The organism is Mycolicibacterium moriokaense (assembly GCF_010726085.1).
Lineage (GTDB): Bacteria > Actinomycetota > Actinomycetes > Mycobacteriales > Mycobacteriaceae > Mycobacterium > Mycobacterium moriokaense.
The window spans coordinates 3,019,244-3,075,624 of record NZ_AP022560.1 but is presented as its reverse complement, the minus strand read 5'-3'; the positions used below and the strand labels follow the sequence as shown (position 1 = coordinate 3,075,624).

The 56,381-nt window shown below is 67.7% G+C and carries 54 protein-coding genes, 1 other RNA gene and 1 pseudogene (1 of these 56 cut by a window edge); 28 read left to right on the top strand and 28 right to left on the bottom strand.

What is annotated here, in order from left to right; genetic code table 11:
- From G6N43_RS14995 to G6N43_RS14980, 4 genes are all read right to left on the bottom strand, one after another.
- A protein-coding gene (locus G6N43_RS14995) for a glycosyltransferase family 4 protein (RefSeq protein ID WP_083152958.1) crosses the window boundary here: on the bottom strand, positions 1-1,043 show its 5' portion. The gene continues 85 nt to the left of window position 1, outside the view; only the first 1,043 of its 1,128 coding nucleotides appear in the window; the start codon lies at positions 1,041-1,043; the stop codon falls past the left edge of the window.
- Positions 1,040-1,837: an eCIS core domain-containing protein gene (locus G6N43_RS14990; RefSeq protein WP_083152927.1), complete on the bottom strand. Its 798-nt coding sequence runs from the start codon at positions 1,835-1,837 to the stop codon at positions 1,040-1,042. The genes G6N43_RS14995 and G6N43_RS14990 overlap by 4 nt, the downstream gene beginning before the upstream one ends.
- Positions 1,838-1,911: 74 nt before the next feature.
- Positions 1,912-3,087: a peptidoglycan hydrolase RipC gene (gene ripC / locus G6N43_RS14985; RefSeq protein WP_207569318.1), complete on the bottom strand. Its 1,176-nt coding sequence runs from the start codon at positions 3,085-3,087 to the stop codon at positions 1,912-1,914.
- A 154-nt stretch (positions 3,088-3,241) separates the two neighbouring features.
- On the bottom strand, positions 3,242-3,469 hold the full coding sequence (locus G6N43_RS14980; protein ID WP_083152929.1) for a hypothetical protein: 228 nt from the start codon (positions 3,467-3,469) through the stop codon (positions 3,242-3,244).
- 123 nt (positions 3,470-3,592) lie between these two features.
- Between G6N43_RS14980 and G6N43_RS14975 the strand changes: the two are divergent.
- Positions 3,593-5,383, top strand: a pseudogene (locus G6N43_RS14975) (DEDD exonuclease domain-containing protein); the annotation flags it as partial.
- Here G6N43_RS14975 and trpD read toward each other — a convergent pair.
- Positions 5,321-6,397: an anthranilate phosphoribosyltransferase gene (gene trpD / locus G6N43_RS30490; protein WP_234810125.1), complete on the bottom strand. Its 1,077-nt coding sequence runs from the start codon at positions 6,395-6,397 to the stop codon at positions 5,321-5,323. The pseudogene G6N43_RS14975 and the gene trpD overlap by 63 nt on opposite strands.
- 49 nt (positions 6,398-6,446) lie before the next feature.
- Here trpD and ctaE point away from each other — a divergent pair, with 49 nt between their 5' ends.
- The 4 genes from ctaE to qcrB are packed head-to-tail and all read left to right on the top strand — an operon-like array spanning position 6,447 to position 10,841.
- Positions 6,447-7,058 carry an aa3-type cytochrome oxidase subunit III gene (gene ctaE, locus G6N43_RS14965; protein WP_083152931.1) on the top strand — a complete coding sequence of 204 codons (612 nt, stop codon included), beginning with the start codon at positions 6,447-6,449 and terminating at the stop codon, positions 7,056-7,058.
- Positions 7,059-7,117: 59 nt separating this feature from the next.
- A complete protein-coding gene (qcrC, locus tag G6N43_RS14960) occupies positions 7,118-7,951 on the top strand; it encodes a cytochrome bc1 complex diheme cytochrome c subunit (protein ID WP_083152960.1) in 834 nt (277 codons plus the stop codon).
- Positions 7,948-9,153: a cytochrome bc1 complex Rieske iron-sulfur subunit gene (qcrA, locus tag G6N43_RS14955; RefSeq protein ID WP_083152961.1), complete on the top strand. Its 1,206-nt coding sequence runs from the start codon at positions 7,948-7,950 to the stop codon at positions 9,151-9,153. The genes qcrC and qcrA overlap by 4 nt, the downstream gene beginning before the upstream one ends.
- Entirely contained in the window at positions 9,150-10,841 is a 1,692-nt protein-coding gene (qcrB, locus tag G6N43_RS14950) for a cytochrome bc1 complex cytochrome b subunit (protein ID WP_083152932.1), read from the top strand. The genes qcrA and qcrB overlap by 4 nt, the downstream gene beginning before the upstream one ends.
- A gap of 231 nt (positions 10,842-11,072) precedes the next feature.
- On the opposite strand, the gene G6N43_RS14945 is transcribed toward qcrB, so the two are convergent.
- From G6N43_RS14945 to ctaC, 4 genes are all read right to left on the bottom strand, one after another.
- Positions 11,073-11,780 (bottom strand): DUF2561 family protein, encoded by a 708-nt coding sequence (locus G6N43_RS14945; RefSeq protein WP_083152933.1) that lies wholly within the window; start codon positions 11,778-11,780, stop codon positions 11,073-11,075.
- A complete protein-coding gene (locus G6N43_RS14940) occupies positions 11,781-12,614 on the bottom strand; it encodes an MmpS family transport accessory protein (RefSeq protein WP_163658114.1) in 834 nt (277 codons plus the stop codon).
- Positions 12,615-12,753: 139 nt separating this feature from the next.
- Positions 12,754-13,173, bottom strand: a complete 420-nt coding sequence (locus tag G6N43_RS14935) for a cytochrome c oxidase subunit 4 (RefSeq protein ID WP_083152934.1) — start codon at positions 13,171-13,173, stop codon at positions 12,754-12,756.
- A 9-nt stretch (positions 13,174-13,182) separates the two neighbouring features.
- A complete protein-coding gene (ctaC, locus tag G6N43_RS14930; RefSeq protein ID WP_244960522.1) occupies positions 13,183-14,166 on the bottom strand; it encodes an aa3-type cytochrome oxidase subunit II in 984 nt (327 codons plus the stop codon).
- Positions 14,167-14,349: 183 nt separating this feature from the next.
- On the opposite strand from ctaC, the gene asnB reads away from it, so the two are divergent.
- Positions 14,350-16,305, top strand: coding sequence for an asparagine synthase (glutamine-hydrolyzing) (gene asnB, locus G6N43_RS14925; protein ID WP_083157332.1), 1,956 nt, complete (start codon positions 14,350-14,352; stop codon positions 16,303-16,305).
- Here asnB and G6N43_RS14920 read toward each other — a convergent pair whose 3' ends face one another.
- Entirely contained in the window at positions 16,306-17,280 is a 975-nt protein-coding gene (locus G6N43_RS14920; RefSeq protein ID WP_083157331.1) for a carbohydrate kinase family protein, read from the bottom strand. It lies immediately after the preceding gene.
- A gap of 145 nt (positions 17,281-17,425) precedes the next feature.
- Between G6N43_RS14920 and G6N43_RS14915 the strand changes: the two genes are divergently transcribed.
- A complete protein-coding gene (locus G6N43_RS14915) occupies positions 17,426-18,073 on the top strand; it encodes an Rv0361 family membrane protein (protein WP_083157330.1) in 648 nt (215 codons plus the stop codon).
- A gap of 1 nt (position 18,074) precedes the next feature.
- Here the strand turns inward: G6N43_RS14915 and G6N43_RS14910 are convergent, their stop codons facing one another.
- Complete coding sequence (locus G6N43_RS14910; protein ID WP_083157329.1) at positions 18,075-18,449, bottom strand: iron-sulfur cluster assembly accessory protein; 375 nt, start codon at positions 18,447-18,449, stop codon at positions 18,075-18,077.
- 127 nt (positions 18,450-18,576) lie between these two features.
- Between G6N43_RS14910 and G6N43_RS14905 the strand changes: the two genes are divergently transcribed.
- The 5 genes from G6N43_RS14905 (at position 18,577) to G6N43_RS14885 (ending at position 22,052) form a co-directional block, all read left to right on the top strand.
- A complete protein-coding gene (locus tag G6N43_RS14905; RefSeq protein ID WP_083157328.1) occupies positions 18,577-19,266 on the top strand; it encodes a DUF3043 domain-containing protein in 690 nt (229 codons plus the stop codon).
- 5 nt (positions 19,267-19,271) lie between these two features.
- A complete protein-coding gene (locus G6N43_RS14900; protein ID WP_083157327.1) occupies positions 19,272-19,808 on the top strand; it encodes a bifunctional adenosylcobinamide kinase/adenosylcobinamide-phosphate guanylyltransferase in 537 nt (178 codons plus the stop codon).
- Positions 19,805-20,860, top strand: coding sequence for a nicotinate-nucleotide--dimethylbenzimidazole phosphoribosyltransferase (gene cobT, locus G6N43_RS14895; protein WP_083157326.1), 1,056 nt, complete (start codon positions 19,805-19,807; stop codon positions 20,858-20,860). The genes G6N43_RS14900 and cobT overlap by 4 nt, the downstream gene beginning before the upstream one ends.
- A gap of 7 nt (positions 20,861-20,867) precedes the next feature.
- Positions 20,868-21,599, top strand: coding sequence for an adenosylcobinamide-GDP ribazoletransferase (locus G6N43_RS14890; protein ID WP_083157336.1), 732 nt, complete (start codon positions 20,868-20,870; stop codon positions 21,597-21,599).
- A gap of 114 nt (positions 21,600-21,713) precedes the next feature.
- On the top strand, positions 21,714-22,052 hold the full coding sequence (locus tag G6N43_RS14885; protein WP_083157325.1) for a DUF732 domain-containing protein: 339 nt from the start codon (positions 21,714-21,716) through the stop codon (positions 22,050-22,052).
- 49 nt (positions 22,053-22,101) lie between these two features.
- Here the strand turns inward: G6N43_RS14885 and G6N43_RS14880 are convergent, their stop codons facing one another.
- Both G6N43_RS14880 and gcvT read right to left on the bottom strand, forming a co-directional pair.
- Positions 22,102-23,208: a branched-chain amino acid aminotransferase gene (locus G6N43_RS14880; RefSeq protein WP_083157324.1), complete on the bottom strand. Its 1,107-nt coding sequence runs from the start codon at positions 23,206-23,208 to the stop codon at positions 22,102-22,104.
- A gap of 22 nt (positions 23,209-23,230) precedes the next feature.
- Positions 23,231-24,325, bottom strand: a complete 1,095-nt coding sequence (gcvT, locus tag G6N43_RS14875; RefSeq protein WP_083157323.1) for a glycine cleavage system aminomethyltransferase GcvT — start codon at positions 24,323-24,325, stop codon at positions 23,231-23,233.
- A 40-nt stretch (positions 24,326-24,365) separates the two neighbouring features.
- On the opposite strand from gcvT, the gene G6N43_RS14870 reads away from it, so the two are divergent.
- Together G6N43_RS14870 and G6N43_RS14865 are read left to right on the top strand one after the other, a co-directional pair.
- Positions 24,366-25,451 carry an adenylate/guanylate cyclase domain-containing protein gene (locus G6N43_RS14870; protein WP_083157322.1) on the top strand — a complete coding sequence of 362 codons (1,086 nt, stop codon included), beginning with the start codon at positions 24,366-24,368 and terminating at the stop codon, positions 25,449-25,451.
- Positions 25,452-25,469: 18 nt separating this feature from the next.
- Positions 25,470-26,996, top strand: a complete 1,527-nt coding sequence (locus tag G6N43_RS14865) for a leucyl aminopeptidase (RefSeq protein ID WP_083157321.1) — start codon at positions 25,470-25,472, stop codon at positions 26,994-26,996.
- Positions 26,997-27,034: 38 nt separating this feature from the next.
- On the opposite strand, the gene G6N43_RS14860 is transcribed toward G6N43_RS14865, so the two are convergent.
- Both G6N43_RS14860 and G6N43_RS14855 read right to left on the bottom strand, forming a co-directional pair.
- Positions 27,035-28,810, bottom strand: a complete 1,776-nt coding sequence (locus G6N43_RS14860; RefSeq protein WP_083157320.1) for an SDR family oxidoreductase — start codon at positions 28,808-28,810, stop codon at positions 27,035-27,037.
- A gap of 37 nt (positions 28,811-28,847) precedes the next feature.
- Positions 28,848-29,201 (bottom strand): oxidoreductase, encoded by a 354-nt coding sequence (locus G6N43_RS14855; protein ID WP_083157319.1) that lies wholly within the window; start codon positions 29,199-29,201, stop codon positions 28,848-28,850.
- 147 nt (positions 29,202-29,348) lie between these two features.
- Here G6N43_RS14855 and sucB point away from each other — a divergent pair, with 147 nt between their 5' ends.
- Genes sucB through G6N43_RS14825 form a run of 6 tightly spaced genes read left to right on the top strand, consistent with a single transcriptional unit; the run spans position 29,349 to position 36,301 of the window.
- A complete protein-coding gene (gene sucB / locus G6N43_RS14850) occupies positions 29,349-31,106 on the top strand; it encodes a 2-oxoglutarate dehydrogenase, E2 component, dihydrolipoamide succinyltransferase (RefSeq protein ID WP_083157318.1) in 1,758 nt (585 codons plus the stop codon).
- Between the two features lie 7 nt (positions 31,107-31,113).
- The gene (locus G6N43_RS14845; protein WP_083157317.1) at positions 31,114-32,022 is read left to right on the top strand and encodes a TIGR01777 family oxidoreductase; all 909 of its coding nucleotides are present in this window, start codon (positions 31,114-31,116) and stop codon (positions 32,020-32,022) included.
- A 17-nt stretch (positions 32,023-32,039) separates the two neighbouring features.
- A complete protein-coding gene (lipB, locus tag G6N43_RS14840) occupies positions 32,040-32,720 on the top strand; it encodes a lipoyl(octanoyl) transferase LipB (RefSeq protein ID WP_083157316.1) in 681 nt (226 codons plus the stop codon).
- Complete coding sequence (gene lipA, locus G6N43_RS14835) at positions 32,717-33,688, top strand: lipoyl synthase (protein ID WP_083157315.1); 972 nt, start codon at positions 32,717-32,719, stop codon at positions 33,686-33,688. The genes lipB and lipA overlap by 4 nt, the downstream gene beginning before the upstream one ends.
- A gap of 24 nt (positions 33,689-33,712) precedes the next feature.
- Positions 33,713-34,465, top strand: coding sequence for a DUF4191 domain-containing protein (locus G6N43_RS14830; protein ID WP_083157314.1), 753 nt, complete (start codon positions 33,713-33,715; stop codon positions 34,463-34,465).
- Positions 34,466-34,474: 9 nt separating this feature from the next.
- Complete coding sequence (locus G6N43_RS14825; protein WP_083157313.1) at positions 34,475-36,301, top strand: amidohydrolase; 1,827 nt, start codon at positions 34,475-34,477, stop codon at positions 36,299-36,301.
- A 4-nt stretch (positions 36,302-36,305) separates the two neighbouring features.
- Here G6N43_RS14825 and G6N43_RS14820 read toward each other — a convergent pair whose 3' ends face one another.
- On the bottom strand, positions 36,306-36,788 hold the full coding sequence (locus G6N43_RS14820) for an RDD family protein (protein ID WP_083157312.1): 483 nt from the start codon (positions 36,786-36,788) through the stop codon (positions 36,306-36,308).
- 118 nt (positions 36,789-36,906) lie between these two features.
- On the opposite strand from G6N43_RS14820, the gene glnA (G6N43_RS14815) reads away from it, so the two are divergent.
- Complete coding sequence (gene glnA, locus G6N43_RS14815; RefSeq protein WP_083157311.1) at positions 36,907-38,343, top strand: type I glutamate--ammonia ligase; 1,437 nt, start codon at positions 36,907-36,909, stop codon at positions 38,341-38,343.
- A 165-nt stretch (positions 38,344-38,508) separates the two neighbouring features.
- On the top strand, positions 38,509-38,955 hold the full coding sequence (locus G6N43_RS14810) for a DoxX family protein (RefSeq protein WP_083157310.1): 447 nt from the start codon (positions 38,509-38,511) through the stop codon (positions 38,953-38,955).
- A gap of 22 nt (positions 38,956-38,977) precedes the next feature.
- Here the strand turns inward: G6N43_RS14810 and G6N43_RS14805 are convergent, their stop codons facing one another.
- The 7 genes from G6N43_RS14805 to G6N43_RS14775 form a co-directional block, all read right to left on the bottom strand.
- The gene (locus G6N43_RS14805; RefSeq protein WP_083157334.1) at positions 38,978-39,835 is read right to left on the bottom strand and encodes a TIGR03619 family F420-dependent LLM class oxidoreductase; all 858 of its coding nucleotides are present in this window, start codon (positions 39,833-39,835) and stop codon (positions 38,978-38,980) included.
- Positions 39,832-40,458 (bottom strand): PaaI family thioesterase, encoded by a 627-nt coding sequence (locus G6N43_RS14800; protein WP_083157335.1) that lies wholly within the window; start codon positions 40,456-40,458, stop codon positions 39,832-39,834. Before G6N43_RS14800 ends, G6N43_RS14805 begins: the two co-directional genes overlap by 4 nt.
- 33 nt (positions 40,459-40,491) lie before the next feature.
- On the bottom strand, positions 40,492-43,458 hold the full coding sequence (locus G6N43_RS14795) for a bifunctional [glutamine synthetase] adenylyltransferase/[glutamine synthetase]-adenylyl-L-tyrosine phosphorylase (protein ID WP_083157309.1): 2,967 nt from the start codon (positions 43,456-43,458) through the stop codon (positions 40,492-40,494).
- Between the two features lie 34 nt (positions 43,459-43,492).
- Positions 43,493-44,833 (bottom strand): type I glutamate--ammonia ligase, encoded by a 1,341-nt coding sequence (gene glnA, locus G6N43_RS14790; RefSeq protein ID WP_083157308.1) that lies wholly within the window; start codon positions 44,831-44,833, stop codon positions 43,493-43,495.
- 61 nt (positions 44,834-44,894) lie between these two features.
- The gene (locus tag G6N43_RS14785; RefSeq protein ID WP_083157307.1) at positions 44,895-45,341 is read right to left on the bottom strand and encodes a GNAT family N-acetyltransferase; all 447 of its coding nucleotides are present in this window, start codon (positions 45,339-45,341) and stop codon (positions 44,895-44,897) included.
- On the bottom strand, positions 45,332-46,843 hold the full coding sequence (locus G6N43_RS14780) for an alpha/beta hydrolase (RefSeq protein ID WP_083157306.1): 1,512 nt from the start codon (positions 46,841-46,843) through the stop codon (positions 45,332-45,334). The genes G6N43_RS14785 and G6N43_RS14780 overlap by 10 nt, the downstream gene beginning before the upstream one ends.
- Positions 46,844-46,888: 45 nt before the next feature.
- Entirely contained in the window at positions 46,889-48,292 is a 1,404-nt protein-coding gene (locus tag G6N43_RS14775; protein ID WP_083157333.1) for a WS/DGAT/MGAT family O-acyltransferase, read from the bottom strand.
- 159 nt (positions 48,293-48,451) lie between these two features.
- Between G6N43_RS14775 and panB the strand changes: the two genes are divergently transcribed.
- Entirely contained in the window at positions 48,452-49,318 is an 867-nt protein-coding gene (panB, locus tag G6N43_RS14770; protein WP_083157305.1) for a 3-methyl-2-oxobutanoate hydroxymethyltransferase, read from the top strand.
- A gap of 100 nt (positions 49,319-49,418) precedes the next feature.
- Here panB and G6N43_RS14765 read toward each other — a convergent pair whose 3' ends face one another.
- Positions 49,419-50,198, bottom strand: coding sequence for an enoyl-CoA hydratase/isomerase family protein (locus G6N43_RS14765; protein WP_083157304.1), 780 nt, complete (start codon positions 50,196-50,198; stop codon positions 49,419-49,421).
- Between the two features lie 84 nt (positions 50,199-50,282).
- Here G6N43_RS14765 and G6N43_RS14760 point away from each other — a divergent pair, with 84 nt between their 5' ends.
- Positions 50,283-51,770: a CYTH and CHAD domain-containing protein gene (locus G6N43_RS14760; protein ID WP_083157303.1), complete on the top strand. Its 1,488-nt coding sequence runs from the start codon at positions 50,283-50,285 to the stop codon at positions 51,768-51,770.
- Position 51,771: 1 nt separating this feature from the next.
- On the opposite strand, the gene G6N43_RS14755 is transcribed toward G6N43_RS14760, so the two are convergent.
- The 3 genes from G6N43_RS14755 to rnpB form a co-directional block, all read right to left on the bottom strand.
- Entirely contained in the window at positions 51,772-51,978 is a 207-nt protein-coding gene (locus tag G6N43_RS14755) for a sigma factor-like helix-turn-helix DNA-binding protein (protein ID WP_083157302.1), read from the bottom strand.
- Complete coding sequence (locus G6N43_RS14750; protein ID WP_083157301.1) at positions 51,975-52,646, bottom strand: GntR family transcriptional regulator; 672 nt, start codon at positions 52,644-52,646, stop codon at positions 51,975-51,977. Before G6N43_RS14750 ends, G6N43_RS14755 begins: the two co-directional genes overlap by 4 nt.
- A 68-nt stretch (positions 52,647-52,714) precedes the next feature.
- Positions 52,715-53,106: RNase P RNA component class A (gene rnpB / locus G6N43_RS14745), an RNA gene on the bottom strand.
- 21 nt (positions 53,107-53,127) lie between these two features.
- Between rnpB and G6N43_RS14740 the strand changes: the two genes are divergently transcribed.
- From G6N43_RS14740 to G6N43_RS14725, 4 genes are all read left to right on the top strand, one after another.
- Positions 53,128-53,583 carry a helix-turn-helix transcriptional regulator gene (locus tag G6N43_RS14740; RefSeq protein ID WP_083157300.1) on the top strand — a complete coding sequence of 152 codons (456 nt, stop codon included), beginning with the start codon at positions 53,128-53,130 and terminating at the stop codon, positions 53,581-53,583.
- Between the two features lie 9 nt (positions 53,584-53,592).
- Complete coding sequence (locus G6N43_RS14735; protein WP_083157299.1) at positions 53,593-54,030, top strand: VOC family protein; 438 nt, start codon at positions 53,593-53,595, stop codon at positions 54,028-54,030.
- Positions 54,031-54,140: 110 nt separating this feature from the next.
- On the top strand, positions 54,141-55,154 hold the full coding sequence (locus G6N43_RS14730; protein WP_083157298.1) for an alpha/beta hydrolase: 1,014 nt from the start codon (positions 54,141-54,143) through the stop codon (positions 55,152-55,154).
- 41 nt (positions 55,155-55,195) lie between these two features.
- On the top strand, positions 55,196-55,687 hold the full coding sequence (locus tag G6N43_RS14725) for a methyltransferase family protein (RefSeq protein WP_083157297.1): 492 nt from the start codon (positions 55,196-55,198) through the stop codon (positions 55,685-55,687).
- Here the strand turns inward: G6N43_RS14725 and G6N43_RS14720 are convergent.
- The gene (locus G6N43_RS14720) at positions 55,684-56,349 is read right to left on the bottom strand and encodes an SAM-dependent methyltransferase (RefSeq protein WP_083157296.1); all 666 of its coding nucleotides are present in this window, start codon (positions 56,347-56,349) and stop codon (positions 55,684-55,686) included. The genes G6N43_RS14725 and G6N43_RS14720 overlap by 4 nt on opposite strands.
- Between the last annotated feature and the right edge of the window lie 32 nt (positions 56,350-56,381).

Genomic DNA, 56,381 nt, shown 5'->3' with positions numbered 1-56,381 from the left:
GCCCCGCGGTCCGGGTCGGCCAGCAGGTCAGCGACGGCCGCCGCGATATCGCCGACATCCCAGCCGTCGACCACCAGCCCGGTCTCGCCCTCCAGGACGGTTTCCGGGGCTCCACCGGAGCGGCCCGCCACCACCGGCACACCGGACGCGGACGCCTCCAGGTAGACGATGCCGAGCCCTTCGACGTCGAGGCCCGCGCCACGGGTCCGGCACGGCATCGCGAACACGTCGGCCATCGCGTGATGTGCGGGTAACTCCTCGCCAGGCACGCCGTCGGTGAACACCACATCGTCGGAGACGCCGAAGCTGTGTGCCAGGCGATGCAGAGTCGTTCGGTAGGGGCCGCCGCCGACGATCACCAGGGCGGCGCCAGGCACGCGTTCCCGGATCGCGGGCAGCGCGCGGATCAACATGTCCTGGCCCTTGCGCGGCACCAGGCGCGACAGGCACACGACGACCGGGCGGTTCCCGAGGCCGTAGCGGGCGCGCATCTCCGCACGCGCCACCTCGTCCGGCGCGAACCGCTCGGTGTCGACTCCGGGCGGCAGGTGTTCGAGCGCCGCGTGCGGGCCGAACGCGGACGCGAACCGACGTCTGGTGTAGTGGCTGACAAACGTCACCGTGTCCGTGCCGTTTCCGATGCGGCGCAACGCTGTCCGCGCCAGCGGCAGCATCGACCAGCCCACCTCGTGACCGTGTGTACTCGCGATCACCCGGTCGGCGCCGGCCTTACGCGCCAGCGGCGCCATCAGCGCCAGCGGTGCGGCGGCCCCGAACCACACGGTCTCGGCGTCGTGGCGTTTGATGAGGTCCCGCATCCGCCCCGCGACAGACGGTTCGGGCAGCATCAGGGTGGTCGGGTGCCGCACCACCTCGTACTTCACGGCCCGATCGAACTCGTCGGACCCCTTCCACTTGGGCGCGTACACCGTCAGCGTGTGGGCGCCGCCCTCGACCAGGTGGTCCACCAGCTCCTGCAGATACGACTGGATGCCGCCACGTCGGGGCGGAAAGTCGTTGGTGACCAACAGAACCCGGCTCATCCGCCAGAGCCCGCCCAGTGCCGCCATGCGGACAGCAGATTCTCGACATCGGTTCCGAGGGTGTCTCGCACCGCAGTGTCGACATCGGGATGCCCGTGGCCGCACGCCCGGAGGTAGAGCGCCCGCAGGGCCGCGGTGCCGTAGGTGTCGGACACGAACCGACTGAACCACCAGGCGCGGTCGTAGGCCAGCGAGCGTTCGGGTCCGCTCAGTTCGCCGTCGGTGGGGAGTCCCCGCTGGATGTGTACGGCCGCGTCGGCCGGCAGCGGCGTCGGTGGGCGCGCGACGAAGTCGGCCACCCCCTCGGTGAGCCACTGCGGCGCGTCGGATGCGGTCTCGGCACGCGCCGCGTAGTGGAAAAGCTCGTGGCGCAACACGATTCGCAGTGCAGCGTCGTGCATTTGCGCGGCGCCGGGGGCGAACATGATGCGCTCGCCGGTGGTGGTGGCCGCGGTGTGGGCGTCGCCGCCGCCGACGGCGGAGAACTGGGCGTCTGTCCCCGCGGCCACGATGACGATCTCGCGCGGCCAGTCAGGGCCCCAGAACGCGGTGACGGCGTCGGCGGCATCGTCGAGTTGCGTGGAGATTCTGTCCAGAAGCGGTGCGGTGTGCCCGCCGAGACCGATCAACCTCGCGGTGCGGCCGTCTCGCAGCGTCTGCTCCCTCGACACCGACGTGGGCGTGGTCAGCGAGGCGGGCGTGGCGACCGGCGGGCCTGTGGGTACGGATCCGGTACCGCCCGCGATAAAGAGCGCAGTGATGAGTTCGGCGATCAACAGCGCGGCGAGCGTCATCCTGCTCTTCGCGTGTGGGAGTCGGTCCACTCTCCGCGGGCGCGACTGTTCGACGGTCAGTAGCGGCGGACGTTTCAGTAGCGGCGAACGTTGTAGATCGGCGCGTTGTCCACGGGGGCGACGCGTACCGGAGTGCCGTAGGTCGACGCGTGGACCATCATGCCGTTGCCGATGTAGATGGCGGAGTGCGAAGCGTCGGAGTAGTAGTTGACGACGTCGCCGGGCTGCATCTGGTCAACCGAGACCGGCACGCCCCCGTGTGCCAGCGCCTGGCTGGAATGCGGCAGCGAGATGCCCGCCTGCTGGAACGCCCACATCACGAGGCCGGAGCAGTCGAATGCGTTCGGGCCTGAACCGCCCCACGAGTAGGGGGACCCGATGCGGCTCAGCGCGGCCTGAATGACGGTGGGGACGTAACCGCCGGGCACGGGCGCCATGTCACCTGGCGGTATGGCCCCGGGCGGCGCAGGCGGTTGGCCCACCCCGGGGGGTGCGGCGGCCAGGATCGCGGGCTCGTTCGGCGGAGCACCCGGCGGAGGCGGCATTCCCGGCGCGGGCGGCGGAACCGCAGCGGGAACCGGCGGTATCGGCGGAATGGCGGCCAGCGCCTCGCGCTGCTGGGGCGTGAGCGCCTCGTACTGCGACTTGACGATGGCGATCTCGACCTGCAGCTTGCTCTGCTTGGACTGCAGGTCGGCGCGTACCGCGGCGGCCTGCTCGGCCGCGGTCTTCGCCTCCGCGGCCGACTGGGCCGAGGCAGCCTCGGCGGCGGCGGCCTTCGCCCCGGCCTCCTGGAAGCTCTTCATCTGCGACGAGATCTGTGCAGCCATCACCCGCTGCATCGACATCCGCTCGATCAGGCCCTGCGGCGACGATGCGGTCAGCAGCGCGCTGAAGCCGTCCGGCCGGCCACCCATATATTGCGCGGCGGCGATGTTGTCGACCTGGGACTGGAACCTCGCCAGCTGCGACCTGGCGGCTTCCAGCGCTTGAGCGTCAGCGGCGTGCTTGGCCTCCGCGGCGTTCTGAGCGGCGAGCTTCTTGTCGAGATCCAGCTGCGCGGAGTGCATGGCCTCGGTGGTCTGTTCGGCCTGGCGCGACAATTCGTTGAGTTTCGCCAGCGCATCGTCGGCGGGATCGGCCTGCACGTTCGCGCTGAGAAGAGCTCCGAGCAGCACAAGTCCCGCCATCGCACCGATTATGGGTCGCTTAAGGACACGAATGAACCAGTGCGTGCGGTCGAACCTCAAGATTTTGCGTCCTTACAACTGCCGAAACGAAGCCGTGTCGAGCTGCTTAGGTCTCGAATAGGTTACGAAACGGCATCGCCCTTGTCCAACGAGAGACGCAAATTTAACAGCCGCCCCTAAGTGCGCTGACGACCGCCCTCGGCGGGGCGTGTCGTCACGCGACGCCGGAGTTATTGCCCCGGTGGATCGGAACAAGTCGAAGCCGTGGCGCTAATCCCACGTCAGCGAGCACCTCGAGCGCGCGGCGCTCGTCGTCGAGCAAAGTGTCCGGCACGCCGAGCAACACGCTGACAACACAATCTTCACAGCCGGGCCCTCGCACGGCGCAGTCGTCGCAGTCGATGGTGACCGTGCCCGAGTCGGGCGGTTCGTCGTATGTCATTCCGGCAGTCCTCCTGCTTGGTGTTGCCCGCACGGTATCGAGGGCCACCGACAAGTCACTTCGCGCGGCGTGGCAACCCGTCACCTGCCCGTGTTTGTCGGTCGGGTTCCCTACGGTCAGCGCATGGGCCAGCTGAGCTTCGCCGATGTCGATCCGCTGGCCGACCTCACGCTGCGGGAGACCACCTTCGTCGTCGTCGACCTGGAGACCACGGGCGGACGGGCCACCGGCGACAACCACGACGCCATCACCGAGATCGGTGCCGTCAAGGTGCGCGGCGGCGAGGTATTGGGAGAGCTGGCCACCCTGGTGGATCCCGGGCGCAGCATCCCGCCGCAAATCGTCGCGCTGACCGGCATCACCACCGCGATGGTCTGCGATGCACCCAGGATCGAGTCGGTGCTGCCGTCGTTTCTCGAGTTCGCCCGCGGCGCGGTGCTCGTCGCCCACAACGCGGGTTTCGACATCGGGTTCCTGCGTGCGGCCGCCGAGCGCGCGGACATCGCGTGGCCGCGGCCGCCGGTGCTGTGCACGGTGCGCCTGGCCCGTCGGGTGCTCACCCGCGACGAGGCGCCCAGCGTGCGGCTGTCGGCGTTGGCCCGGTTGTTCGGCGCCTCGACCACGCCCAACCACCGCGCCCTCGACGACGCCCGCGCCACCGTCGACGTGCTTCACGGTCTCATCGAGCGCGTCGGCAACCAGGGCGTGCACACGTATCCCGAGCTGCGCGCGTATCTGCCCGACGTCTCCCCCGCCCAGCGCCGCAACCGGCACCTCGCCGCCTCGCTTCCCCACCGGCCCGGCGTCTACCTGTTTCGCGGACCCGCCTCGGAGGTGCTCTACATCGGGACCGCCGTCGACCTGCGCCGTCGCGTCGGTCAGTACTTCAACGGTGCCGACCCGCGCACCCGCATCAAGGAGATGGCCTCGCTGGCCACCGTGGTCGACCACGTCGAATGCGCCCATGACCTGGAGGCCGGCGTGCGGGAACTGCGGCTGCTCGCCGCGCACGCACCGCCCTACAACCGCCGCTCGAAATTTCCGCACCGGTGGTGGTGGGTCGTGTTGACCGACGAGCCCTTCCCGCGCTTCTCCGCGGTGCGCTCACCGAGGCACGACCACGCCATCGGCCCGTTCCGGTCCCGCGCCGACGCCGCGCAGACGGCGGAGCTGCTGGCCCGGTTCACCGGGGTGCGGACGTGCACGGCGCGGCTGGGCCGGTCCGCACTGCACGGCCCGCGGTGCCCCGAACGCGAAATCTCGCCGTGCCCGGCACCGCGCGACATCACCGCCGCCGACTACGCCCTCGCACCGCAGCGCGCCAGGGATCTGATCGAAGGCGCCGACAGCCGGGTCCTCTCGGATGTGCTGTCGCACATCACCGATCTGGCGGACCGTGGCCGCTACGAAACCGCCGCACGGCTACGGGATCACGCGACCACCGCCATCGACGTGCTTTGGCGTGGCCAGCGGTTGCGCGCGCTTGCCGACGTCAGCGAGCTGGTCGCGGCGCGCCCCGACGGGTCGGGCGGCTGGTCTCTCGCGGTGATCCGCCACGGGCAGCTGGCAGCGGCGGGTAACGCACCGCGAGGCGTTCCCCCGATGCCGGTGGTCGATGCGATATGTGCTGGCGCACAAGCGGTTCTGCCCACCGAGGCGCCTCTAGGTGGCGCACTCGTCGAGGAGACCGCACTCATTGCGCGCTGGCTCGCCCAGCCGGGTGTGCGGATCGTGCGCGCCGAATCCGGTTACGCCTCACCGGCAGGCGCCGCGGGACGGTTCTCGGACTGGTCCGCTGCAGCACGCTCGGCGCGGGTCGCAGCCGAACAACTCGCCGAAATACGTTCCGACTCAGAGCTTCTGACCGAACCCCACCCAACGCGCGAGCAGCTGTTCCGCGGCACCGGAGTCGATGGTCTCGGCGGCCTTGGCCAGTCCCGACTCCCACGCAGGCACCCACTTGGCGTCGCTGGATAAGCCAGCGTGGGCCACCAGCGCCCCAGCCGCGTTGAGCACCACCGCGTCGCGCACGGGCCCCTTGGCGCCGCCGAGCACTTCGCGCACCGAGGCGGCGTTGGCCTGCGCGTCACCCCCGACCAGCTCCGACAGTTGGGCGCGGGCGAACCCGAACGCCTGCGGATCGAAGGTCAGCTTCTCGACGGTGCCCGCCTGAACGCGCCAGATGGTGCTGGTCGTGGTGGTGGTCAGCTCGTCGAGTCCGTCGTCGCCGTGCACCACCAGCACGCTGGAGCGGCGCGAGGCGAATACGCCGGCCATCACCTCGGCCAGTTCCGCCCATGCGCACCCGATCAGCCCCGCGCGCGGCGATGCCGGATTCGTCAGTGGGCCAAGCAGATTGAAGACCGTCGGCACCCCGATCTCGCGGCGCACCGCTCCCGCATGCCGATACGACGGATGGAACTGCGGCGCGAAGCAGAAGCCGATGCCGACCTCGGCGACGCAGCGCGCGACATCCTCGGGGCTCAGGTCGATGCGCACCCCGAGCGCCTCGAGCGTGTCGGCGCCACCCGACAGCGACGACGCGGCTCGGTTGCCGTGCTTGACCACCGGCACACCGGCCGCGGCCACCACGATCGCCGCCATCGTGGACAGGTTCACGGTGTTGGAACCGTCGCCCCCGGTGCCGACCACGTCGACGGTTTCGGTGCCGATCGTCTCGGTCGGCACCAGCCGCGCATGTTTGAGCATGGTGTCAGCCAGTTCGGCGACCTCCGCGGGCGTCGGGCGCTTCATCTTCATCGACACGCCGAAGGCGGCGATCTGTGCCGGAGTCGCCGTACCCGTCATGATTTGGTCCATCGCCCAGCCGGCCTGCCCCGGTGCAAGCGCCTGACCTGTGGTTAAGCGGCCGAGGAGCTGGGGCCACGTGGGCGCATCACCGGAAGTCACGCGCTGATTATGACTAATTGCTCACCCGGGTGGAGTTCAACAACTACAAAGCGTCATACTTGCTCCTGTGACGAGCGCTGTAGGCACCTCGGGGACCGCTATCACGTCGCGAGTTCATTCACTGAACCGACCCAACATGGTCAGTGTTGGCACGATCGTGTGGCTCTCCAGCGAGTTGATGTTCTTTGCCGGACTGTTCGCGATGTACTTCACCGCCCGCTCGCAGGCCGGTGGCGACTGGCCGCCCCACCCCACCGAGCTGAACCTCGTGCAGGCGGTACCGGTCACGCTGGTGCTGATCGCATCGTCGTTCACCTGCCAGATGGGTGTGTTCGCGGCCGAGCGCGGCGACGTGTTCGGGCTGCGCCGCTGGTACGTCATCACGTTCCTGATGGGCCTGTTCTTCGTGCTCGGGCAGGGCTACGAGTACATCCAGCTCGTGTCCGAGGGCACCAGCATTTCCAGCAGCGCCTACGGATCGGTCTTCTACCTGGCCACCGGATTCCACGGCCTGCACGTCATCGGCGGCCTCATCGCCTTCATCATGCTGCTGGCGCGCACGCGGATGAGTAAGTTCACCCCCGCTCAGGCCACCGCTGCGATCGTCGTGTCGTACTACTGGCACTTCGTCGACATCGTGTGGATCGCCCTGTTCGCTGTTATTTACTTCGTCCGATGATCGGTTCACCGATGCGTCCGATGACCGGCTCACCGATGCGTCCGAACAGAAGGGGTTCGATGACCGAGAAGGCCACCGAAACCGGCAAAGCGACAGTCAAGCGTCGTCGCCTGCGCCGCCGACTGTCAGCTGCGATGCTCCTGCTCCTCGGGCTGGGACTCGCCGGCGGCCTTGCGGCCACGCTGACGCCGACGCCCCAGGTCGCGGTTGCCGATGAGTCGCAGTCGGCGTTGTTGCGCACCGGCAAGCAGCTGTTCGACACCTCGTGTGTCAGCTGCCACGGCGCGAACCTGCAGGGTGTCGCCGACCGCGGGCCCAGCCTCATCGGTGTCGGCGAGGCCGCCGTCTACTTCCAGGTCTCCACCGGCCGCATGCCCGCGATGCGCGGCGAGGCCCAAGCGCCGTCGAAGCCCCCGCAGTTCGATGAGGCCCAGATCGACGCGCTGGGCGCGTACGTGCAGGCCAACGGCGGCGGACCGGTCGTCCCGCGCGACGAGAACGGCGCCGTCGCCAACGAATCGCTGCTGGGCAACGACGTCGCCCGCGGCGGCGATCTGTTCCGCCTCAACTGCTCGTCATGCCACAACTTCACCGGCAAGGGTGGCGCGCTGTCGTCCGGCAAGTACGCACCCGACCTGTCCGGGGCCAACCCGGCGCAGATCTATACCGCGATGCTGACCGGCCCGCAGAACATGCCCAAGTTCTCCGACCGGCAGCTGACGCCGGAAGAGAAGAAGGACATCGTCGCCTACGTCCGGATGGCCACCACCGCTCCTGACCCCGGCGGCTATGGCCTCGGCGGCTTCGGACCGACGTCCGAGGGCATGGCGATCTGGATTATCGGCATAGTGGCCGTGGTCATCGCGGCCCTGTGGATCGGAGCGCGAGCATGAGCGACGGTAGCGACGGCGGCACTGTGAAGGGAACCGACACCCCGGGTCAGCAGGGCGTGCCCGGTCAGCCCACCGACGCCGAGCTCGCCGCGATGTCGCGCGAGGAGCTGCTGAAACTCGGCGGCAAGCTCGACGGTGTCGAAATCGTCTACAAGGACGAGCGCTGGCCCGTCCCCGGCACCAGAGCCGAGAAGCGCGCCGAACGCCTCGTGGCGTACTGGCTTATGCTGGGCGGCCTTTCGGGGCTGGCCCTGCTGGTCGTGTTCCTCTTCTGGCCGTGGGAGTACAGAAGCGGAGCCGACCCCGACCATCTCTGGTACGACCTCGCCACACCGCTGTACGGGTTGACGTTCGGGCTGTCGATCCTGGCGATCGGCGTCGGCGCCGTGCTGTACCAGAAGAAGTTCATCCCTCAGGAGATCTCGATCCAGGAGCGCCATGACGGCCGCTCCCCCGAGATCCAGCGGAAGACGGTGGTGGCCAACCTCACCGATGCGCTGGAATCGTCAACCATCAAGCGGCGCAAGTTGATCGGCTTGTCGCTCGGGGCGGGGCTCGGCGCGTTCGGCCTCGGCACGCTGGTGGCGTTCGCCGGTGGGTTCATCAAGAATCCGTGGAAGCCGGTCGTACAGACCGCCGACGGCAAGAAGGCCGTGCTGTGGACCTCCGGATGGACTCCGCGCTATCCCGGCGAGACCATCTATCTCGCCCGGGCGACCGGCAACGGCACCTACACCAAGATGCGCCCCGAGGACATCGACGCCGGCGGCATGGAAACCGTCTTCCCGTGGCGGGAATCCGACGGCGACGGCACGACCGTCGAGTCACACCACAGGCTCTCCGAGATCACGATGGGTGTGCGTAACCCCGTCATGCTGATCCGCATCAGGCCGACCGACATGCACAGGGTCGTGAAGCGGAAGAACCAGGAGAGCTTCAACTTCGGTGACCTGTTCGCGTACACCAAGGTGTGCTCGCACCTTGGTTGCCCGTCGTCGCTCTACGAGCAGCAGACCTACCGCATCCTCTGCCCGTGCCACCAGTCGCAGTTCGATGCGCTGCATTTTGCGAAACCCATATTCGGTCCGGCTGCGCGCGCGCTGGCGCAGTTGCCCATCACCATTGATAAGGATGGATACCTGGTCGCCAACGGCGACTTCATCCAGCCCGTCGGCCCGGCATTCTGGGAGCAAACAAATTGAGTCCGAAACTGCCAAAACCCCCGAGCCCGGCCGAGATTGCGGCCGCGCAGGGTGACGCAATCGATTCGCGTTACCACCCCTCGGCGGCGGTGCGCCGACAGCTGAACAAGGTGTTCCCCACCCACTGGTCGTTCCTGCTGGGTGAAATCGCGCTGTACAGCTTCATCGTGCTGCTGATCACCGGCGTGTACCTGAGCCTGTTCTTCGACCCGTCGATGGCCGAGATCGTCTACGACGGCGTCTATCAGCCGCTGCGTGGCATCGAGATGTCCAAGGCGTACGCGTCCACCCTCGACATCAGCTTCGAGGTGCGCGGCGGCCTGTTCGTCCGCCAGGTTCACCACTGGGCGGCGCTGCTGTTCGCCGCGTCGATCATGGTGCACCTGGCCCGCATCTTCTTCACGGGCGCGTTCCGCCGTCCCCGCGAGGCCAACTGGGTCATCGGCTCCCTGCTGCTGATCCTGGCGATGTTCGAGGGCTACTTCGGCTACTCGCTGCCCGACGACCTGCTCTCGGGTATCGGCCTGCGGGCCGCCATGAGCTCCATCACGCTCGGTATGCCGGTCATCGGCACGTGGCTGCACTGGGCGCTGTTCGGCGGCGACTTCCCGTGCGGCGGCGTGGGATACCAGTGCGCCCAGGACGGCTACTGGCTCCCCCGCATGTACTCGCTTCACATCCTGTTGATTCCAGGAATCATCCTGGCGCTCATCGGTATTCATCTCGCGCTGGTGTGGTTCCAGAAGCACACCCAGTTCCCCGGCCCCGGTCGCACCGAGACCAACGTCGTCGGTGTGCGGGTCATGCCGGTGTTCGCCGTCAAGTCGGGCGCGTTCTTCGCGATGACCACCGGCATCCTCGGCCTGATGGGCGGTCTGCTGCAGATCAACCCGATCTGGCAACTGGGGCCGTACAAGCCGTCACACGTGTCGGCAGGCAGCCAGCCCGACTTCTACATGATGTGGACGGAAGGCCTGGCGCGTATCTTCCCGGCCTGGGAGTTGTACTTCCTCGGCCACACCGTGCCTGCCCCTGTGTGGGTGGCGCTGATCATGGGCCTGGTCTTCATGCTGCTGCCGCTCTGGCCGTGGCTGGAGAAGAAGTTCACCGGCGACGACGCGCACCACAATCTGTTGCAGCGTCCGCGAGATGCACCGGTGCGCACCGCAATCGGCGCCATGGCGATCGCGTTCTACCTGGTGCTGACGCTGTCCGCCATGAACGACGTCATTGCCCTGAAGTTCCACATCTCGCTCAACGCGACGACATGGATCGGGCGCATCGGCATGGTGGTGCTGCCGGCGATCGTCTACTACATCGCCTACCGGTGGGCCGTCGGACTGCAGCGCAGCGACCGCGCGGTGCTCGAGCACGGCATCGAGACCGGCATCATCAAGCGGCTGCCGCACGGTGCCTACATCGAGCTGCACCAGCCGCTCGGCCCGGTCGACGAGCACGGTCACCCGATTCCGTTGGAATACCAGGGTGCACCGGTGCCCAAGCGGATGAACAAGCTCGGTTCCGCAGGCGCTCCCGGCTCGGGCAGCTTCCTCAGCGCCGACCCGATGTCGGAGCACGAGGCGCTCGCCGAGGCCGCGCACTCCGCGGAACGCAAGGCGCTCACCGCGCTGCGCGAGCACCAGGACCGCACCGTCTCCACAAACGGCGAGACGAACGGGCATCACTAGAGCGAAACCGGACGCCGCCCCCGCGGGGCGGCTCCGGCTTACGCGCACGCGCTTCCTCTGAGTCCCCTGGACTCGTCTCACCTTGCCGCACACCGGGTTACGCCCGCGGGTAGCCAAGCCACGGTGTCACTGAGCTGAGGGCGGCGTACTCACAACGGTCTGCGGGTCGCTCAGTCCGCTCACATCGCGCCGTAAGGCGGTCCTCCACCATGACCCCACGCGGGGCCAGCCTTAGAGGCTCTCCTCGCCTTCCAGCAGGGTGCGCAACTCGCGTAGGTAGAACCACGGAATCGCCGGCATTGCCACCGTGACGAGTCCCGTGAGCACAAAGAACACCCACGCGGCCGTGTCGCTCTCGACGGCCAACAGATAGGTCGCCACACCGATCGCAACCATGGCGATACCGATCGCGCACGCGATCAACACGGCGCAGCGCAGCCACACCTGGTCGATGGCCGCCACCAGCGGGGCGGGCAGTGACGTGCTGTGCGTGACCGCTGCTGCATAGCCCGGGCCCGAGTGGATGCGGCCCGACGTCGTGTCCGAAATCCGCAACTTCTCGGTGGGCAGCTGGTCACCGTGGCCGCTCTCCTGCCATCGGCCCGGCGCTTGGCGTGGTACGGGGCGCGCGGGTGATTCGGCATCGGCCATGGCCTCGCGGCGGGCCCGAATCAGAAGCGGCACTGCGCCGATGATCACCGCGGCCGAGACCGCGATGACGATGTACAGCAACCACGGTGTGCCCGCTTCACCGGAGGATTCCTGATGGGCGGTGCCCAGGTCGACCAGGGCCACGATGGCGGCGGCCATGGCGCCCAGCGCTGCCAGCCAGATCGCCGCGCAGGCGCCCAGCAGGATGCGGTCGGTGCGATCGAGCTCGCCGGGATCCAGGCCAGGGCGCACGCTCAGTCCCCCCAAAGTATCGGTGCCGTAGGGCATTTAGCAGGCCGTCTGTGCGGAGTTGTTGGTGTTGGAGGACAGCACGGTGCCATCGCTGGTGGTGATCGAGCAGTTCAGTCTGCTCACCAGGAACAGGCTCGACGCCTGCACCGAACCCACCTCGGACTGCGAGATGGGCGTCACGGTCAGCGACCACGGGATGTAGACGTTGCGCTGGGTCCGGCTGCGGCCCGACGCATCGATGTAGGTGACCGTGATGATGTCCCCGGGCGCCTTCGTCCCGGTCACCGAGTAGGTCACCTGCCGCGGTCCCGCGCGCGTCGTGGTCGGCGGGGGCGGCGGCGGGGTCTCCGGCGGCGGAGGCGGCGCCTCGGTCGGTGATGGTGGTGGCGGCGGCTCCGGCTCCTCGGTGACCGTCACGGTCTCCGGTGGCGGCGGGGGCGGCTCCTCCGTGGTCGGTGGCGGTGGGGGCGGCGGCGGAGTCGTCGTGGTGATCTCGTCCTGCACCGGTGGCGGAGGCGGGGTGCTGGTCGTGGTGTCCGGCTTCGCCAGGTTGCTGGTGTCCGTGCGGGTCACCAGGACCGAGACGGAGACCACCAGCGCGATGGCGGCGATGATGGCCACCACGCCGACCACCCAGGGCCACCGCGGCGGCTCGGGCTGGACGTAGTTGTCGCGGTCGTAGTTGTCGTAGTCGTACAGGCTGGCATCGGCGGGCACATAGGGTCCGCTGGTGAAGTGTTCCGATTCCGGTGCCGAGTAGGCCTGCGAGAAGGTGGAGGGTTCGCTGCTCTCCAACCCACCGGGACTGCCGCCCGGCTCCTGACCCGGCAGATCGGCCCCTTCAGGGCCCGGGGGGTTCGGCCCGCTCATCTACGCCTATCCTTCTTGACTCCATGCCCCGGCAACACTACCTAAACACCTGGTCCGGATGAATATCGGCGCACGTGTTGCGAACGAAGTAGTGCCCCTATTGTGACCTTCTGCTCGGCGGTGTCGCCAAGGGCAGGCGTCAGTGCTTCTCGGGTCCGGTGTAGTACTCGAACACCAGGCCGCCGACCGTCGTCAGGACGAAGCAGACGCCGGCCACGATGAGCCACGGGAGCCAGAGGGCGGTCCCGACGGCGGTGACGGAGGCCGAGAGCGCGATGAAGATAGGCCACCAGCTGTGCGGGCTGAAAAAGCCCAGCTCGCCGGCGCCGTCACTGATCTCGGCGTCCTCGTAGTCCTCGGGCCGGGTGTCCAGGCGTCGGGCCACGAACCGGAAGAACGTGCCGGTGATCAACGTCAGACCGGCGGTGAGGACCAGTGCCGTGGTACCGGCCCACTCCACGCCGCCGTACTGGAACATCTGCGTCAGCACGGCGTAGACCACCGCCGACAGGATGAAGAAGGCGGTCAGGAACTCGAACAACCTGGCTTCGATATGCATGTGGTGTCCCTACTTGCTGGCCTGCGTTACCTGGGGTGCCTGCTCGCCGCGGCGGGTGTCGAACGGCTTCGTGGTGATAGCCAGGGGCGGCTGGTTGATGGCCTGCAGTGCCTCGGCGTTGGTCTTGCCGTCCATGCGCTGCTCCAGGTACGCCTTGAAGTCGTTGGGCGACACCACCCGAAGCTCGAAGTTCATCATCGAGTGGTAGGTGCCACACATCTCCGTGCACCGGCCGACGAACGCGCCGTTCTGGTTGATCTCGGTGATCTGGAACACGTTGTCGGAGTTGTTCGGTTCCGGGTTCGGCAGCACGTCGCGCTTGAACAGGAACTCCGGCACCCAGAAGCCGTGAATGACGTCGGCCGAGGCGATCTGGAATTCGATGCGCTTACCGGACGGCACGACCAGGACCGGGATCTCGGTGGACGTGCCGAGTGTCTCGACCTTGTCGAAGTTCAGGTAGGAGCGGTCCTCGGGGTTCTTGCCCGCGATGGCGCCGAACTCGCCGCCGTGCTCACCCTCGACGCCCTCCGGCCCGGATGCCACAGCTTCCTTGCGCTCGGGGTCGGCGCCCTCGTAGCTGAACGTGCCGTCGGCGTAGTTCACGCTTTGGTAGCCGAATTTCCAGTTCCACTGGAAGGCGGTGACGTCGATGGTCACCTCGGGGTTGGGCTCCTTGTGCAGCATCTTCTCCTGCACCACGACGGTGAAGTAGAAGAGCACGGAGATGATCAGGAACGGCACGACCGTGAGGACCAGCTCCAGCGGCATGTTGTAGCCGAACTGGCGCGGCAGCTCCGTATCGCCCTTCTTGTGGCGGTGGAACGCCGAGGTCCAGAAGATCAGGCCCCACACGATCGCACCGACCACCAGCGAGGCGATCACCGAGCCGATCCACAGCTCACGGTTTAGATGCGCCTCCGGGGTGATGCCGCGGGGCCAGCCCAGGCCCAGAACCTCGGACCAGTCACACCCGCTGAGCAGCACCGTCATGCTGCCGAGTACGACTGATAACGCCACCACCTTCACACCGCGAGGTGTCACGCTGGCGCCTCCTAGAAGTCGGAACAGAAAGCCGAATACTACGCAGCGTAGACCACCCCCGGACGCAGGTCGCGACACACTCCCACATACGGGCGTTCCTGCCCTTCGCGACCAATTAGGCATACTGGCGCGGTGTGCGGACTGCTGGCTCTGGTTACCGACCCGTCCGCTGAGAATTCCACGGATCTCGTAGCGGCGGTGTCGGGCGCGTCGCACCTGATGCGCCACCGCGGACCCGATGAACCGGGTGCGTGGGCGGACGACACGGTGCGCCCGACCACGGTGCTGGGGTTCAACCGGCTGTCGATCATCGACATCGCGCACAGCCACCAGCCGCTGCGCTGGGGCCCGCCGGAGTCCCCCGACCGCTACGCCCTGGTGTTCAACGGCGAGGTCTACAACTACCTCGAACTGCGAGAGCAACTGCGCGTCGACCACGGCGCCGAGTTCGCGACCGACGGCGACGGCGAGGCGATCGTCGCCGCCTACCACTACTGGGGCACCGAGGCACTCACCCGCCTGCGCGGCATGTTCGCGTTCGCGCTGTGGGACACGGTCGAAGGTGAATTGTTCTGCGCCCGTGACCCGTTCGGCATCAAGCCGCTCTACATGGCCACCGGGCCCGGCGGCACCGTCTTCGGCAGCGAGAAGAAGTGCCTGCTGGATCTCGCGGGGATCGTCGGGATCGACCTCGGCATCGACGAACGCGCGGTGCAGCACTACACGGTGCTGCAGTACGTGCCCGAACCGGAAACCCTGCACCGCGGTGTGCGCAGGCTCGAGTCGGGCAGCTACGCGCGGGTGCGGCCCGGGAAACCGCCCGAGGTGACGCGGTATTTCACGCCGCGGTTCGCCGCTGTGCCGTTTCCCGCCCGTTCGGACGCCGACGGTGAACGCGCCCGCTACGACGAGATCACCGCGGTGTTGGAGGACTCGGTGGCCAAGCACATGCGCGCCGACGTCACCGTTGGCGCGTTCCTGTCCGGCGGCATCGACTCGACCGCGATCGCGGCGCTCGCCATGCGGCACAACCCGCGGTTGATCACCTTCACCACCGGCTTCGAACGCGAGGGCTACTCCGAGGTCGACGTCGCCGTCGCGTCGGCCGAAGCCATCGGCGCACGGCATGTGACGAAGGTGGTCAGCCAGGCGGAGTTCGTCGATGCGCTGCCCGAAATCGTCTGGTATCTCGACGAACCCGTCGCCGACCCGGCGCTGGTCCCGCTGTTCTTCATTGCCCGCGAGGCCCGTAAGCACGTCAAGGTGGTGCTCTCCGGCGAGGGCGCCGACGAACTCTTCGGCGGCTACACGATCTACCGGGAACCGTTGTCCCTGCGCCCGTTTGACTACTTGCCGCGGCCGGTGCGGCGTTCCCTGGGTCGGGCGTCCCGACCGCTGCCCGAAGGTATGCGCGGCAAGAGCCTGCTGCACCGGGGATCGCTGACGCTCGAGGAGCGCTACTACGGCAATGCGCGCAGCTTCTCCGATGAGCAGCTGCGCGCGGTACTGCCCGGCTTCCGGGCCGAATGGACCCACACCGACGTCACCGCGCCGGTCTACGCCGCGTCCCAGGGCTGGGATCCGGTGGCCCGCATGCAGCACATCGACCTGTTCACCTGGCTGCGCGGCGACATCCTGGTCAAGGCCGACAAGATGACGATGGCCAACTCGCTCGAGCTGCGCGTGCCGTTCCTGGATCCCGAGGTCTTCGCCGTCGCGTCACGTCTGCCGCTGGACCAGAAGATCACCAGGACCACGACGAAGTTCGCACTGCGCCGCGCACTGGAGCCCATCGTGCCCGCGCATGTGCTCAACCGGCCGAAGCTGGGCTTCCCCGTCCCGATCCGGCACTGGCTGCAGGCCGGCGAACTCCAGGACTGGGCGTACCGGACGGTCGCCGATTCACAGGCCGACGAGCTGATCGATCTCCCCGCCGTCACCAGAATGCTCGACGAACACCGAAGCGGCGTAAGCGATCACAGCCGACGGCTGTGGACGGTGCTGATCTTCATGCTGTGGCACGCGATCTTCGTCGAGCGCAGCGTGACCCCACGGATCAGCGAGCCGACGTATCCGGTGCAGCTGTAATCACTTGAGCGCGTTGGCGATTTCCGCGCCTGCCTCGGTGCCGTAGGCATCGGTCAGCCGCTGTACGGCCTCCTCGCGGTCCCAGCTCCACTCCTGCGGCCCCGGCGCCTCGAACACGAGAACGGCGACCAGCGACGCCAGTTGAGCCGATCGTTCGTAGCTCAGTCCTGCGCTGCGCCCGGTGAGGAAACCGGCGCGGAACGCGTCGCCGATACCGGTCGGGTCGGCCTGACGCTTCTCCGGGACGACGTCCACGTGGATGAATGTGCCGTCCTTGCTGACGAGGTCGACGCCCTTGGGCCCCAACGTCGTGACGCGCAGGCCGATCTGACTCATCACCTGAGCCTCGGTCCAGCCGGACTTCTGCAGCAACAGGTCCCACTCGTAGTCATTCGTGAACAGATATGTCGCGCCGTCGATGAGCTTGCGGATCTCCTCGCCGGACAGCCGGGCCAGCTGCTGGCTGGGGTCGGCGGCGAACGCCAGGCCGAGCTTGCGGCACTCCTCGGTGTGCAGGAACATCGCCTCGGGATCGTTTGCGCCGATGATCACCAATTCCGGTGTGCCAACCCGCTTTACGACGTCGGCGAGGCTGATGGTGCGCGCCTCCGACATGGCGCCGGGATAGAAGGACGCGATCTGCGCCATCGCGTCGTCGGTGGTGCACACGAACCGCGCCGTGTATGCGGTATCGGAGACGAGCACGCTCTCGGTGTCCACGCCGACCGACTCGAGCCACGAGCGGTAGTCGTCGAAATCCCTTCCGACGGCGCCGATGAGGGTCACGTCCCCACCCAGCACGCCGATGGCGTAGGCCATGTTGCCCGCGACGCCACCGCGGTGGATGACCAGATCGTCGACCAGAAAGCTCAGCGACACCTTCTGCAGGTGTTCGGGCAGGAGTTGTTCGGAGAACTTTCCGGGGAACCGCATCAGATGGTCGGTCGCAATTGATCCGGTCACCGCAATCGTCACGGAACGTCACCCTTCATTATTTATGCCGTCTAGGTAAATCTTACCGATCGGGACACCCGCTCGAGGTGCGCTAACCTGCGTACGAGTACCCGCTCGGTCACTGTAGACAGACCGTTTCCGACGCACACTTTTGGGGAGCAAATACATGTCCGGTCCGTACCCGCCCGAATATGGCGCCGGACCGGTCGCCCCGCAAATGTATCCGGACACGGGTCCGCAGCCCTTTCCGTCCGGGCCCTACCCGCAGACCTACCCGGGGACGCTGCCGCCGCCGGTGCCGTACCCGAAAAAGCGACGCTGGCCCCTTCTCGTGGGCGTGCTCGCGATCGTCGCGGTCGCGGCCGTGGTGGCCGGGATCGTCTTCACCACCCGCGGCAACGACGGCGGCTCGACCGGATCGGCCACGCTGACCGACGCGTCGGCCAAGGCGGCGATCCAGGACTACCTGGATGCGATGACGAACGGTGACGACGAGACCGTCGCCCGGCACACGTTGTGCGGCCTGTTCGACGCGGTCAAGGACCGCCGCTCGGATATGGCGCTGGCCAACCTGGCCAGTGACGCCTTCCGCCAGCAGTACGGGCGCGCCGAGGTCACCTCGATCGACAAGATCGTGATGTGGTCGCCGCATCAGGCGCAGGTGCTCTTCACCATGCAGGTCGAGCCATCCAACAGCTCACGCCGGGGCCAGCCGCGGCCCAAGGGCGAACAGCAGGCGGTCGCGCAGCTGCTCACCGAGAGCGACGACGTGCTGGTGTGCTCGTACCTGCCGCGGACCGCGGGTCAGTACTGAATCAGTTGAACGAATCGCCGCAGGCGCAGGACCCGGTGGCGTTCGGGTTGTCGATCGTGAAGCCCTGCTTCTCGATGGTGTCGACGAAGTCGATGACGGCGCCCTCGACATACGGTGCGCTCATCCGGTCGATCGTCAATGTCACGCCACCGAACTCGGCGGTCACGTCGCCGTCCAGAGTGCGGTCGTCGAAGAACAGGTTGTAGCGCAGCCCGGCGCAGCCACCCGGCTGCACGGCGATACGCAGGGCCAGATCGTCACGGCCCTCCTGATCCAGCAGCGCCTTGGCCTTGGCGGCGGCGGCATCGGTCAGCCTCGCGCCGTGGGTGGCGGTTGCCGTCTCATTTTGCAGGGCCGACTCTCCCTGAACAGTCATTACGTCTCCTGTGTGGCCTCATCAACGTGCGGCGTACTACGTCAACGGTACCTTGTCCCGGCCCTATTCCCGAGTTTGTCCCCAGGTCCCGGCGGGACCGCCCGCCACCGGAAGTAACCTGACAGGCGTGAACTTGCTGGGCCGAAAGAAAGACAACGAGCGGACTCCGGATTCGGATGTGGCCGAAGACACCGCCGAGACCGGCCACGAGGGGGATGCGAGAGCGGCTGCTGAGGCCAAGACCACCGCCCCCAAGGGCCGGCCCACACCCAAGCGCAGCGAGGCCGCCCGCAAGCGCGGCCCGGTGGCGCCCGCGCCGCTGACTGCTGCGGAAGCCCGCAAACGCCGCAAGGAGATGCGCTCGAAGCTGACCCGCGAGGAGCGCAAGGCCGACAAGCTCGCCCGCCGCGCGGAGATGGCGGAACGCCGCGAGAAGATGATGGCCGGCGACGACGCCTACCTGCTGCCGCGGGACAAGGGGCCGGTGCGCCGCTACGTCCGCGACATCGTCGACGCCCGCCGCAACGTTTTGGGCCTGTTCATGCCCGCTGCGCTGGTGCTGATCTTCGTGATGCTCTCGGTTCCCTCGCTGGCCGTGCAACAGGCCATCTCCCCCGCGATGCTGATCCTGGTTTTCATCATGGTGATCGACGGGTTCATCCTGGGCCGCAAGGTCAACCGCTTGGTCGACGCGAAGTTCCCCGACAACACCGAAACCGGTTGGAAGCTCGGCTTTTACGCGGCCAGCCGCGCGTCGCAGCTGCGCCGGATGCGCGCGCCCCGGCCGCAGGTGGAGCGCGGCGCCAAGATCGCCTGACCCCGGTGCGCATCCTGGTGCTCGGTGGCATCCGGTCGGGCAAATCCCAATGGGCGGAGGCGGCGATCGCAGAATCGGCAGGCGCGTCGGCCGCTGTTCGTTACCTCGCCACCGGCCCTGCCCCGGAAGGCGACGCCGAGTGGTCGGCACGGGTGGATGCGCATCGTCAGCGTCGGCCTGCCGGCTGGACCACGATCGAAACCGTAGATGTCGCAACGCAGTTGCGCGCTGATGGCACCATGGCGACCGTCGTCGACGACGTGGGTACCTGGCTGACCGCGGCGATGGATCGGGCCGGTGCGTGGACCGGCGGCTCCGTGTCGGCCGACATCGACGATCTGGTCGACGCCGTTGCGTCCTACGGTTCCCCGCTCGCGCTCGTCTCGCCAGAGGTCGGGCTTACCGTGGTTCCCGCGACGGAGTCCGGCTGGCGGTTCGCCGACGCACTCGGCACGCTCAACCAACGGCTGGCCGCGGTGTGCGATCGCGTGGTGCTCGTCGTCGCCGGTCAGCCGGTCACCGTCAAGGCCACCGCCCTGTGACCGGCTTCGCACCCGTGGACCCGCCCGATCCCGATATCGCGGTCGCGGCACGCGCCCGGCAGAGACGGCTGACCAAACCGTCGGGCTCGCTGGGCAGGCTCGAGGACCTGTCGGTGTGGGTGGCGTCATGCCAGGGTCTCTGCCCGCCCCGGCAGTTCGAGCGGGCCCGCGTCGTGGTGTTCGCCGGCGATCACGGCGTCGCCGCGGCAGGGGTGTCCGCGTATCCGGCGGAGGTCACCGCCGCCATGGTGGCCAACTTCGATGCCGGCGGCGCCGCCATCAACGTGCTCGCCGAGGCGGCGGGCGCGACCGTACGCGTCGTCGACATCGCCGTCGACGTCGAGCAGCCCCTCACGCCGTCGATCGGCACCCACAAGGTCCGCCGCAGCAGCGGCGACATCTCCGTCGAGGACGCGCTGAGCGACGACGAGGTCACCGCCGCCATCGACGCGGGCCGCCGAATCGCCGACGAGGAGGTCGATTCGGGCGCGGACATCCTGATCGCCGGTGACATGGGCATCGGAAACACCACGCCCGCAACGGCTTTGATCGCCGCGCTGACGGATTCGGAGCCGGTGGCCGTCATCGGCAGGGGCACCGGCGTGGATGACGCGGGGTGGGCCCGTAAGACCGCAGCGATCAGGGATGCACTCTTCCGGAGTCGCGCGGCAGCGGGCGATCCCGTTGAGCTGCTGCGGACCTGCGGCGGGGCCGACCTCGCGGCGATGGCGGGATTCTGCGCGCAGGCCGCGGTACGTCGAACGCCCCTGCTCCTCGACGGTGTGGTGGTGACCGCGGCGGCGCTGGTGGCCGAGCAACTCGCGCCGGGGGCCCGACAGTGGTGGCAGGCGGGCCACCGGTCCACGGAACCGGCGCACGCACAAGCGCTGAGCCGGCTCGACCTCGAGCCCATCGTCGACCTGCAGATGCGACTCGGCGAGGGCACGGGCGCCGCGGTTGCGCTGCCCATCGTGCGCGCCGCGGTGGCCACGCTGTCGTCGATGGCGACCTTCGACGAGGCCGGTGTCCCCCACTCAACCGACGAGCGGTGACCCGGCGGTGATCCGCTCGCTGGCCGCGGCGTTGGCGTTCGGGACCGTGTTGCCGGTGCGGTCGACTGCACCCTTCGGGCGGGGCGCGTTGACCGCACTTCCGCTGGTCGGGGTGGTGCTCGGCGCCGCGGCGGCCGCGACCCTGTTGGCGTCGCAGTGGGCGTTCGGGCGGTCGAATCCGTTGGGTGGTGTGCTGGCGGTCGCCGTGTTGCTGCTCGCCACCCGCGGCCTGCACGCCGACGGCCTGTCCGACACCGCCGACGGCCTGGGCTGTTACGGCCCGCCGGCGCGTGCGCTGCAGGTGATGCGCGACGGGTCGGCGGGTCCGTTCGGCGTCGCGGCGTTGGTGATCGTGCTGCTGGCGCAGTCGTTCGCGTTCACGGCCTGCACCGCGTTGGGCGTCATCGTCGCGGTGACCGCGGGCCGAGTGGGCGCGGTGCTGGCGTGTCGCCGCTCGGTGCCCGCCGCGCAGGGCAGTGCGCTCGGATCAAGGGTTGCGGGCACCCAGCCGATCGCGGTCGTGGCGGTGTGGGTGATCGCGGTCGCCGCGGCGGCGGTGGTGGCGGGACCGCGGCCGTGGCAGGGACCGCTGGCCGTACTCGTGGCGCTGGCGTGCGGCGCCGTCTTGGTCGCGCACTGCGTGCGCCGCTTCGGCGGCATCACCGGTGATGTGCTGGGTGCGGCGGTCGAGATCACGACGACGGTGGCCGCGGTCGGGTTGGCGATCGGACCCCACTAAAGACCGCCCGACTTGCGCGGGAACCGTTCCAAGAATCCGACAAGGATTCGTCAAGCGCGGTGTTGGAGTCTCTTCTCACCCACCAGGGAGACCCACCACCGAAAGGATCCCGAAATGCCGACCTACCGCCACCTCACCGCTGCCATCGGCGCCGCCGCCGTCGCGTCCAGCCTGGGCATCGCCGCTCTGGTCAGCACGAGCATCGCAGGCGCCACCACGACCGACGACATGTTCGTCAGCGTGCTCGCGGACGAAGGCATCCAGCCGCCCTCGACCAAGGAAGCGGTCAGCCTCGCCGCCGACGTCTGCAAGATGTTCGACAAGGGCCAGTCGCTCTACGACGCGGTCGAATCCGTCGCCTCGACCACGAAGCTGACCGAGGAGGACTCGGCGTTCTTCGTCGGCGCGTCCGTCGCCACCTACTGCCCCGAGCACGACGCCGCGCTCGGCTGACAACACGCATAAGCCAGGGACCCCACCGCGGTGGGGTCCCTGTGCTTTGTCAGTTCAGCCGTGCCATCCAGCCGTGCGTGTCGGCGAACGTCCCGCGCTGGATTCCGGTCAACGTGTCACGCAGGGCCATGGTGATTTCGCCCGGACCGCCGTCGGCGATGGTGAATTCACCCTCGGCGTGTTTGACGTGGGCGACCGGGGTGATGACCGCCGCGGTGCCGCAGGCGAACACCTCGGTGATCTCGCCGGCCGCCGCCTTCTTCTGCCACTCGTCGACGTCGATCTTGCGTTCCTCGACGGCGAACCCGGCGTCAGTGGCCAACTGCAACAAGGAATCTCGGGTGACGCCCGGCAGGATCGAACCGCTCAGCTCCGGCGTCACCAGGCGTGCCGACCCGCCGCTGCCGAACACGAAGAACAGGTTCATACCGCCCATCTCTTCGACGTAGCGGCGTTCGGCGGCGTCCAGCCACACCACCTGATCGCAGCCGTTGTCGGCGGCCTGCTTTTGCGCCAGCAGTGAGGCGGCGTAGTTGCCGCCGAACTTGGCCGCGCCCGTGCCGCCCGGGCAGGCGCGCACGTACTCGGTCGACAGCCACACGCTCACGGGCTTGATGCCGCCCTTGAAGTACGCCCCGGCCGGTGAGGCGATCACGAGATAGCGGTACTCGCTGGCGGGCCGAACACCGAGACCCGGTTCGCTCGCGAAGATGAAGGGCCGCAGGTACAGCGACTCCTCACCGCCGGCGGGCGGCACCCACTGCTCGTCGACGGCGATCAACTGGCGCAGCGACTCGATGAAGTCTTCCTCGGGGAGCTCCGGAATGGCGAGCCGCCGGGCCGAGGTACGCAACCGTGCCGCGTTGGCCTCCGGCCGGAACGACACGATCGACCCGTCGGCCCAGCGGTAGGCCTTGAGCCCCTCGAAGACCTCCTGCGCGTAGTGCAGCACGATCGCCGACGGGTCGAGTTCGATGGGGCCGTACGGGATCACCCGCGCGTCGTGCCAGCCCTTGCCCTCCACATAATCGATCGACACCATGTGGTCGGTGTGGAACTGGCCGAATCCGGGGTTCGCCAGAATGGCAGCCCGTACCTCATCGCTCGCCGGATTCGCGTTGCGCGTGGCGGTGAATTCGAGGGGGCCGTCAGTCATGAGGCGATTGTATCTCCGCTGACTACCGAGTTTTCGCCTCCACGAACGGTGGCTTGACCACCTCGCACTCCAGCGGGCGGCCCCGGACGTCGACCGAAACGTGCGCTCCGTCGGCGATGTCTGCGGCACTGTCGATCAGCGCCAGTGCGATACCCACTTTCAGCGACGGCGAGAAGGTTCCCGATGTCGTGACGCCGACCGGGGTGTCGCCGTCGAGCACGGTGAGATCGGCGCGCAGCACGCCGCGGCCGACGGCCTTGAGCCCGCGCAGCAGCCGCTTCGGACCCGCCTCCTTCTCGGCCAGCAGTGCGTCGCGACCCCAGAACGCGTCCTTCTTCCAGCCGATGGCCCAGCCGCACCGCGCCTGCAGCGGCGATATCTCGAGCGACAGTTCGTGGCCGTGCAGGGGGTAGCCCATCTCGGTACGCAGTGTATCGCGCGCGCCGAGACCCGCCAGCTCTCCCCCTGCCGAGCCGACCGCGTCCACCAACGCGTCGAACACCACGGCGGCCTGATCCCACGGCGGCAGCAGCTCGTAGCCATGCTCGCCGGTGTAGCCGGTGCGGCACACCCGAACTGGGACACCGCTGAACTCGGCGTCGACGTATCCCATGTAGTCCATGCCGGTCGGCAGTCCGAGCGCGCCCAGTACCTCGGGCGACTTCGGCCCCTGCACCGCAAGTACCGAGTACGACCGGTGCTCGTCGGTGATGGTGAGCCCGGCCGGGGCGTGTTCCTTCAGTGCGGCGACCACCGCGGCGGTGTTGGCGGCGTTGGGGACGAGGAAGATCTCGTCGTCGGAGACGTAGTAGGCGATCAGGTCGTCGATCACGCCGCCGGATTCGGTGCAGCACAACGTGTATTGCGCCTTGCCGGGACCGATCCGGCGAAGGTCGTTGGTCAGCGCGGAGTTGACGTACTCGGCGGCGCCGGGGCCGTGCACGAGCGCCTTGCCCAGGTGGCTGACGTCGAAAAGCCCGACGGTGGTGCGCGTTGCGTTGTGTTCGGTGACGGTGCCCGCGTAGGAGACGGGCATCAGCCAGCCGCCGAACTCCGCGAAACTGGCGCCGAGCTGGCGATGACGTTCCTCCAATGGGCCGGAAAGGACTTCGCTCACGGCAGTCCACAGTACGGCTGCTACTGGCACACTCACACGTGTGGTCGATTTCGACGCGCTGGAAGCCGCTGGAATCGCCAACGCGCGCGGGCGGGCGGGGCTGATCGAATACCTCGTCGGTCTGGGCTTCACCGTCGCGGAGATGGTGGAGGCCGAACGCCAGGGTCGGCTGTTCGGCCTGGCCGGCGACGCGCTGCAGGGCCCGGGTCGCCCGACCTACAGCATGCGCACGGGGGCGCAGAAGCTCGGGGTGACGCTGGAAGAGCTGACAACCGTCTGGACGGCGATGGGTCTGCCGCTCACCGACCCGGACACGCTGTCGCTGAGCCAGTTGGACATCGACGGGCTCGCGAAGTGGGTGGCAGTCAAGGAACTCGTCGGTGACGAGCCGGCGCTGGGGTTCCTGCGGATCATGGGCAACGCGCTGGCCCGGGTTGCCGAAGCGGCCGGGACGATGGTGCGGATGTCGCAGCCCGACGTGCTGATGGCCATCAGCGGTGACGAACTCACCACCGCGAGGGCGTATCGAGCCGTCACGGAGATCACCCACACCTTCGGCGTGTTGATGGACGTGGTGTTCCGGCACCACACCATCAGTGCGCGAACACATTTCGAACACGTCATCACCGACGCGTCGGCCACCGTGACCTGCGGGGTGGGGTTCGCGGACCTCACCGGCTTCACCCAGCTGACGCAGGTGCTGAACCCGACCGAACTGTTCGAGCTGCTAACCGATTTCGGCGGCTCGGTGTCGGACATGGTGCACACCGACGGCGGCCGGCTGGTGAAGTTCATCGGCGATGAGGTGATGTGGGTGACCACGACGCCCGACCTACTGGTGAAGGTCGCGATCGATCTGGTCGAACACCCACGTGCCCGCGCAACCGGCCTCAACGTCCGGGCCGGGCTGGGCTACGGTCAGGTGCTGGCCATCGGCGGCGATTACTTCGGGACTCCGGTGAACCTGGCCGCCCGCCTCGTCGCGGCGGCGGCGCCCGGCCAGATACTGGCGTCCACCGATGTCCGCGACGAACTGTCTGATTGGCCCGCGATCCCGCAGGAACCATTGACACTCAAAGGGTTCGACAAGCCGGTCCCGGCCTACGACCTGCACCTTTCCCGGTGAGCGATATGGTTATCGCTCGTGAGCCCAGCTAGCACCGGTTACCAGGCCCCCACCGTCACCGTCGGCTCGTCGCTGCCCAAGCGCAAGGTCGACGGCTCCGTGCTGATCGTCGGCGTGGTCAGCGGGGAGGGGGATGACGCCAAGGCGACGGTCGTCGGCAACCCGTTCCTCGATGCCGAAGCGGTCGGCGAGATCGAGGTGGCGCTGGAGGCGCTCGGCGCCAAAGGTGGGTCTGACCAGGTCACCCGGGTCATCGCGCCGTCGCTGCCGGTGGCCAGTGTGCTGGCGGTCGGGCTGGGCAAGGACCGCGAGAACTGGCCGTCGGAGGTGATCCGCCGCGCCGCCGGGGTGGCCGCGCGTTCGCTCAACGGCACCGAGTCCGTCATCACGACCCTGTCGGACATCGACCTGGCCGCCACGATCGAAGGTCTGATCCTCGGCGCGTACCGGTTCAGCGACTTCCGCAGCGAGAAGACCGCACCCAAGGACAACGGGTTGCGCACCATCACCGCGCTGACGGCCGACACGAAAGCGAAGACCAAAGAGGCGGCCGTGCGGGCCACCGACATCGCGACGGCCGTGGCCACCGCCCGCGACTTCGTGAACACTCCGCCCAGTCACCTCTACCCCGCCGAATTCGCCGACCGGGCAACAGCTTTGGGCTTATCCGCCGGCCTCGAGGTCGAGGTGCTCGACGAGAAGGCACTGGCCAAGGGCGGCTACGGCGGGATCATCGGCGTCGGCAAGGGGTCGTCGCGCCCGCCCCGGTTGGTCCGGCTGACATACCGCGGCGGCAAGGGGAAGAGGGCCAGGACGGTCGCACTGGTCGGCAAGGGCATCACGTTCGACACCGGCGGCATCTCCATCAAGCCGGCCGCCAACATGCACCACATGACCTCCGACATGGGCGGGGCGGCCGCGGTCATCGCGACGGTGGTGCTGGCGGCCAAGCAGAAGCTGCCGATCGACGTCATCGCCACGGTGCCGATGGCCGAGAACATGCCGTCTGCGACGGCGCAGCGGCCAGGCGACGTGCTCACGCAGTACGGCGGCATCACCGTTGAGGTGCTCAACACCGACGCGGAGGGCAGGCTGATCCTGGCCGACGCGATCGTGCGGGCGTGTGAGGACAACCCCGACTACCTGATCGAGACGTCGACGCTGACCGGCGCGCAGACGGTCGCGCTGGGCTCGCGCACGCCCGGCGTGATGGGCAGCGACGAGTTCCGCGACCGGGTGGCCTCCCGTTCGCAGGAGGTAGGCGAGAACGGATGGCCGATGCCGCTGCCGGAGGAGCTCAAGGACGACCTCAAGTCGACGGTTGCCGACCTGGCGAACGTCAGCGGTTCGCGCTTCGCCGGAATGCTGGTCGCCGGAACGTACCTCCGCGAATTCGTCGCCGACGGGGTGCAGTGGGCGCACATCGACATCGCGGCGCCGGCGTACAACACCGGTGGGCCGTGGGGCTATACGGGCAAGGGCGGCACCGGGGTGCCGACGCGGACGATGTTCGCCGTGCTCGAGGACATCGCCCAGAACGGTTAGCCTGCCTGCCCGGGCCGTGGCGCCGCGAGATCGACTCGCTACAGCACCTTTCCGCGGGCGGCGCTGCGCATTGCCTGCGGGAACAGGTGCGCTGCGCCGTAGACGAAGTACGCCTCGGGTGCCACCGGGCGCACCGCCTTGTTCTTCTTGACCGACGACAGGATCGCCTTCGCCACCTTCTCCGGGCCGTACCGTCGTACCGCGAAAGCTTTTTCGATCTGCGCTCGGCGGGCATCGACCTTGTCCGCCTTGTCGGCCGGGACGTCGAACCTCGTCGTGCGCACGATGTCGGTGTTGATCACACCGGGGCAGATAGTCGTCAACCCGACGCCGGCCTGGTCCAGTTCAGCACGCAGGCAATCGCTGAACATGAACACCGCGGCCTTGCTCGTCGCGTAGGCGTTCATCGACTGCTGCGGCGAATAGGCCGCCATCGACGACACGTTCACGATATGTCCGCCTGCGCCCCGCTCGACGAGTCGGCGACCAAAAGACCTGCAGCCGTTGACGACTCCGCCGAAATTGATGTCGAGCACCCTGTCGTATTCCTCGGCCGGCGTGTCCAGGAACATGCCGGTGTGCCCGACGCCCGCGTTGTTGACGACGATGTCGGGCACGCCATGCTCGGCGCAGATCTGTTCGGCGAACCGTTCGACGGCGTCCGCGTCGGCGACGTCGAGTGTGTACGCGTGAGCGACGCCGCCGCGCGCGGTGATCGCCGCCGCGGTTTCCTTGACACCGGCCTCGTTCACGTCGCTGACCACGACTTCGGCACCCTCTGCAGCGAAGGCCAGCGCCGTCGCACGGCCGATGCCGCTACCCGCTCCGGTGACCGAGACCAGTGTGTCGCCGAAGTATTCGCGCTTCCGGCCGACCTGCGCACGCAGCAGACCGCGCGCTGCCGGCTTCCCCTCGAGGTGGTCGACCAACTCACGCACCGAGTTCGCGATCATCGGCGCATGCGACATCGGCGCCCAGTGACCGGATTCGATGTCCCGCCGCCACAACCGGGGCACCCAGTTCTTGATCTCGTCGTAGATGAACGGACGCACGAACTGATCCCTGGTGTTGACGATCACCTGCACCGGCACGTTGACGTAGTGGTCTTTGCGGGCCGACCGCAGAGTACGAAAGTAGTTGGCGCCGTAGACCTTCAAGCTGTTGACAGCATCGGACTTGTAGGTCGCCGACTGGTGGATCCGGCCGGCGGGAATGCCGTCGCGCAGCTTCAGCGTGCGCGTGACGCCGTCGGCGATGAACAGACGCACCGCAAGCGGCGCCAGGACGGGCACCGAGAAGAAGATCATGTAGGACAGCCGCAACAGCTGGCTCAGCCCCTTCAGGAACTGGCGCGGACGGTACGGACGCTTGAGGCTGCCGATGATGAATCTGTTCATGTGATCGGCACTCGGACCTGAGATCGACGTGAACGAGGCGACGTGATCGCTTGCGTTCGAACGCGATAGGTACTCCCATATCCCCACCGAACCCCAGTCGTGCGCGAGCACATGGACCCGCTCCCCAGGCGCCACCGCATCGATCACCGCGGCGAAGTCGTCGGCGTAGCCGGCCATTGTGTACGACGAAACGGATTTCGGCACCGACGAGCGCCCCACTCCGCGGTTGTCGTAGCGCACGATGCGGAACCGGTCGGCCAGCAACGGGACGACGCCGTCCCACAGCACATGGGAGTCGGGCCAGCCGTGGACCAGCACCAGCGGTGGCCCGTCGGGGTTGCCCCCCTCATAGACCGCGATCTGCACTCCGTCGCTGCTGTCGACCAGTCGCTCGGTAACCTCCGCCGTCGCTGCCATGGCGCCTCCGCAAGTTAGTGGGACCGCTGGTACCGTATCAGCCTTCCTCGAGCTCCTGGCGGGCCGCACGCTTGCGTTCGATCCGGCGGCGCGCGTCGTAGTCACGCATCCGCTGGGGGTATCCGACCTTCTGGACGTCATAGACCGGGATCTCGAGGCGCTCGGATAAGCGACGGGCTCCGGCTTCTCCCCCTGCGCGGCGCCTGGTCCACTCGCCGTCGTGGGCGACCAGCACGACCGTGAGGTCGGTGACGGTGGTTCGCGGTTCGATGAAGGCCTCGACGCCGTGGTGGTCGGCCACCCACTGGCGGAGGTACTTCAGATCGGCGGCCGGGTCGTTGCCGCTGTTTCCTTTTCGCGCGCCGCGCGTGAACCTGTCGAACAAACCCACCGTGGGCGCGCTCCCTTCATCCAGCTATTTCGATAGTGCCAGAGCAACGGGTCATCGAGTCCGCGGCGAACAGTTGGTACGAACGTGACAGGATGGGAACAGTTACATCGACCACCTGCGACAGACCGTTCGAGGGAGCCCAACCACATGGCCATCTCCGTTCAGATGCCCGCACTCGGCGAGAGCGTTACAGAGGGGACTGTGACCCGCTGGCTCAAGCAAGAGGGAGACACCGTCGAACAGGATGAGCCACTGCTCGAGGTCTCCACCGACAAGGTCGACACCGAGATCCCCTCACCCGCAGCCGGTGTGCTGCAGAAGATCGTGGCCCAGGAGGACGACACCGTCGAGGTGGGCGGCGAGCTGGCGATCATCGGCGAGGCGGGTGAGTCCAGCGGAGGCGACTCCGGGGCGGACGAGGCACCGGCCGAGGAACCCGCCGAAGAGGAGAAGCCCGCCGAGGAGCCCGCCGCGCAGGAGGCACCCGCTGCCGAGGAGCAGGAAGCAGCGCCCGAACCCGCACCCAAGCCGGCCGCCGCGTCATCCGGCTCGACGACCCCGGTGCTGATGCCGGAGCTGGGCGAATCGGTGACCGAGGGCACGGTGACCCGCTGGCTGAAGAAGGTCGGCGATTCGGTCGAGGTGGACGAGCCGCTGGTCGAGGTGTCGACGGACAAGGTCGACACCGAGATCCCCTCGCCGGTGGCCGGAACCCTGGTGTCGATCACCGCCGAGGAGGACGACACCGTCGCCGTCGGTGGCGAACTGGCCAAGATCGGCGACGCCGGCGCCGCAGCCGAGGCCGCACCGGAGCCCGAACCCGAGCCGAAACCCGAACCCAAACCCGAGCCCGTCCAGGAAGCCAAGCCGGAACCGAAACCCGACCCCAAGCCGGAACCCAAGCCCGAGCCCAAGCCGGAACCGAAACCCGCGCCCGCCGCGGAGGCGCCGTCCGGTGACGGTTCGCCGTACGTCACCCCGCTGGTGCGAAAGCTGGCCGCGGAGAACGACATCGATCTGGCGACGGTGAAGGGCACCGGTGTGGGCGGCCGGATCCGCAAGCAGGACGTTCTCGCGGCGGCGGAGGCCAAGAAGGCCCCGGCGGCCGCGCCTGCGGCACAGGCGCCGTCGAGCGCGCCCGCGCCGAAGGAGGCGCCCGCACCCGCACCCGCCCTGGCGCATCTGCGCGGCACCACCCAGAAGGCCAACCGGATCCGTCAGCTCACCGCGAAGAAGACCCGCGAATCCCTGCAAGCCACAGCCCAATTGACGCAGACCCACGAGGTCGACATGACCAAGATCGTGGCGCTGCGGGCGCGCGCGAAGAACGAGTTCGCCGAGCGTGAGGGCGTCAACCTGACGTACCTGCCGTTCATCGCCCGCGCGGTGATCGACGCGTTGAAGGCGCATCCGAACATCAACGCCAGCTACAACGAAGAGACCAAAGAGATCACCTACTACGACGCCGAGCACCTCGGGTTCGCCGTCGACACCGAACAGGGTCTGCTGTCGCCGGTGATCCACAACGCCGGCGACCTGTCGCTCGGCGGGTTGGCGCGCGCAATCGCCGACATCGCTGCGCGCGCCCGTTCCGGGAACCTCAAGCCCGACGAGCTGTCCGGCGGCACGTTCACCATCACCAACATCGGCAGTCAGGGCGCGCTGTTCGACACGCCGATCCTGGTGCCGCCGCAGGCGGCGATGCTGGGCACCGGCGCGATCGTGAAGCGGCCCCGGGTGATCGTCGACGACTTCGGCAACGAGTCGATCGGTGTGCGGTCCATCTGCTACCTGCCGCTGACCTACGACCACCGCCTGATCGATGGGGCCGATGCCGGACGATTCCTGACCACCGTCAAGCGCCGCTTGGAGGAAGGCGCATTCGAGGCCGACCTGGGCCTGTAAGGCACTCGTGTCCGACGCCGTCATCGCCATCGCCGGATCATCCGGTCTGATCGGCTCCGCGCTGGTGTATGCCCTGCGGGCCACCGATCGCCGGGTGCTGCGGATCGTGCGCCGCGCGCCGTCCAACGCCGACGAGGTGTTCTGGAACCCCGACACCGGAGAGTTCGACCGGAGCGCGTTGGCCGGGGTCGACGCCGTGGTGAACCTGTGCGGCGTCAACGTCGGCGAGAAACGGTGGTCGGGTGCGTTCAAGCAGAGCCTGCGCGACAGCCGCATCGGGCCGACCGAGGTGTTGTCCTCGGCCGTCGTCGACGCCGGCGTGCCCGGGCTGATCAACGCCAGCGCGGTCGGCTACTACGGCGACACCGGCAGCCGCACCGTCGACGAGACCGCACCGCCCGGTGCGGGCTTTCTGGCCCAGCTCTGCCAGGACTGGGAGGCCGCAACAGCGCCGGCCGAGAGCGACGGCGCCAGGGTGGTGCTGCTGCGCACCGGTCTGGTGCTGACCGCAGCCGGCGGTGTACTCGGGCGGTTGAAGCGGTTATTCGCGCTGGGACTGGGCGCGCGACTGGGCAGCGGTCGCCAGTACATGCCGTGGATCAGCCTCGAGGATCAGGTGCGCGCGGTGCTGTTTGCGATCACGCACGACGAGCTGTCGGGTCCGGTCAATGTGACCGGCCCCGCGCCGGTGACCAACGCGGAGTTCACCGCCGCGATGGGTCGCGCGGTGAATCGCCCCACACCGCTGATGGTGCCCGGCTTCGCGTTGCGGGCCGCGTTCGGCGAGTTCGCCGACGAGGGCCTGCTCGGCGGTCAGCGCGCGATCCCCGCCGCTCTGGAACGCGCCGGGTTCGAGTTCCACCACAACACGATCGGCGAGGCGCTGGCGTTCGCGACCGCGCCGAAGGCCAGCTAGCGCGTACCGTCACAGATATGGCGCCAGTGTCCATTCGGTCGGTGAGCGCACCTGTCGACGTGCGTCGGCTGGGCACGGTCGACTACCAGCAGGCCTGGCAGCTGCAGCGCGAGCTGGCGGACGCACGCATCGCCGGTGGCCCCGACACCCTGCTGCTCCTCGAACACCCGCCGGTGTACACCGCGGGCAAGCGCACACTGCCCAGTGAGAGGCCCGGCGCGCCCGACATCCCGGTCATCGACACCGACCGTGGCGGCAAGATCACCTGGCACGGTCCCGGACAGCTGGTCGGCTATCCAGTGATCGGACTGGCCGAACCGATGGATGTCGTGAATTTCGTTCGGCGCCTTGAGGAATCGCTCATCAAGGTGTGCGCGGATCTCGGCCTGGAGACCGGCAGGGTCGAGGGCCGTTCCGGGGTGTGGGTGCCCGCCGACGAGCGCGGGCCTGCGCGCAAGGTGGCCGCCATCGGAATCCGGGTGTCGCGAGCGACGACACTGCACGGCTTCGCCATCAACTGCGACTGCGATCTGTCCGCGTTCTCCGCGATCGTGCCGTGCGGCATCTCCGATGCCGGCGTCACATCGTTGACCGCCGAGCTGGGTCGACGGGTGAGCGTGGCCGACGTCATCGAACCCGTGGCCGAGGCTGTCTGTGACGCCCTCGACGGCCGCCTGTCGGTAGCATTCACACAGTGACAGTCACGCCTGGGTCGAATGTCGCCGGCCATGCGGCTCCCGAAGGCCGAAAGCTGCTGCGTCTCGAAGTGCGTAACGCCGAGACGCCGATAGAGCGCAAGCCACCGTGGATCAAGACCAGGGCCAAGATGGGCCCGGAATACCAGGAGCTCAAGGCCCTGGTCCGGCGCGAAGGTCTGCACACCGTTTGCGAAGAGGCGGGCTGCCCGAACATCTTCGAATGCTGGGAGGACCGCGAGGCCACCTTCCTCATCGGCGGCGAGCAGTGCACCCGCCGTTGCGACTTCTGCCAGATCGACACCGGCAAGCCGGCCGAACTCGACCGTGACGAGCCGCGCCGCGTCGCCGAGAGCGTGCAGGCGATGGGGCTGCGCTACTCGACGGTGACCGGGGTGGCCCGCGACGATCTGCCCGACGGCGGCGCCTGGCTGTACGCCGAGACGGTGCGCGCGATCAAGGAACTCAACCCCAACACCGGAGTTGAGTTGCTGATCCCGGACTTCAACGCCGACCCGAAACTGTTGGCAGAGGTTTTCGCGTCACGCCCAGAAGTGTTGGCGCACAACGTCGAAACGGTGCCGCGCATCTTCAAACGGATCCGGCCCGCATTCCGCTACGAACGCAGCCTCGAGGTGCTGACCGCGGCGCGCGGCGCCGGTCTGGTCACCAAGTCGAACCTCATTCTCGGCATGGGCGAAACACCCGAGGAGGTGCGCGCCGCGCTGACCGATCTGCACGCCGCGGGCTGCGACCTCGTCACCATCACGCAGTACTTGCGGCCGTCGCTGCGACACCACCCGGTGGAGCGCTGGGTCAAGCCCGAGGAGTTCGTCGAGCACGAACGCTTCGCCACCGAACTCGGCTTCGCAGGCGTGCTGGCCGGGCCACTGGTGCGCTCGTCGTATCGGGCTGGGCGGCTGTACGCGCAGGCGGTTCGTTCGCGGCAGCCAGCGCCGACGCAGCCGTAATTTCCGACTCCGTATCCTGAACCAATGGCGAAATCCCGCAACCCTGCCGAGGTCAAGGCCGCCAAGGCCGAGGCAAAGGCGGCCCGCAAGGCGGCATCCAAGGAGCGACGCAGCCAGCTCTGGCAGGCGTTCCAGATACAGCGTAAAGAGGACAAGCGGCTGCTGCCCTACATGATCGGCGCGTTCGTGCTGATCGTTGCGGCGTCGGTGGCGCTCGGGATCTTCGCGGGCAGCTTCACCACGTACATGATGATTCCGCTCGGCGTGGTCCTGGGCGCGCTGGTGGCGTTTATCATCTTCGGCCGGCGCGCCCAGAAGTCGGTGTACCGCAAGGCCGAGGGCCAGACCGGCGCCGCGGCCTGGGCGTTGGAGAACCTGCGCGGAAAGTGGCGGGTCACCCCCGGCGTCGCGGCCACCGGTCACTTCGACGCGGTGCACCGGGTGATCGGCCGTCCCGGTGTGATCTTCGTCGGCGAGGGATCGCCCAGCCGGGTCAAGCCCCTGTTGGCGCAGGAGAAGAAGCGCACCGCACGCCTGATCGGCGACATCCCGATCTACGACATCATCATCGGCAATGCCGAGGGCGAGGTCCCACTGGCCAAGCTCGAACGCCATCTCAACAAGCTGCCTGCCAACATCACCGTCAAGCAGATGGACCTGGTCGAATCGAAGCTGGCCGCGCTCGGCACCAAGATCGGGCCCGCGGCGATGCCGAAGGGACCGTTGCCCACCCAGGCCAAGATGCGCGGTGTGCAGCGCACGGTACGCCGGCGATAACGACCGTCGGTGTGCACCGCATGCGAATGGGCGCCTCATTTCGCCGCATTCGGTAACCGCACGCACCTGACGCGTCGAACACTGCTGACGGCCGCCGCCGTAACGGCCGCGGTGACCGCGGCCAGCGCCTGTTCGGTGCAGCCCGAACCCGGGACGCCGGACACCTCGACCGGGGCCGGCGCCGAACCCGACCGCGCCGACTTCGTGTTCCGCAACGGCCCGATCTACACGGTCAACCCGACGGCGCCGTGGGCCGAGGCCGTCGCCGTCACGGGCAACACGATCACCTATGTGGGCGGCGGGGCGGGCGCCATGGCGCTGGCCGGACCCTCGACCAGGGTCATCGACCTGAACGGCCGGCTGCTCATGCCCGGGTTCGTCGAGGGCCATACCCATCCGTTCCTCGGTGCGTTCCTGACCACCGGCGTCGACCTGCAGGTCCCCACGGGCGCCGACGCGCTGGCCGCCATCGAGAAGTACGCCAAGGAGCACCCGGACGGCCCGGTGCGCGGATTCGGTTGGCGGGTGGACATGTTCGGCCCACAGGGACCCACCCGCGCCGACCTTGACCGCGTCCTGCCCGAGCGGCCCGGCTTCTTCTTCGCCATCGACGGGCACAGCCTGTGGGCCAACAGCAAGGCGCTCGAGATCGCCGGGGTGAGCCGCGAATCCGAGGACCCCATCCCCGGGTTCAGCTATTACGTCCGCGACGAGAACGGTGAACCCACCGGCTACGTGCTCGAGGTGGACGCCGTCCTGGGCATCGTCAACGCCATCGAGCGGATCGGCCTCGACACGATGGAGACCCTGCTGCGCAACTGGCTACCCAACGCGTCGGCTGCGGGGATCACGTCGGTCTTCGACGCCGGGGTGCCGCCCATCGGCAACGATCAGGGCGCGTTGATCGGCCTGTACACCGACGTGGAGAAGGCCGGCGACCTGCCGTTCCGCGTCGTCGCGTCCTACAGCGTCAAATCGCCGCCGGTCGACGACGCCGTCGCGAAACTGAGCGACATCCGCGGCCGGATCTCGACCGACCTGGTGCAGGTGGGTGTGGTGAAGGTCATCGGCGACGGCACGCAGGAGGGCTACACCGCCTGGCTGATCGAGCCCTACGCCGACAAACCCGGCTCCACCGGCGGGTCACCGTTCACCGAAGACCAATGGCGCCAACTCATTCGGGAGGTCGACGCCGCGGGGTTCGACGTGCACGTGCACGCGTGCGGTGAGCGCACCGCCCGGACCGCGCTGGACTCGATCGAAGCGGCGATCGCGGCGAACCCGGCCCGCGACCGGCGCCACACGGTGGCGCACCTGGTCTACGTCGAGGATCCGGATAACCGGCGGTTCGGCGAGCTCGGCGTGATCGCCCAGTTCTCGGCGAACTGGATCTCGGCCGACCCCGACACCGTCCAGAACCTGGCGGCGCGGTACGGCCGGCCGCGCCAGGACCTCCTCTATCGCACGCAGGACGTGCTCAGGTCGGGTGGGCGCATCTCATTGGGCACCGACTGGCCCGCGGCAGGCTACTTCTCCACCTACAAGCCGCTGGACTCGATCCAGATCGGGGTGACGCGTCAACTCATCGGGTCGGCGGATGCGGCGGTGCTGCCGCCCGCCGACCAGCGGTTGTCGGTCGCCGAGGCGGTGCATGCGAACACGCTCGGCGCGGCCTACCAGATCCGGCTGGACCACAAGGTGGGCTCGCTGGAGGTCGACAAGCTCGCCGACATGATCGTGCTGGACAGGAACATCCTGGAGATCGACCCGCACGAGATCCACCAGGCAAAGGTGACGATGACCATGATGAACGGCCAGATCCGCCACGAGGCCTGACGGATCAGCGCCTGACGACGGCCGTGTTGGTGAATCGGTCCTGGTACCCGCGCAGGTCGCTGTCGGTGAACAGGGCCGGGATGACGAAGAACACCAGAATCCCCCGCACAATGGCGCGGCCGAGCCCCACGTGCAGGCGGTTGTCCACGGATGCGACGCGTAAGTCGAGTGCGAGCTGACCCGGCGTGAATCCGAACAGCCGCACCGAGATGATGCCGAGCACGAGCCAGACCACCGCGATGGAGGTCGAGCCCAGCGGTGTGTAGAGGAAGTTCTGCTGGCTCATCAGGCCGAGGGCGACGGCCAGCCCGACAAGGCCGTAGGCGATGAACCAGTCGATCAACAGCGCCGCGATACGCCTGCCGAACCCGGCGATCGAGCCGGGGCCGGACGGGGGAAGGCCGAGGCGTTGACCGGGATAATCGTTGGGTCCTGATTGGCCACCGGGTTCGGACCCCGACAGCCAGGACCCCAGTGGGCGGGCCATACTGTCAGGATATGCGGGACCCGATTGCGTAACTTCGGCGCAACATGCGGTTGACGGTGGTGCAACATCGTGTCCTTAGCGTCAACGCGCGGGTTACCAGATATAAGGAGAGTTATCAGTGGCAGAAAAGACGGCCGACGACGTCATTAAATTGATCAAAGATGAGGAAGTCGAGTACGTCGACATCCGGTTCTGCGATCTGCCCGGCGTGGTCCAGCACTTCTCGATCCCGGCATCCGCATTCGACGAGAGTGTCTTCGAAGACGGCTTGGCGTTCGACGGCTCCTCGGTGCGCGGCTTCCAGTCGATCCACGAGTCCGACATGATGCTGCTGCCGGATCCCGAGACCGCGCGCATCGACCCCTTCCGCGCAGCCAAGACACTCAACCTCAACTTCTTTGTGCACGACCCGTTCACGCGTGAGGCCTACTCGCGTGACCCCCGCAACGTGGCGCGCAAGGCGGAGAACTACCTCGCCAGCACCGGCATCGCCGACACGGCGTACTTCGGCGCCGAGGCCGAGTTCTACATCTTCGACTCGGTGTCCTTCGACTCGAAGATGAACGGCACCTTCTATGAGGTCGACTCCGAGTCCGGCTGGTGGAACACCGGTGAGCCGGTCGAGGCCGACGGCAGCGCCAACCGTGGTTACAAGGTGCGCCCCAAGGGCGGCTACTTCCCCGTCGCGCCCTACGACCACTACGTCGACCTGCGCGACCAGATGGCCACCAACCTGCAGAACGCCGGGTTCACCCTCGAGCGCGGCCACCACGAGGTGGGCACCGCCGGCCAGGCCGAGATCAACTACAAGTTCAACACCCTGCTGCACGCGGCCGATGACGTGCTGCTGTTCAAGTACATCATCAAGAACACCGCGTGGCAGGCCGGCAAGACGGTCACGTTCATGCCCAAGCCGCTGTTCGGTGACAACGGGTCCGGCATGCACGCCCACCAGTCGCTGTGGAAGGACGGCCAGCCGCTGTTCCACGACGAGTCGGGCTACGCCGGTCTGTCGGACCTCGCGCGCCACTACATCGGCGGCATCCTGCACCACGCGCCGTCGCTGCTGGCGTTCACCAACCCCACGGTGAACTCCTACAAACGCCTGGTGCCGGGCTACGAGGCGCCGATCAACCTGGTGTACAGCCAGCGCAACCGCTCCGCCTGCGTGCGTATCCCGATCACCGGCAACAACCCGAAGGCCAAGCGCCTCGAGTTCCGTTGCCCGGACAGCTCGGGCAACCCGTACCTTGCGTTCGCGGCGATGCTGATGGCCGGCATCGACGGCATCAAGAAGAAGATCGAGCCGCTGACCCCGGTCGACAAGGACCTCTACGAGTTGCCGCCGGACGAGGCCGCCAGCATCCCGCAGGCGCCCACCTCGCTGTCCGCGGTGATCGACAAGCTCGAAGAGGATCACGAATACCTCACCGAGGGTGGCGTTTTCACCGAGGACCTGATCGAGACCTGGATCTCCTACAAGCGCGAAAACGAGATCCTGCCGATCCAGATCCGGCCTCACCCCTACGAGGTTGCGCTCTACTTCGACGTTTAGTCGGCTCGCCGACGCGACGTTTAGTCGGCTCGCCGACGCGACGTTTAGTCGGCTCGCCGACGCGACGTTTAGTCGGCTGACCGAAGGCCGGGTGGCGTTCGCGCCCCCGGCCTTTCGGCGTTTTAGCTGTGAAAATCCTGTAGGCCTTGCGTAGGGTCGAGGGACATGACGACCAAACTGGATGCACGTCTTGCCAGCTACTCCTCACCAGTTCTGAGCATCTTCCGCATCGTCTTCGGTCTGCTGTACACCATGCACGGCGCCCAGAAGCTGTTCGGGTGGCCGGCCCCCCTGCCGACGCCCATCGAAACCGGCTCATGGCCGATGTGGTGGGCCGGGCTGCTCGAATTTGTCCTCGGCATTGTGATCACACTCGGACTGTTCACACGCATCGCCGCGTTCGTCGCATCCGGTCAGATGGCGGTGGCGTACTTCTGGATGCACTGGCCACCGCTCGAAGGTGAGCCGACGTCGTTCTGGCCGCTTGTGAACGGCGGCGAGATGGCCGTGATGTACTGCTTCGCGTTCCTGCTCCTGGCCGCGCTGGGTGGCGGCGCGTGGTCGGTCGACGGCAGGCGACGCACCGGTGTATCGGGGCGTGCGGTCACCTGAACCGCTTCGCGGACGCGCCGGTTCAGTCCAGCGCCATATCCTTGCGGAACTTGCGCATGCCGTCGATCTTCTCGTCCAGTGAGGCCTGCGGTCCGGAGTAGAACATCCACGGCATGGTGATGATGCCGTCGATTCCGCCGGCGCGCGCGCGGTCGTAATGCTCGGGGGTGAATGCGTCGGTCAACGGTGTGATGACGACGAAATCGTCCATCGTCAGCCCCTTTTCGGCCCGCAGCTCGCGCAGCTTGTCGATGCGCTCGATGGCCCGGTCGGTGGTGATCAGGTCGCCGATCCAGCCGTCGTGACGCGCGGCGCGACGCAGCGCGATGTCGGAGAGTCCGCCGACGAATATCGGGATGTGCGGTGGCGTCGGCTCCATCTCCAGCCGCGGGGTCTGGTAGAACTCGCCGTCGAACTCCGTCCAGCCCGGCTTCCAGAGTTCCTTCATCAGTTCGAGCATTTCGTCGGTGCGCTTGCCGCGCCGGTCGAACCGCTGCCCCATCAGCGTGAACTCTTCCTCGCACCAGCCGACGCCGATTCCGAGTTCCAGCCGTCCACCGGCCAGATATGCCGCCGTCCCAATGGACTTCGCGGCGGAGTACGGGTCGCGCATCGCGGGCAGGTAGACAGTCGTGACGAAGCGCAGCCGACTGGTCACCGTCGCCAGCGCACCGATCAGCACCCACGGGTCCGGCCAGTCGGTGAACGCTTCCCACCGTCGTTTCCCGTCCTTGGTGTAGGGATACGGCGTCTTCAGCGTCTCGAGGTTGACCACATGATCGGGGATGCCGACGCCGTCGTATCCGAGATCGTCTGCGGCCTTAGCGATTTCGACGGCCTCACGGGTCTCCAGGAAGGCCAGGCTGATGTAGATCTTCATCCGGCGTCCCGCGCCCACGCCGGCTGGATGAACACGCCCTCGGCCTCGACAGTCGGGCCGTTGGCGTCCTTCAGGTAGCCGCGGGCGAAGGTCTTCACACCCTCGGTCCGCTCGACGAAGGCCTCGGCCCGCAGATCCCCCAGCGGTGTGCCGCGCAGATAGCGCAGCGAGATCGTGCCGGTGAACTTCGGCCGGGTCAGTCCTTCACTGGCGGCCTCACCGAGAATGTGGTCGAGCACCAGGGCGCAGATGCCGCCGTGCACCCATCCGGGTGGGCCTTCGTAGGCGGCGCTGAGCGTGAACTCGCTCCAGCACTGGCCGTCGTCCTCGTGATGGATGACCATCGGCGGTGCAATCGCATTCCGCAGTCCGACAGCGGGATTGGCCCATGCGAGCGGTCGGCCGGTGGCCTCGTGAACCAGGGTCGACTTGGCGCGCTGTTTGGTCTCGAGCATTTCGGCCACCGCTTCGATCCGGTTCTGGGCGTCGCGGACAGTGTCCTCGTCGGCCTCGGTGTGCAGACCCGCCTCGATGAGCCGACGCAACGAGTCCGTCAACGGCCCGTAGAGCCCACGTTGCCGCTCGTATTCCTCGTCGCTGATCAGGTCGAACCCGAAATCCATGCTCACTCGTTGGACCTACTCATTCGCTCAGGACTATTCACCAAAGACCTTTCGTACCACCGCTTTTGCCCTACGCGTCACGCGCAGGTAGTTGTCGAGGAACTCGCCGCCGTCGTCGTTGTGCCAGCCGGCGGCCACTGCCACCGCGTTGAGCTGACGACCAGGACCCGGCAGCTGGTCGGTGGGCTTGCCGCGCACCAGCACCAGCGCGTTGCGCGCCCGTGTCGCCGTCAGCCAGGCCTGCCGCAGCAGTTCGACGTCGCCCTCGGCGATCAGCTCGGCCGCACCGATCGCATTCAACGCCTCCAGCGTCGAAGTGCAGTGCAGCGCAGGCACTTTGTGCGCATGCCGCAGCTGCAGAAGCTGCACCGTCCACTCGATGTCGGCCAACCCTCCGCGCCCCAGCTTGGTGTGCGTGTTGGGGTCTGCACCCCGAGGCAGCCGCTCCGCGTCGATGCGTGCCTTGATCCGCCGGATCTCCTGAACCGCCTGCGGCGAAACGCCGCCCGCGGGATAGCGGGTCTTGTCGATCATCAACAGGAACCGCTCCCCCAGGTCGGGATCGCCCGCGACGCGATGCGCCCGCAGCAGCGCCTGCACTTCCCATGTCTGCGCGTACTTCTCGTAGTACGCCTCGTAGGAGGCGAGCGTGCGCACCAGTGGACCGTTGCGGCCCTCCGGCCGCAGGTTGGCGTCGATCTCCAACGGCGGGTCCGACGACGGGGTGCCCAGCAGCGTGCGTACCTTCTCCGCGACCGACACCGACCACTTGACCGCCACCGACTCCTCGACGCCCTCGTTCGGTTCGCACACGAACATGACGTCGGCGTCGGAGCCGTAGCCCAGTTCGGCGCCGCCGAGGCGCCCCATTCCGATCACCGCGATGCGAGCGGGCACGCCGTCCTCGCCGGTGTTGTCCCGGATCACCGCTTCGAGCGCGGCTTGCAGCACCGCCACCCACACCGACGTCAGGGCGCGGCACACCTCGGTCACCTCGAGCATGCCCAGCAGGTCGGCCGAGGCGATCCTGGCCAACTCCCGTCGCCGCAGCGTGCGCGCCGCGGCGATCGCCCGCGCCGGATCGGGATGCCGGCCCGCCGACGCCACCAGCGCGCGGGCCACCGCTTCGGGCTCCACATCGCACAACTTCGGGCCGTCGGGCCCGTCGGCGTACAACTGGATGACCTCGGGCGCCCGCATCAACAACTCGGGGACGTAGGCCGATGTGCCGAGCACTCGCATCAAGCGTTTGGCCACCGCGCCCTCGTCGCGCAGCGTCGCCAGATACCACCGCGCATCGGCCAGCGCCTCGCTGATGCGCCGGTACGCCAGCAGGCCCGCGTCCGGGTCGGGTGTGTCCGACAGCCAGTCCAGCAGGGTCGGCAGCAGCACCCGCTGAACCTGTCCGCGGCGGCCACTGTCACCCGTCAAAGCCCGCAGGTGTGTCAGGGCGCTCTGCGGCCCTTCGTAGCCCAGCGCGGCCAGCTGGCGTTCGGCGGCCTCGGCGCTCAGCCCTTCCGGAATGCCAAATGCGCCAACCGATTCCAGTAGTGGCTGGTAAAACAGCTTGGCGTGCAGCCGGGACACCCGCATGTTCTGCCGCTTGAGCTCCTCGCGCAGCACGCCGAGGGCGTCGTGGGTGCCGTCGGGACGGATGTGGGCGGCCCGCGCCAGCCAGCGCAACGCCTCGTCGTCGTTCTCGTCGGGCAGGATGTGCGTGCGCTTGAGTCGCTGCAGTTGCAGCCGGTGCTCGAGCAGCCGAAGGAACTCATAGGACGCCGTCAGGTTCGCCGTGTCGTCGCGGCCGATGTAGCCGCCCGCGCCTAGCGCGGCCAGCGCGTCCACCGTCGACGCCACGTGCAGTGATTCGTCGTTGCGGCCGTGCACCAACTGCAGCAGCTGCACCGCGAACTCGACGTCGCGCAGCCCGCCGGTGCCCAGTTTGATCTCGCGGGTCCGGATGGTTGCGGGTACGTTCTCGACGACGCGACGGCGCATCGCCTGCACCTCGGAGACGAAGTCCTCGCGCTCGCAGGCGGTCCACACCATCGGCATCACCGCGTCGATGTACTGCTTGCCCAACTCGGCGTCGCCCGCCGCGGGTCGCGCCTTCATCAGCGCCTGGAATTCCCACGTCTTGGCCCAGCGCTGGTAGTAGGCGACATGCGACTCCAGCGTGCGCACCAGCTGGCCCCGTTTACCCTCGGGACGCAGCGCCGCGTCGACTTCGAAGAACGCGTCGCCGGCGAACCGCATCATCTCGCCGGCCACCCGCGTCGCGGTCGCGAGGTTGTCGTTGGCGTCCTCGGTCACGAAGATCACGTCGACGTCGCTGACGTAGTTCAGCTCGCGCGCACCGCACTTGCCCATCGCGATGACGGCCAGCCGCGGCGGCGACTCGACACAGCCCACCGTCTTGCACGCCACGATCAGGGCGGCCCCGAGCGCGGCGTCGGCGAGGTCCGACAGATGCTCGCCGACGGTCGGGAACGGCATGACGGGTTCGTTCTCCACGACCGACGCCAGGTCCAGGCCGGCGAGCACCAGGATCCGGTCCCGGTAGAGCCGTTGCAGCGGTTGCCGCGCATCCGTTGCGTTGGTTGCCTTTTCGGCCGCATCGCGGAACAGGATGCGCAGATCGTCGGCCGACGGCAACGTCACCTTTCCGGCCAGCAGTCGCCAGCTGTCGGGGTGTGCGACCAGATGGTCACCGAGCGCCAGCGACGAGCCGAGGATGCTGAACAGCCGGCCCCGCAGTGCGCGGTCGGTGAGCAGTTCCTGCTTCAGCTCGTTCCAGTCGTCGCCCAGTGCCTCGGCCAGGCGCACGATCGCCGCCAACGCGGTGTCGGCATCGGGAGCGCGCGACAGCGACCACAACAACTCGACGTGGTCATCGGTGTTCCAGCCCAGCCGATCAAGGTCGGCAGGCGCGGAGGGTTCGACCAGTCCGAGCCGTCCGACGCTTGGCAGCTTCGGGCGCTGCGTCGCGGGTTTGGCCACGGCTCGACGTTAGCGCACGGGCCAGGGAGGTCCGTTAAAGAGAGAGGTATGCCTTGAGCTCGAAGGGCGTGACGTGGCTGCGGTAGTTCTCCCACTCGGCCCGCTTGTTGCGCAGGAAGTAGTCGAAGACATGCTCCCCCAACGCTTCCGCGACGAGTTCGGAATTCTCCATCTCGCCCAGCGCCACCCCGAGGCTGCCGGGCAGCTCCTTGTAGCCCATGGCGCGGCGTTCCTCAGGCGTCAGGTTCCAGACGTTGTCCTCGGCCTGCGGACCCAGCACGTAGTTCTTCTCGATGCCGCGCAGGCCCGCGGCCAGCAACACGGCGAAGGTCAGATACGGGTTGCACGCCGAGTCGGGGCTGCGCACCTCGACGCGTCGCGATGAGGCCTTACGCGGCGTGTACATCGGCACCCGCACCAGCGCCGAGCGGTTGGCGGCTCCCCAGGACGCCGCGGTGGGCGCCTCGCCGCCGTGGACCAGTCGCTTGTAGGAGTTCACCCACTGGTTGGTGACGGCGCTGATCTCGTTGGCGTGCTCCAGAATTCCCGCGATGAAGGACTTGGCGACGTCGGAGAGCTGCAACACGTCGTCGGGGCTGTGGAACGCATTCGTCTCGCCCTCGAACAGGCTCATGTGGGTGTGCATCGCCGACCCGGGATGGTCGGAGAAGGGCTTGGGCATGAACGACGCCCGCACCCCGTCGGCCAGGGCGACCTCCTTGACGACGTAGCGGAAGGTCATGACATTGTCGGCCATCGACAGCGCGTCGGCGTAGCGCAGGTCGATCTCCTGCTGGCCGGGCGCGCCCTCGTGGTGACTGAACTCCACCGAGATGCCCATCTGCTCGAGCGCGTCGATGGCGTGGCGGCGGAAGTTCGGCGCGGCGTCGTGCACGGCCTGGTCGAAGTAGCCGCCGTTGTCCGCGGGCACCGGCACCGAACCGTCGTACTCGCCGGGCTTGAGCAGGAAGAACTCGATCTCCGGGTGCACGTAGCAGGAGAAGCCGAGGTCACTGGCCTTCGACAGCTGCCTGCGCAGCACGTGCCGGGAGTCCGCCCACGACGGCGACCCGTCGGGCATGGTGATGTCGCAGAACATCCGCGCGGAGTGGTGGTCGCCGGCGCTGGAGGTCCACGGCAGCACCTGGAACGTCGACGGATCGGGCCGCGCGACCATGTCGGCCTCCGACACGCGGGCGAAACCCTCGATCGCCGAGCCGTCGAAGCCGATGCCCTCCTCGAACGCGCCCTCGAGTTCGGCGGGCGCGATGGCGACGGACTTCAGGTATCCGAGCACATCGGTGAACCACAACCGGACGAAGCGGATATCGCGTTCTTCCAGCGTGCGCAGCACGAATTCCTTCTGCCGATCCATGACCGCAGGGTATGCACCGGCTGTTAAATCCGTGTTACACAGCGACTGCAATTGGCAGCGGTCAGGCGTCGAGTTCGTAGCTCAGCCAGGTCGACTTCGTCGCGCCGATGCCGTCGTAGAGCCGTTGGGACGTGGCATTGTCGGGCGCCGTCTCCCACACGAGCTTCTCGGCCCCGCGTTCGCGGCACAGCTGCAGCCCCCGCTCGATCAGCGCGCGACCGGTGCCGGACCCGCGGGCCGCAGCGTTGACGTACAGGTCGTTGAGCACGCCGACGCGGGCGCCGTACAGGGTCTGCCAGGTCCAGAAGATGGTCGCGAACCCCAGCGGCGCGCCGTCGCCGCGCGCGATCAGCTGCACACCCTCATCGGGATTCTCGATCAGCGCGTTCGCCAGCGTCGCCAGGCGCTCATCGGACGGGTCCACCTCATAGAAGTCGCAGTAGGCGCGCAGCATCGGCATCAGCTCCGGCAGGTCCGATGCGGTGACCGTGGTGATGCTCAGCTGCACCGGGTGCCCTCGGGCGGGACGACGACGTCGATCAGGTAGCGAGCCGCGATGTCGTCGACGCACTTGTCGCCCTGGAATGCGACCGTGTGCTGCGTGCCCTCGAAGGTGAGCACCGTGCCGCCGAGCTGACGGGCCAGGTCGACGCCGGCTTGATACGGCGTGGCCGGATCGTTGGTCGTCGAGATCACCAGGATCGGCGGCAGCCCGTCGACGTTGATCTCGTGCGGCTCGGTCGTCGTCGGCACCGGCCAGAATGCGCAGGTGCCCAGCGGCGCGTGCCCGGTGAACTCGCCGTAGCTCATGAACGGCGCCGCCTCACGGGCCCGGCGGTCCTCCTCGACGACCTTGGCGCGGTCGGTGACCGCCGGCTTGTCGACGCAGTTGATCGCGACCCGGGCATCGGTCGAGTTGTTGTAGTGACCGTTCTCGTCGCGGCCCATGTAGAGGTCGGCCAGGGCCAGCATCGTGTCGCCTCTGCCCTGTTTGAGCTCCGTGAGCGCCTGGGTGAGGTGACGCCACAGGTTAGGCGAGTACAGCGGCAGGATCGTGCCGACGATCGCGTCGGAGTAACTCAGCCCCCGCGGATCCCGGGTCTTGGCCGGCTTCTTCACCAGCGGGTCGACCATGCTGCGGTAGACGTCGACCGCCTTCGCGGGATCGGTGCCCAGGGGGCATGACGGATCCTCCGCGCAGTCGGCGGCGTAGTCGTTGAACGCCTGCTGGAACGCCTTGGCCTGGCGGATGTTGGCCTCGGTCGGGTCGGCGTTGGGATCGACGGCCCCGTCGAGGATCATCGCGCGCACCTTGTCGGGATACGCCTCGGCGTAGAGGGCCCCGATCCGGGTGCCGTACGAGTAGCCCAGGTAGGTCAGCTTCTCGTCGCCGACGGCCTCCCGAAGCGCGTCGAGGTCCTTGACGACGTTGGCGGTTCCGATGTTGGCCAGGAACTCCCTGCCCATCTTGTCGACGCAGCGCTGGACGAAGGCCTTGGTCTCGGACTCGATGTGCTCGACGCCCTCCGGCGTGTAGTCGACCTGCGGGTCGGCGCGCAGCCGGTCGTTGTCGGCGTCGGAATTGCACCACACCGCAGGCGTGGAGCCCGCGACGCCGCGGGGGTCGAAACCGACCAGGTCGAAGCGCTCGCGGACCTCTTTGGGCAGCATTTCGACCATGCCCGACGCCGCGGCGACGCCCGGCTCGCCGGGACCGCCGGGGTTGATGATCAGCGTGCCGATCTTCTCGCCGGTCGCCTTGTATCGGATGATCGCCAGCTGCGCGACCTCGCCGTCGGGGTCGGCGTAGTCCACGGGCACCGACAGCTTCCCGCACTCGGCACCCTGGGGCGCCGGTTCGCCGTCGGACGCGTCGGACTCGCACTCGCTCCACTCGATGGGTGAGCCCGGCGGGGGTACGGCAACGACTCCGCGGCCCTCGATGTTCTTGGTGCAACCGGCGACCAGCAACATCAGCGCAGCCGCAAGGACGCCGATCTTCAGCTTCATGGCACCACATGCTGCCATGGCCACGGATCGACGCAGGCTAGGCGGCTATCGCGTGGCTTGTTTCGCCGCGATGAGCAACTCGTCGAGAGCGGCCTTGAAGTCGTCGGCCATGTCCCAGAGATCGGGCAGCAACTCCGGACACGACACGATGCCGACGTTGAGGTTGCCGTTCAGCGACATCACCGTGATGTTCAGACCCGAGCCGTGGAAGATCGGCCCGAGCGGATACATCGCGTCGACTTCGCAGCCCAGGTAGTAGAGCGGCACCTGCGGGCCCGGCACGTTGGAGACGACGAGGTTGTGCACCGGCCTGGCCCCGCTCAACCGGCTAGCGGCGTAGACGCGCATCGCAACGCCGAACACCGCGGGCGCCGCGAACTGCGTCCAGTCCTGCAGCAGGGTCGCTCCGATCGCCGAACTATGTTGTTTGGCAACAGAATTCGACTCCGAGATGGCCTTGAGCCGCTCCACCGGATCGTCGATGTGCGTCTCCAGTTTGGAGAACATGCCCGACACCTGGTTGCGGCCCGGCCGATCCGACTTGTCGTGCACCGACACCGGCACCATCGCCACGAGCGAACTTTCCGGTAGTTCCCCGCGGTCGTCGAGGAACTTGCGGAGGACGCCGGACACCAGGGCCATCACCACGTCGTTGACCTTCACCCCGAAGTGGTTCTTGACCGTCTTGATGTCCTCGAGATCGAGCTGGGTGAACGCGACGTTGCGATGCCCGGTGACGTTGTTGTTCCATGGGGTTTTCGGCGCGGCGAACGGCGCCGTCATGGCGTTGCCGCCCACGGCACGGCGGGCGGTGTCGACGACGGTCGACAGGGTCGACGGAATCGTGTTGATCAGCTTGAGCGGCCGGGTCGCGTACTTGACCGCGCCGGATACAGCGATCTCCAGGGAGGTCGCGTCGCCGGGGCCTTCCACCGGGTCCGGCGGGGGCGCGTCGGCTTCGGTGCTGCACAGCTGCGACATCAGGTTCGCCCCTGAGACACCGTCGACGCCGGCGTGGTGCACCTTGGTCATGACGACGAGGCGCCCGCCCTCCTGCGGGTCGGTGCCGTCGACGTTCTCGATCACCCACTTCTCCCACAGCGGTCGGCTGCGGTCGAGCGGCAACGATGCGATGTGCCCGCAGATCTCCGCCAGTTCGCTACGGCCACCAGGCGACGGCAGCCCGATGCGGTGCAGGTGGCGGTCGACGTCGAAGTCCTTGTCCTCCACCCACACTGGATGATCGAGGTTGAACCGGCTGTCGGCGAGCTTCTCCCGGAACTGCGGCATCGCCTTGATCCGCAAGTCGAATGCGTCGCGGAAGCGGTCGAAGGTGTAGCCGCCGGGCATGGTGGAGGTGTCCAGCTCGAGGATCGAGCACACGTGGAGCGGCTGCTTCGCGGTCTCGAGATACAGGAAACTGGCGTCGAGTCCGCTTAACCGTTGCATGTCGCCGATGGTAGGCGGGGTGGAGCCGGGTGTGAGGAAATCCACTCAACGGGGCTTTTAACTTTGACAGGTCGAAGTGGCAGACTGAACACGTCAGACGAACCCGGGGACCCGTAACGGGCCACGAGGATCGACCAGACCAACCCATGAGGGACGACGATGTCTGAGCAGACTGTTTACGGTGCTGCCAAGGGAAACGCTTCAGCTGATTCCGACCAGCCGGCCAAGCCGCGCACGAAGGTCCGCACTCTGCATTTGCAGAAGTGGAAGGCCGAGGGCCACAAGTGGGCCATGCTGACCGCCTACGACTTCTCCACCGCGCGCATCTTCGACGACGCCGGCATTCCGGTGCTGCTGGTCGGCGATTCGGCGGCCAACGTCGTCTACGGCTACGACACCACGGTGCCGGTGAGCGTCGACGAGCTCATCCCGCTGGTGCGCGGCGTCGTCCGCGGTGCGCCGCACGCGCTGGTGGTCGCTGACCTGCCGTTCGGCAGCTACGAGGGCGGTCCCGCGCAGGCGCTGGCCACCGCGACCCGGTTCATGAAGGAAACCGGTGCGGGCGCGGTCAAGCTGGAGGGCGGTGAGCGCGTCGCCGACCAGATCGCGACGCTGACGCAGGCCGGCATCCCTGTCGTCGCCCACATCGGGTTCACCCCGCAGAGCGTCAACGGCCTCGGCGGCTTCCGCGTGCAGGGCCGCGGCGACGCCGCCGAGCAGACCATCCACGATGCGATCGCCGTGCAGGAGGCCGGTGCGGTCGCCGTCGTACTCGAGATGGTGCCCGCCGAGTTGGCCACCCAGATCACCGGCAAGCTCACCATTCCGACCGTCGGCATCGGCGCCGGGCCCAACTGCGATGCGCAGGTGCTGGTGTGGCAGGACATGGCCGGGATGACGAGCGGTAAGACAGCCAAGTTCGTCAAGCGCTTCGCCGACGTCGGTGCCGAATTGCGTAGCGCTGCAATGCAATATGCCGACGAGGTGGCGAGCGGAGCATTCCCCGCCGAGGAGCACTCCTTCTAGTTCTTTTTCGCTCGCGAGCAGACGCGTACACCCCCAAATATGCGTCATTTTGGGGGTGTACGCGTCTGCTCGCGGTGGGACCGGGGCCGCCGCGGAACGCCTAGGAGAACTCGGGCTTCCGCTTCGCCAAGAACGCGTCGACGCCTTCGCGGCCGTCGGCGCTGTTGGCCCGCGCGGAGATATGCCGACTCTCGAATTCCATCTGCTCTTCGAGCCCGCTGCCGAACGTCGACAGCATCAGCGCCTTGACCGCACCGTTGGAGCCGGCCGACGACGCGGCCATCTTCTCGGCGAGCGCGTCGGCGCGTGCGGCCAACTGGTCGTCGGGCACCACCTCGGTGACGAGGCCCCATTGCGAGGCCTCCTGCGCCGAGAGCACCCGATTGGTCAGCATCAGTTCCTTCGTCTTGGTGATGCCGATGAGCCGCGGCAGGAAGTACGACGAGCTGCCATCCGGCGAGAGCCCGACCTTGGTGTACGCCATGGTGAACGACGCCGACTCGGCGGCCAGCACCAGATCGCCTGTCACGGCGATCGAGAAGCCCGCACCGGCGGCGGTGCCGTTGACCGCCGTGATGAGCACGGCGTCCATCCGCGAGAAGCTCGAGATGGCCCGATGCAGGTCGTTTGCGACGCCCTTGATGTGCAGCCCGCGATCGGGCGCGGAGGCAAAGTCCTTCAGATCGCCTCCGGCGCAGAAGAAGCGGCCCGACCCGGTGAGCACGACGACTTTGGTCGCGGCGGTGTCGCAACGCCGCGCGGCGTCGGCGAGTTCGCGAGTCATGGTGTCGTTCATTCCGTTTGCGGCGTCCGGCCGGTTCAACGTGATCCGGGTGATGGCACCGGACGGCTCGAACTTGATCGTCTCGTAGTCGGTCACCCCTGGACCTTATCGCCGCCGCTTCGCAGGTCGAGCGCTCCCCCGGCCCGTCGTTCACATTTCTGTGGCAGTCTGACTCGCACCATGGGCGAATCCAACTCGAGCTATCTGGAGGTCGAGCGCAAGTTCGACGTTCTCGATTCCACTGTGTCGCCGTCGTTCGATGGTCTGTCGGCGGTCTCCCGGGTGGAACGCTCACCTGCGCAGCATCTCGACGCCGTCTACTACGACACCCCCAACCGTGACCTGGCCGCCCACCGCATCACGTTGCGCCGTCGCACGGGTGGCCCGGACGCCGGTTGGCATCTGAAACTGCCCGCCGGACCCGACGCCCGCAAAGAGGTGCGCGCGCCGCTGGGTTCGGCGGTCGAAGACCCGGTGCCGGACTCGCTGCGCGACGTCGTGCTGGCCATCGTGCGGGACCGTCCGCTGGCCCCCGTGGCGCGGATCTCGACCGAACGCACCGTCGACATGCTCTACGGGCCCGACGGCGCCGCCCTCGCCGAGTTCTGCGACGACCAGGTGACTGCCCGCGCCGAGGACGACGGGCCGGTCCAGCAGTGGCGCGAATGGGAGCTCGAACTCGCCGACGGCGGTGACCGCGATCTGCTGGGCCGGCTGGCCAACCGGCTGCTGGATGCCGGGGCGGTGCCCGCAGGCCACGGGTCGAAGTTGGCCAGGGTGCTCGGCACGACCGGCGCGGAGGCGCCGGAGCCACCGGACGACCCGATTCACCGCGCGGTGGCCGAACTGGTCGACGAACTCCTCGTCTGGGACCGCGCGGTGCGCGCCGACGTCTACGACTCGGTGCACCAGATGCGGGTGACGACGCGCAAGATCCGCAGCCTGCTGCAGTCGTCTGAAGGGGCGTTCGGACTCACCGACGACGCCTGGATCCTCGACGAGCTGCGCCAGTTGGCCGCCGTGCTCGGGGTGGCGCGCGACGCCGAGGTGCTCGCCGAGAAGTACGAGAAGGCGCTCGATGAACTACCAGCCGAACTGGTTCGCGGACCGGTGCGCGAACGCCTGGTCGGCGGTGCGAAAAAGCGGTATGCGGCGGGGCATCGGCGGTCGGTGATCGCGATGCGCTCGGCCCGCTACTTCCGGCTGCTCGACGCGCTCGAGGCGTTGGTGGCCGCGATCCCGCCGCCCGTTCCGGCGGGTGACGAGGAAGCCGCGGAAGCCACGATCGACTCGGCGTACCGGCGGGTCCGAAAGGCGGCCAAGGCTGCCAAGGCCATCAAATCCGAGGAGTCCGAAACCGAACGGGACGAGGCGTTGCACCGAATCCGTAAGCGCGCGAAGCGACTTCGCTATACCGCGTCGGCGACGGGCGCAGCCAAGGTGGCCGATCGCGCGAAGTCGATTCAAACCCTGCTCGGCGATCATCAGGACAGCGTGGTCAGCCGGGCGCACCTCAGCAAGGAGGCGCTGGCCGCGCACGCCGCCGGCGAGGACACGTTCACCTACGGGGTGCTCTATCAGCTCGAAGACGAGTTGGCGCGCCGCGCGGAGGCCGATCTCGGCGCCGCGTTGAAGAAACTCGCCAAGGCGGTACGCAAATACACCTGACTCACGCGGTGGCGTGCGCGTCGCGAAAGTTGCGGCGCAACGCCTGCATCGCATCGTGCAGTTCGGCGCGCACCGTGCATTCGGATGTGCGCAATTCGGCGGCGATCTGCGCCGTCGTGCGCCTGACGTAGTACGCCCGGTAGATGAGGCCGCGGTGGGAAGCCGACAGCATCGCCATGGCCTGCCGGACGGCGGTGTGCTCGGTCATGGGGATAGCACCGCATACCGGTCGAGAACCGAGGGATGCTCGTCGAGGTAGCCGAGGATGCTGTCGTGCGCCCGGGCGAGATGCTCCCTGGTGAGGCGCGCGGTCATGGCGGCGTCTCCGCGTTCGACGGCGGCGAGGATGTCGTCATGCTCGGCCCCGATGTGCCGACCCTGTTCGCTCACCTCCAGATGCATGAACACGTAGCGGTCGGTCAAGCGACGCAACTGCTCGATCAGTTCGACGGTGCGCGGGCGGTTGGCCCGGCGGTAGACCGCGGCGTGGAACTCGGTGTTGGCGGCCAACCAGGTGCGCGCGTCGACGGGCGCGGACATGATCGCGAGCTGTTTGCGCATGTAGAGGATGTCGGCGCGGCCGACGTTGGGCACGGCGATCTCGGTGGTCCTCGGCTCGATGGCCACGCGCAGGTCGTAGAGCTCCTGTAGCTCCTCCACGGACATCCGGGTGACCACCGCGGTGGCGTTGGACAGCGGCTGGACCAGCCCCTCGCCGGTGAGGATCGCCAGTGCGTCGCGCACGGGGATGCGGCTGACACCGAACCGCTCGGCCAGGCCCACCTGGGCCAACTTCGAGCCCGGGGCGAGGTCGCCGTGCAGGATCTCGGTCCGCAGCTGCGCCGCGATGCGTGCGGCCGAACTTTCGTATGCCATCTCCGCCGTCCTGTCTACGATCTTGAAATCCTGTATACAGACGCTGGCTGGGAGCTAGCTGCGGAGTTGGGATGAGTTGGCCTGTAAGCCGGATTCTGTACCGCACCGCCGCGAGTTACCACGGCGGCGAGGTGGCGACCATCCATCTGGACACACCGTCGCCGGGTGCCTCAAGCGGCCTACCCGCAGGCTCGGACGAGCAGTCCTCAAACGCCTGCGCGGCCGCACCAGGTGCGGCCTTCTTGGCCTTGCTTCGGGTGGGGTTTGCCTAGCCACTCCGGTCACCCGGAGTGCTGGTGCGCTCTTACCACACCGTTTCACCCTTACCACCGTGGTGGCGGTCTGTTTTCTGTGGCACTTTCCCGCGAGTCACCTCGGATTGCCGTTAGCAATCACCCTGCTCTGCGAAGTCCGGACTTTCCTCGAACCCTCACGGGTCCGCGGCCGCCCGGCCAACTCATCCGCTCCATAAACTTAACGCATGGCGCAGCATCCACCTGCCCGTTATCTGCTGAGGGCCAAGGATCTGGTCGACGCACGCTATGCGGACCCCATCACGGTCGACGACCTCGCCGCCGCGGCGGGACTGTCCCGCGCCCACTTCAGCCGGATGTTCACCAAGACCTTCGGTGAATCGCCACGGGCCTATCTGCAGACCCGTCGCCTCGAACGTGCCGCCTCGCTACTGCGCCACACCGATCGCTCCGTCGCCGACATCTGCGTGATGGTCGGCCTGCAGAGCGTCGGATCGTTCACCACGAGCTTCGCACGGGTGTACGGCATGCCGCCGGCGGCCTACCGGGCCAGCATGCCGCCGGCCGCGATCTACGCCCGCGTGCCCAGTTGCATCCTGGCGCGCGACACCCGCAAGCCCGCCGACAGTCGCGTTCGCAAGACAGCACACGGGGAGAAGACGAGCGATACCGACCGACCGTAGCGTCGTGTCATGATCAAAATCGCAAGCGCCCACCTGTGGGTTCACGACCAGGAAGCTGCTCTGAAGTTCTGGACCGAGAAGGTCGGAATGGAAGTGCGACAAGATGTTTCGCTGCCCGACATGGACAACACCTTTCGGTGGTTGACCGTCGGCCCGCCAGGGCAGGACGACGTGTCGATCGTCTTGATGGCGGTCCCCGGTGAGCCGGTGATGGACGAGGCCACACGCCAGCAGGTGCGCGAGTTGACCGCTAAGGGCTTCGCGGGCACCGTCTTCCTCACGACTGAGGATTGCCGGGCGGCATACGAAGCGATGAAGGCCCGCGGCGTCGAGTTCACCGAGGAGCCTCACGAGATGCCGTACGGCATCGACTGCGGGTTCCGGGATCCGTCCGGAAACAGTGTGCGGCTGACCCAACTAGCGGATATTCCGGCCAACTTCGGATAGCGGCCGCCAGCGCAGCGCTGGGTTCGGCGCGACCGTGATCGCATGCGTTGCAGCTCACAGTTCGTCGCACCCGGCGCAACGGGCACGCTGGAGCCGATACCCTGCCCGCCGTGACCCGTCATCCTGCCGCCCGCCTCGTCGTGGCGCTTTCTATCCTCGTCGGCGCGATCCTCCCCAGCGGAGCTGCCCACGCGGCCAGCGACGGCCGAGCTGTCGTCATCGTTTCCGGCGGAGCGGCGGTCAGCCCGTTCACGACCCCCGACCAGGCCTGCCGGTCGGGTCTGGCCGCCGGCAACACCGACACCGCACTGCGCGCGCACCTGCTCGGGCGAGGGCACACCGTCTACACGTCGCCGGCGATGGCGGGCCGCGGGCCCGTTGTCGACCAGGACGGCTTCGGAGCCTTCGCCGACTGCCCGGTCACCCTGCCCGACGTCATGACCGTCGACTCGACCGCCAGTATCGACCTGGCCGGTGAGCGACTGGCCCGGTTCCTGAACCATCTGCACGACGAGTACGGCGCACGCGAGATCGACCTGGTGGCGCACTCGATGGGCGGGCTGTACTCGCGCGCGGCGTTTCGGGTGCTACAGACGACCGGGTCGCCGCTGCGCATTCGGAGTCTGACCACCATCGGCACGCCGTGGGAGGGCTCGTATTTGTCCGACTACGCCAACGACATCACTCCAATGTCGGACTGCGGCGGCGACGCGTTCTGCGAAACCAACATGGCCGATATGAAGGCCGAGGTGACACAGCTCATGTCGGGCTCCGGTCGCGAGGTCAACCAGCGCTACCTGATGGGTCCCGACGGCTGGAACGAGTTCCAGGCCGGGGTGCTCGACGAGATCCCGGTCGTACTGATTGCCGGCGACCGCTTCGCCCGTCCCGACCCGGTCAACCCGATGGTGTGGCCCAACGACGGCATCGTGGCCGCACGCAGCGCGCTGGCCACCGACATCAGCGATCGGGTGCTCCCGCATCGACGCACCTACGTCTTCGACGACACCCACAGCATCTTCGTCTCCGATCTCGCGGGCCTGCCCTGGGAGACGGCGCTGACATGGGATCCGCGTGTTCTCGAACTGGTTCACACGGTGATCAAGGACGACCGCCCGGCTTAGGTGGCTCCCAATTCGCAGATATTCGGGCTACTTTCGGATAGGTGCGGACTTCCACCGCGGCACTGGGTTCGGCGGCCTTCTTCGTCGTCGCACCTGGGACCGTCGTCGGGCTGGGCCCGTGGCTGATCACCCGTTGGGAGATCCCCGAGTCCAACCCGCCGCTGCGGGTGGTGTTGGGAGCGGTGTTCGTCGTCATCGGCCTGATTCCGCCCGTCCACGCCTTCATCCAATTCGTCAAGGCGGGCGGAACGCCGATGCCGGTCGCGCCGACCGAGCGGCTGGTCGTCACGGGGTTCAACCGCTTCGTGCGTAACCCGATGTATGTCGGACTGCTGATCGCGATTCTGGGCCAGGCACTGCTGTTCGACAGCCCGTGGCTGGTGCTCTACGCGGTCATCGGGTGGGTCATCACCGCCTCGTTCGTGCACTGGTACGAGGAACCGACGCTGGTGCGCACCTACGGCGAGCAGTACGAGGAGTACCGCCGCAACGTACCCGCATGGACCCCGCGCCTGGCACCCTGGCGCCCTTAGCCGGAACGACGCCGCCGCAGCAGGATCACGTTGTCGTGCCAGATGAACGGCTCCCTGTCGGGCCAGTTCACCTCCCGCTCGACCACTTTCGTCTGCGCCGGCTCCCATTCCGCGTCAGGCAGATTCAGCGCCGCGACGACTTCCTCCGGGCTCACGAACATGTCACGGTGGTGGTCCAGCTTCGACTCCCCCGGCGGAGGCCCGCTGTGGTCCACGATCAGCATCGTGCCGCCCGGTCTGATGGCCTCGGCTGCCCGCCGGAATATCCGGATGCGGTCCAGCGGCACAGTGGAATGAAAGAAGTGGGCGCTCACCAGGTCGAATTCGCCGTTCGGGAAGGTCTCCGAGAGGTCGTGTTGCTGGAAGTCGATTCGATCCGCCAGGCCGCGCTCCTCGGCCGCAGCACGCGCACGCTGTAGGGCGGTATCGGAGATGTCCACCGCAACGACGTCCCAGCCACGCTGCGCCAGCCACACCGCGTCCGCACCCTCGCCGCAGCCGAGGTCGAGCGCCCGACCAATCGGCAGATCGGGAGCCACCTCGGCGAGACGTGCGTTGACCCGTCCGCTCCACACGCGTTCACGTTCGCCGTAGTGCTGTTCCCAATGTTCCTTGGCGTCAGGCGTTGACACGACTTCTCCCTTCAGGGACGGCCTCACCATTATCGTCGGCCGTCCGACTCGACCTCCACCTT

What these genes read in the sequence shown, in the direction of transcription:
- G6N43_RS14805 (WP_083157334.1), bottom strand. Translation starts at nt 39,835, where the DNA reads ATGAAGATCTACATCAGCCTGGCCTTCCTGGAGACCCGTGAGGCCGTC.
- panB (WP_083157305.1), top strand. Translation starts at nt 48,452, where the DNA reads ATGTCTGAGCAGACTGTTTACGGTGCTGCCAAGGGAAACGCTTCAGCT.
- G6N43_RS14750 (WP_083157301.1), bottom strand. Translation starts at nt 52,646, where the DNA reads ATGGCATACGAAAGTTCGGCCGCACGCATCGCGGCGCAGCTGCGGACC.
- G6N43_RS14720 (WP_083157296.1), bottom strand. Translation starts at nt 56,349, where the DNA reads ATGGTGAGGCCGTCCCTGAAGGGAGAAGTCGTGTCAACGCCTGACGCC.
- G6N43_RS14860 (WP_083157320.1), bottom strand. Translation starts at nt 28,810, where the DNA reads ATGGCAGCGACGGCGGAGGTTACCGAGCGACTGGTCGACAGCAGCGAC.
- G6N43_RS14915 (WP_083157330.1), top strand. Translation starts at nt 17,426, where the DNA reads ATGTCCGGTCCGTACCCGCCCGAATATGGCGCCGGACCGGTCGCCCCG.
- G6N43_RS14980 (WP_083152929.1), bottom strand. Translation starts at nt 3,469, where the DNA reads ATGACATACGACGAACCGCCCGACTCGGGCACGGTCACCATCGACTGC.
- G6N43_RS14945 (WP_083152933.1), bottom strand. Translation starts at nt 11,780, where the DNA reads ATGCCCTACGGCACCGATACTTTGGGGGGACTGAGCGTGCGCCCTGGC.
- G6N43_RS14760 (WP_083157303.1), top strand. Translation starts at nt 50,283, where the DNA reads ATGGGCGAATCCAACTCGAGCTATCTGGAGGTCGAGCGCAAGTTCGAC.
- G6N43_RS14990 (WP_083152927.1), bottom strand. Translation starts at nt 1,837, where the DNA reads ATGACGCTCGCCGCGCTGTTGATCGCCGAACTCATCACTGCGCTCTTT.
- lipB (WP_083157316.1), top strand. Translation starts at nt 32,040, where the DNA reads ATGGCGCCAGTGTCCATTCGGTCGGTGAGCGCACCTGTCGACGTGCGT.
- G6N43_RS14775 (WP_083157333.1), bottom strand. Translation starts at nt 48,292, where the DNA reads ATGCAACGGTTAAGCGGACTCGACGCCAGTTTCCTGTATCTCGAGACC.
- glnA (WP_083157308.1), bottom strand. Translation starts at nt 44,833, where the DNA reads ATGGATCGGCAGAAGGAATTCGTGCTGCGCACGCTGGAAGAACGCGAT.
- sucB (WP_083157318.1), top strand. Translation starts at nt 29,349, where the DNA reads ATGGCCATCTCCGTTCAGATGCCCGCACTCGGCGAGAGCGTTACAGAG.
- G6N43_RS14740 (WP_083157300.1), top strand. Translation starts at nt 53,128, where the DNA reads ATGGCGCAGCATCCACCTGCCCGTTATCTGCTGAGGGCCAAGGATCTG.
- G6N43_RS14830 (WP_083157314.1), top strand. Translation starts at nt 33,713, where the DNA reads ATGGCGAAATCCCGCAACCCTGCCGAGGTCAAGGCCGCCAAGGCCGAG.
- ctaC (WP_244960522.1), bottom strand. Translation starts at nt 14,166, where the DNA reads ATGACGGTGCTGCTCAGCGGGTGTGACTGGTCCGAGGTTCTGGGCCTG.
- qcrA (WP_083152961.1), top strand. Translation starts at nt 7,948, where the DNA reads ATGAGCGACGGTAGCGACGGCGGCACTGTGAAGGGAACCGACACCCCG.
- G6N43_RS14810 (WP_083157310.1), top strand. Translation starts at nt 38,509, where the DNA reads ATGACGACCAAACTGGATGCACGTCTTGCCAGCTACTCCTCACCAGTT.
- G6N43_RS14780 (WP_083157306.1), bottom strand. Translation starts at nt 46,843, where the DNA reads ATGAAGCTGAAGATCGGCGTCCTTGCGGCTGCGCTGATGTTGCTGGTC.
- G6N43_RS14735 (WP_083157299.1), top strand. Translation starts at nt 53,593, where the DNA reads ATGATCAAAATCGCAAGCGCCCACCTGTGGGTTCACGACCAGGAAGCT.
- G6N43_RS14910 (WP_083157329.1), bottom strand. Translation starts at nt 18,449, where the DNA reads ATGACTGTTCAGGGAGAGTCGGCCCTGCAAAATGAGACGGCAACCGCC.
- G6N43_RS14935 (WP_083152934.1), bottom strand. Translation starts at nt 13,173, where the DNA reads ATGCATATCGAAGCCAGGTTGTTCGAGTTCCTGACCGCCTTCTTCATC.
- qcrC (WP_083152960.1), top strand. Translation starts at nt 7,118, where the DNA reads ATGACCGAGAAGGCCACCGAAACCGGCAAAGCGACAGTCAAGCGTCGT.
- G6N43_RS14800 (WP_083157335.1), bottom strand. Translation starts at nt 40,458, where the DNA reads ATGGATTTCGGGTTCGACCTGATCAGCGACGAGGAATACGAGCGGCAA.
- G6N43_RS14885 (WP_083157325.1), top strand. Translation starts at nt 21,714, where the DNA reads ATGCCGACCTACCGCCACCTCACCGCTGCCATCGGCGCCGCCGCCGTC.
- G6N43_RS14755 (WP_083157302.1), bottom strand. Translation starts at nt 51,978, where the DNA reads ATGACCGAGCACACCGCCGTCCGGCAGGCCATGGCGATGCTGTCGGCT.
- G6N43_RS14940 (WP_163658114.1), bottom strand. Translation starts at nt 12,614, where the DNA reads ATGAGCGGGCCGAACCCCCCGGGCCCTGAAGGGGCCGATCTGCCGGGT.
- G6N43_RS14820 (WP_083157312.1), bottom strand. Translation starts at nt 36,788, where the DNA reads ATGGCCCGCCCACTGGGGTCCTGGCTGTCGGGGTCCGAACCCGGTGGC.
- G6N43_RS14880 (WP_083157324.1), bottom strand. Translation starts at nt 23,208, where the DNA reads ATGACTGACGGCCCCCTCGAATTCACCGCCACGCGCAACGCGAATCCG.